The sequence below is a fragment of the Nocardia sp. NPDC059691 genome (assembly GCF_042733915.1).
Lineage (GTDB): Bacteria > Actinomycetota > Actinomycetes > Mycobacteriales > Mycobacteriaceae > Nocardia > Nocardia sichangensis.
In genome coordinates this window covers 57,319-113,349 of record NZ_JBHWFB010000006.1, presented here as the reverse complement: position 1 = coordinate 113,349, position 56,031 = coordinate 57,319, and the positions used below count along the sequence as shown (strand labels likewise).

Here is a 56,031-nt window from a genome sequence, read left to right as displayed (position 1 = left end):
GTTGCCCTGCGCGAGATGGATTCGCATCAGAATCCTGCGGGAGCTTTCCCGGAGCGGCTCTGCCGCCGCCACCGCCGACGCGGCCATCAGGGCGGCGCCGACCTGCCGACGCTCCAGCAAGGCTTCGGCCGCCGCTTCCAGCGCCGCGACCCAGCCCAATCGGTACCGTTCCCGGTCGACGACCACCCACTCCTCGTCCCAGTCCGCCAGCAGCGCTGCGCGATCCAGCAGCAGCGGAACGCGCGCGAGATCCTCCGAGCACGGCTGGTGAACCAGTTTCTGCGCCAATTCGGTCAGATACGCCAGATCGACCACCACGTCCGGATGGAGGCGAAGACGGTCGCCGTTGATCTCCACGACTGCGTCCTGGATACGGCGCAAGCGCCACAGGGCGGTTCGCAGACGCTGCGCCGCGCAGTGATCAGCGCACTCCGGCCACAGCGCGCCGGCGAGGCGGCCCCGCGAGACCGGCCGGTTCAGCAGTGCCAGATAGGTCAGCACCCGCTCCGCCGCGTGCGGAATGGAAAGTCGGCGGTCGCCGCTGTGCAGGGCGAATTCTTCGATCAACGTGAGCTGGAAACACGTCGCATGCGTGGCATTATGGATGAGCACCATTTCACTACTCGATCGCGGCGTCGGTCTTCATTTCGCAGGCGTACGTCGACCGGTCGATCTCGGCTATCGCACACCGGCCATCATGCCCAGGTCACGAACTGTCGGCGCGAGTAGCCGACTACGCGATCGCGAGACAACGCACGTCGACGAATGACTCTCGTCGCCACGCCCAGAACGAACCGCCGCGTAGCGGACTACTCGCATGCGGTATCAACGGAGTGAGACCCACGATCTCGCACTATCGAAGCAAAACTGCTCTACGTAAAGCGGTCCGGAGAATCTTTGTGGACAGCGATGAGTTCTCCGACGGTGCTCCGTCCTATCCGGTGAACGCGCTACCAACGCGGCGCACCGACCAGAAGGACCAGGAATGACCACCGCCGACCCCACCACCAACTTCTCCAGCGACGTCGCCGACCGTCCCGGCAAGGTCCGCAACCGCGTCCTGTGGGCCCTGCAGATCCTGCTCGGCCTGTTCTTCATCATCGCCTCCGGCGGGCCGAAACTCGTTATGCCGAGCGCCTTGACGGACAACGCTCCCGAGAATCTGACCATCCCCCTCGGGTTGCTCGTCTTCATCGGAGTTGCGGAGGTGGCGGGCGGTATCGGCCTGATGGTGCCACGGCTCAGTGCCCTGGCTGCCGCAGGCCTGTCCGTTCTCACCGTGCTCGCCGCAGCGACGCAGGCTTTCATCGCGGACAAGCCCTTGATGGGAATCTTCCCTTTGGTGCTTGCCGCGATCTTCGCCTGGATCGCCTACGAGCGCCGCGCCACCATCACGGAACTGCGCAACTCGCTGTCGCGATGACGAATCCATAAGTGCGACCGGGCGTTGGCGGCAGGCCCAGAGCCTGAAGCCCGCCTCCATCCGATGAGCGCCGATGAGTTTCGAGCGTGTAGGAGGTCTACCCCGTCATGAGGAAACTGATCTACGGGTTCAGCGTGACCTTGGACGGCTACATCAACGACCGCGACGGCAGCATCGACTGGACCAACCCCGACGAGGAGCTACACCAGTTTCACAACGACCGTTACCGCGAGATCGAGGTCTCGCTGCACGGCCGTCGCCTGTACGAGCTGATGGCCGAGTACTGGCCTCATGTGCCCGCGGACGCGCCGCGCATCGAGCGGGAGTTCAGCAGGCTCTGGACGGAGAAGCCGAAGGTCGTCTTTTCCCGGACGCTCACCGAGGTCCACTGGAACAGCACGTTGATCAGCGAGAACGCGGTCGAGGAGGTCCGCAGGCTCAAGGCGGGAGGCGATGGCGTCATGGAGATCGGTGGCGCGAGCCTCGCGGCTTCGCTGATACCACACGGGCTGATCGACGAGTATCAACTGTTCGTCTTGCCCGTGGTGCTCGGCGGCGGCACACCGCTGTTCCCATCGTTGGACAAGCGCATCCAGCTCCGATTGGTCGAGACGAGGCACTTCGACACCGCAGTGATGCTGCGCTATCTCGCCGACTGAGCTCCGTTCGACCGCGGCCCTCGTCACCAGACACGGCCGACACCGTAAGCGAGTGGCTCCGCGGCATCGGCCCCGGAGCCTCCGCAAAACCTGTTGGTCGACCGCGGCGACCACTGCTAGCCTTCCGGAAGCCGTGCCAGTGAACGAGGAGGTGGTACCCGTGAACGCAGTATCTACATGGGTGCTCCCCTCTGGGGTCACGGTCGGGCGATAGATCGTCCGGGAGCGCCGTTCAAGAGCACTCCCGAAAGGCACGATCGTGCAATTCACTTCTGAACAGCGCCTCGACGACGGAATCCTCGAGCGCGAATTCACCCTTGGCGAGATCCCCGGCATCCTGTGGACGCCCGGATCAGCATCCGCGCCGGCGCCGCTGATCCTGATCGGCCACCCAGGCGGACTGGACAAGATGTACCCCCGACTGGTTGCCCGGGCCCGGCACTCCGTGGCGGAGGGCTTCGCCGCCGCCACCATCGAGCTCCCCGGCAGCGGTGACCGGCCCCGTTCGGCTGCCGCCGAGCAGGTCCGCGCCGACCTGCACCAGGTGCTACGGGCTGGCGAGCCGGTCACCGACGACATCGTCGACCGGCTCGTCCTCCCGCTGGTCGACCAGGCGGTCCCAGAATGGCGGGCCGCCCTGGACGCCCTTCTCGCGCTGACCGAGATCGGCGGGCCGGTCGGGTATTCAGGCGGGGTGATATCCATCGGCACCCGGCTGGCGGCGGTCGAGCCGCGCATCGTGGCCGCCGTTCTGTTCGCCGGGAGTTTCGTGCCGCGCGCCATATTCGAGGAGGCCCGACAGGTCACTATTCCACTGCATGTCCTGCTGCAGTGGGACGACGAGAGAAACGACCGGCAGATGGCCCTGGACCTGTTCGACGCCTTCGGCTCCAAGGAGAAGACGCTGCACGCCAATATGGGCGGGCACACCGGCGTCCCGCAGTTCGCGGGAGAGGAGGCAAACCGGTTCTTCGCCCGGCACTTGAAGTGAAGCCGGCCCGACAGGCCGACATGGAGGCGGATAGCGGCCGACTCGTCGAATCCGCGCATTCTCGGGTTAGGGGGGTGACGGCTGCTTCAAACTGAAGTGTTGGGCCCGGCGATGATCAAGCGCATCTCCGGGCCCGACTCAGCTCCCCACTCGCCTCCCGAAACTTCCTCAGCTAGGTGTTCCCGGGGGCGGGGTTGAGTTACTCGCGAACCTGAGCGTTCATCGTGGGATGCGTGTCACCGCTGTCCGCGTCCAGCCCCACGAGCAGACGCAGCCCGTCCTCGGCGGGGCTGCCGGGGAGCGCGGACAGCACCAGCAGCTCCATGCCCGTTTCGTCAGGTAGTGCGAAGTTCTCCTGATGCAGTTCCAGCAATCCGACCAGCGGGTGTCGGTACGCCTTGCGTCCATGCGTGCGGGCGCGCACGTCTGCGCGGGCCCAGAGGCGGCGGAAGCGCTCACTGCCCATCGCCAGCTCACCGATAAGCGAGGCCAGGCGGGGGTCCTCGGGGTATTTGCCTGCGGCCAGGCGCAGGTGCCCGACCACGTCGAGGGTGCAATTCTCCCAGTCGGCGTAGAGGCCGCGCTCGGCCTCCTCGAGGAAGATGTGCCGGGCGGTGTTCAGGCCCGGCATCGGTCGGCCGTAGAGAAGGCCGGCGAGCCGATTTCCGGCGAGCACGTCCATGCGGTGGTCCATGATCAGCGCGGGCGCGTCGGCGACCAGGTCGAGGACGCGTAACAGCTCCGGTCGGACCCGTCCGCTCGGCGCCTTCGCGCGGCGGCGGCGCTGCCGGGCGAGCCGGTAGAGGTGCCCGCGTTCGGTCTCATCGAGGCCCAGGACGCGAGCGAGCGCGTCGAGGACCTGCTCGGAAGGCTGGGTCGCGCGGCCCTGCTCCAGGCGCACGTAATAGTCGACGCTGACCCCGGACAGGTGCGCGACCTCCTCGCGGCGAAGCCCTTCGACCCGGCGGCGCCTGTCGATGGGAATGCCGGCGGTCGCCGGGTCGACCCGGGAACGCCGGGTCCGCAGGTAGCCCGCAAGATCGTCCACGTCCCCAGTATGGCCTCGGTGGTGCTCGTGAAGGTGGTCCTGTCGTTACCAGGAAGTCCCGTCCGACGGAAGCAGCGTCTCTGAACACCGGGCGCAGCGGTGCTCAGGATCGAAGGCACCTGATCCGAAGGAGTTCCCATGAAGGCGCTGATCGTCTACGCCCACCCCGAGCCGAAGTCGCTCAACAGCTCGCTGAAGGACCTCGCTGTGTCCACATTGGAGACAGCCGGGCACGAGGTACGAGTGAGCGATCTGTACGCGATGAACTGGAAGGCGGTCGTGGACGCCGCGGACTACGGGCCCCACGCCTCGAGTCCGCTGAAGGTCGCCCTGGACTCCGGCCGGGCCTTCGACGCCGGGACGCTTACCCCGGACGTCGCGGCCGAGCAGGAGAAACTGCTGTGGGCCGACATGATCATTTTCCAATTCCCGCTGTGGTGGTACACGATGCCCGCGATCCTCAAAGGCTGGGTAGACCGCGTGTTCACCTACCACTTCGCATATGGCGTCGGCGAGCACAACGACACGAAGTACGGTGAGCGCTTCGGCGAAGGCACACTCGCGGGCAGGAAAGCTCTGCTGTCGGTGACCGCCGGCGGCCCGGAGTCGCATTACGCCGCCCGCGGCATCAACGGCCCGATCGAGGATCTACTGTTCCCGATCCACCACGGCATCCTCTACTACCCGGGCATCGAAGTGCTGCCGCCGTTCGTGCTGTACGGGACCGACCGGATGACCGGCGAGGACTACCCGGACGTCGCCAAGGCTTGGCAGCAACGCCTGCTCACCCTGGATTCGACCGAGCCGATCGCGTTCCGGCGGCAAAACTTCGGTGATTATGAGATCCCCTCGCTGCAGCTGAAGGAAGGGCTGGAGCCCTCGGGCCGCACGGGTTTCGGGCTGCACGTGCGCGGCTGACCGAATGGGGCAACCCGCGCCTGCAGCCCTCCTCGCCGGTGCGGCACGAACAAGCTCGGGTGCTACGTCGCCGTTACAGTTCCGGGCGGCCTCGTCGCATTCGTGACCCGAAATCTCCGAGCCCGATAGCACCTCGAGAACCGTGTGTGGCGGCGCGTCGTCTCAGCGAGGCTCTGGTCGGGTACCTGCCCTGAGCGCCCCGGAGGGGGGCGACAGCCGAATTCCGGCTGCGCGGACACCGCACCGATAGGTCCTTGAGCCTGCTGGTCATTCTGGGGTTGGTCATGTCGAGCCGGAAACGACCGCCGTCTCAGTCGTGGGGATAGAGGGTGCGCTCCCAGATGACGGCGACCGTGTCGACGGCCGCGTCCACCGACTCGGGTGCGGCGCCGACGACCTCGTCGAGCAGATAGTGCACGTTCATCGCGACCAGGGCCCGGGCAACCGACACAGCGGGAAGCCGCTCGTCGGCTCGCGTAATCGTCTCGGCCGCAACCTCTTCCAGTGGAGCCAGGAACTCCTGCCACAACTGGGCGGCCTCCGCGTCCCGCTGCGAGGCCACGGCCAGGGTGCGCAACAAGGCGCCGTCGCATTGATACATCCGCGCGGCCGATTCCAGCGCGGCACGCGCGGCCGGGCGGGGATCGGCCGCAGTGCGCCACCGGGCGATGGCGGCATCGGTCTCGGCGCGCAACGGAGCGAGTAGTTCACGCAGCAATGCGACCCGATCCGGGAAGTACACATAGAACGACTTCCGCGACAACGTCGTCCGGGCCATGATCGCGCTCACGGTCACCGCTTCGGATGCCTGCTCACGCAGCAGCGCGCCAGCCGCTCCCAGAATCTCCGCACGAGCCTCCGCCACGGTGCGCCTACGCCGTTTCACCTCCGCTATTGCCACAGTGGCAGTATAAGCAATACAGTTACTGCCGCCCTGGCAATAAGGAGTCGCGTGGTCGCCCATACCTTTCGAAGATCAGCGGAGATGACTGCCACACAGTGGTATTGCTCCGTCGTCGGACTGTTCCTTCTCATCCGGTCGCTCACCACACTGCTCGGCGCTCCGGCATTCTCCCTTCCTGGATCGGAATGGCGCGCGGCCCTGCAAGCGGTAGTCGGCATCACCCTGCTCGCCGGGCTGCGCACCCGGCCCATCCCGGTGGTCACCGGAGTCGGAATCCTCTACGCGATCGAAACCGCCCTGGGCATCGTGGGCGGCGACGCCATTCTCGGCGTCATCCCGGTCGACATGCGCGACCGCATCGTGCATCCAACCCTCGCGATAACCGCCGCCCTCGCGGTCTTCGCGACACTGCGTCGCGCGAAGCGCCGAGGGCCAGTCGATGCCTGACGCTCCTACGGATGACCTCGTGGCCCGAGCCTTCGACGAAGAGTGCACCGCCTGGGCACGGGCCACCGCCACACTGACGGCACACCAGTTCACATTGCCAACCCCATGCCCACCATGGACAGTCGCCGAACTCATCGCGCACGTCACAGCCGCGATCGCTCGCGTCCCCGACGGCTTGGCCGCTCCCCCGCCCGCCCGCGCGAACCTCGATGCCGCCGGCTACTACCACCCGCGCATCTTCGACGCGACCGCCAACGCCGCACGAGTGTCGGCGGCCCAGGACGCCGCAGCGGCACATCCGAATCCAGCGGCGCTCGTCGCCGCCTTCGACCATCAACGCCGCCGCGCTCTGCGCGCCATCGCCGGACAACCGCCCGAGCGGCTCCTCGTCACCCGATGGGGCGACGGCATGACTCTGCGGGAATTCCTGCTCACCCGCGTCGTGGAACTGGCCCTGCACGGCCTCGACCTGGCCAACGCCCTCAGCACCCCCGCTTGGACCACACCCGCGGCCGCAGCCGCCGTCACCGACTTTCTCGGTGTCGGCGCAGCCGCCACGCGCCTTGGCTGGGACCGAACCACCACATTGGCCAAAGCAAGCGGGCGTGCACCACTCACCGCCGACGAACAGTCCGAACTCGCCCGCGCCCGGATACCCTGGCATCAATTCGGGTAGGGACGTCCTCCACCCACTCGTCCACCGATGACTTTCGCGGCACGAATGCCACTCTCCGAGAGGAATTTCGAGGTATTGCTCCAGTCGAGCCGATGAGCTCGGCCGAAAGTTGAATTCGACGTCAGAATTGAATACTGTCGGTGGCCGCCACAGCATCCGAACACGAGGTGGACTCAGGGATGGAAACACGCGATCCGTTGGACCGGTGGCTGCGGCTCGGCAGCCGCCAGGTCGCGACGAACGGGATCGAGTTGCGCGTCGTCGACCACGGCGAAGGCCCTGCGGTGGTCTTCTGCCACGGCTTTCCTGAACTCGGGTTCTCCTGGCGTCATCAAGTCTTCGCGTTCGCCGAGGCGGGATTCCGTACGCTGACCCCGGATATGCGCGGGTATGGTGGCAGCTCCCGCCCGGATCGGATCGAGGACTACGACATCGTCACCCTTTGCGCCGATCTGGTCGGCCTCCTGGACGAGTCGGGCCTCGATGACGCGATCTTCGTCGGCCACGACTGGGGCGCGTCGGTGGTCTGGCAGTTCGCGCTGCACTATCCGAGTCGGGTGCGGGCGGTCGCGGGCCTGAGCGTCCCGGCCACTCCGCGCTCCTCGGCCCCGCCGGTGGCGATCCTGCGGTCTCGGCTGGGCGACGACTTCTACATGTGCTGGTTCCAGGAACCTGGGCCGGCCGACGCGGCACTGGCGTCGGACGTGCGCCGCACCCTGCTGCAGGACGACGTCATCAGCGCTCGCGATCTGCAAGGCGCGAAGCAGGCGGTCCCGGACTGGTCGAGCGAAGCCGAACTGGGCTATTACGTGCAGACTTTTACCGCCACCGGCTTCACCGGCGGTCTCAACTACTACCGCAACCTGGACCGGAACTGGGAACTCACCGCGCACTTGGCCAAAGCGAAGATCGACCAGCCCGCGCTGTTCATCGCGGGGTCGCGGGATCCGGTCATCCGGTTCACCCCGACCGCCAAGATGACCGCCGTGCTGTCGGACCTGCGCGGGTCGATCATGCTGGACGGCGCGGGGCACTGGATTCAACAGGAACGCGCGGCCGAAGTGAACGCCGCCCTGATCGACTTCGCCCGCAGCCTCGACTGAGCCGAAGAAACGGGGCGGCGGCGCCGTGAAGACCTACGCCGCCCGGCCGGAGCTGCTCAGTCCCGCTCGCGGGCCATCGATGGGCGCAATTCGAGCACCCCGTCGTCGGGTCCGAAACCGAGTGATCGAGCGCGCGCGATTGATTCGTCCAAGGCTGCGGCGACCGTGTCGGCGAATTCCGCCGGGCGGCGAGACACCCGATCGACGTTCATGCTCAGGAACTCGAACGAGCTCGCGACCTCGCCGACGGTGCGATTGACCAGATACGAGATACCGCGCGCGACCTTGTCGGTGCGCCCGAGATCGCAGACGTGCACCGAGACCTCATGTCCTACCAGCACTTCCCGGTAGTAGGCGACGTGCTGCTCCATCGCGAACAGACCGAACTCGCCGGACCCGGTGTAGCCGAGCGCACGGTGTTGCTGCCACATCGCCTCGCCGTGCAGCCGAAAGTAGTGCGTCACGTTCATGTGCCGGTTGCCGTCCTCGAACTCCGGCGGAATCTCCCTGGTGAACGCGGCGGGGACCGCGAGTACCCGGGTGATCTCCGGCCGCACCGCGGCCACCTTCACCCGGCTCATCGAGACTCGCCCTGGATCGCCTGCCGGTAGCGCTCCGACAGCACGGACGGAAATCCCAGATCGCCTTCGATGACCCGGACCGCCAACGACGAGGCCAGAGCGCGCAGACGTGCGCACCCGTCCTCGCCGATCGCCTCGTACGGATAGACCGCCAGCTCGTCGGTCCTGTCCTCGATCGCCCCGCGCCGGGCGGCGCCGTGCTCGCTCAGAGCGCCGTTTGCCAACCACCCGCGGGCACGAAGCCGGTCGACGCCGGATGCCCAGTCCTGCTCACTCCAGGATCGGCTGAGGCGCAGTACCTCGGCGGCGACCTCGCCGGTCGCGCTGTGCGTGATCAGTGCTTCGATACCGTCCAGTCCCTCCGTCGCCAGTAGCGCCACATGGCCGGGATCCGTAAGGCCGAGGTCGCGATACGCCTCGGGGCCGTGCGGGGTGAAGTAGATCATGCCGGGGATCGGCTCGAGGGCGCGGAAGGTCAGACGAGCACTCCGCGGGGAGACCGTGGTCAAGAGACTGCTCCGATATCTCGTGGTGCTGAAAACTCGACTTCGATAGTTACCCGAATCCGATGTCAAGTTCAAGATACGGGTAGGCGTAGGGGCCGCTCTTCGTCGGCGCCTCGTGCGGTAAGCCCAGCGTTTCATATTGAACATGAACTCAGATTCAACTACGCTCGGGTTGCGAAAGCATGCCCGGATTGCCGGACAATCGCCAGTGCTCGGCCGCGCCGCCGACAACTGCACGCATTCGACAACGTGACGCCGTCCGGCGGCACGGAGCGGAAAGGAACTCTCATGACCGGTCCCACCTCCGTACCCGCCGAGCACCGGGCGACCGCCGTGCTGTTCGACTTCGGGGGTGTGCTGACGTCCAGCGTCTTCGAGGCGTTCCGAGAGTTCGGCGAGTCGATCGGCTGCGATCCCCGCCTACCGCTGCGCCTGTTCAGCGATGACGTGGAGGCCCGGGCACTGCTGGTCGCCCACGAGGAGGGACGCATGGGCGAGCGAGAGTTCGAACAGGGCTTCGCGGCGCGGCTGCGTGCGCACGGGGTCGAGGTGGACGGAGCCGGGCTCGTTCACCGCATCCAGTCCGGCCTGCGAGCCGACAGCGCCATGATCGAGCTGGTGACCGAAGTCAGGAATGCGGGATTCCGTGTTGGGCTGCTGTCGAACTCACTCGGCGACGACTGCTACGCCGGATTCGACCTCGCTTCGATGTTCGACGCCGTCACCATCTCCGGCGAGATCGGTGTACGCAAGCCATCGCGGCGCGCGTACGACATCGCCTGCGCCCGTTTGAATGTGGAGCCGGGAGCCACCGTAATGGTGGACGACCTGCCACAGAACATCGTCGCGGCCGAACACGCGGGGCTCACCGGCGTCCTGCACCGCGACGCGGCGGACACCATCGAGCGGCTGTGGGCCGCTCTCGGCCCGTCGTGAGTTCGGCTCGCAAGCACCTGTTCAGCGAGAACCACGAAGGGCACCCCGAAGGTGCCCGAGCACCAAGGAATCCACCGACGCCGTGCTGGCCGAGAACGCGAGCCCGGACGCATCCAATTCAGAGCGTCAGCACGAACTTTCCGATATTCGCTCCGGTGAACATCGTGTCGGGCAGTCATTCGTGCGTCAGAGCGCTCCCAGTTCGGAATCGCCCGCGGGCAGCGCGTCGAAGACCAGCACTTCGGCCGGATGACTGAGCGCGTCGCCCAAGGCCTCGTTGACCTCACGCAACACCGCGCTCTGGCCGTGGGCGCGCAACGCTTCTTTCGACGCCCATTTCTCGATCATCACGAATCGACCTGGTTCGCCGATCCGTCGATGCAGTGCGTAGAGCAGACAGCCCGGCTCGGCGTGCACCGCGGGCGCGGCCGTCCGCAACGTCCGCTCCACCAGCTCTTCCTGGCCCGGCTTCGCGATCATGGTCGCCACCACCACACAGGGCTCGGCCATACGTTCCTCCTCTTGAAGTGGGTTGTGCCGCTTCGTCCTGTCCGGCTACGGTCGCTTGCCCCATGAAGGGTCGCGGCGGCGCAACTCCATCTGGGCGATCGTGCGCTTGTGCACCTCGTCCGGCCCGTCCGCCAGGCGCAAAGTGCGCAGATGCGCGTACATGTTCGCCAAAGGGAAGTCGTCGGAGACACCACCACCGCCGTGGACCTGGATGGCCCGGTCGATCACCTTCAACGCGACTTGGGGCGCGGCCACCTTGATCGCGGCGATTTGGACCCGCGCGTTGCGATTTCCGACCGTGTCCATCAGATCGGCGGCCTGGAGTGTCAGCAACCGCGCCATCTCGATCTCGATGCGGGACTCGGCAATCCAATCCTGGATATTGGCGCGGTCGGCCAGCGGCGCGCCGAACGTCGTCCGCGCTTGCGCTCGGTCGATCATCAGGTCCAGCGCCCGTTCGGCCATGCCGATCGCTCGCATGCAGTGGTGGATCCGTCCCGGCCCGAGCCGGGCCTGGCTGATCATGAACCCGTCGCCCTCACCGGCCAGCAGCGCGGTGCGCGGCACTCGGACGTTCTCGAACACCACCTCGGCGTGCCCTTCCCGGTCCTGATACCCGAAGACGGGCAGGTTGCGCAGCACCGTCACGCCGGGGGTGTCGATCGGGACGACCATCATGCTCTGCTGACGGTGCACGGGCGCATCCGGATCCGTCTTGCCCATCACGATGAGAACCTTGCAATTCTTGTGCAAGGCGTTGGAGGTCCACCACTTTCGGCCGTTGAGCACGTACTCGTCGCCGTCGGGCCGCATGCGCAGCTCGATGTTGGTGGCATCGGAGCTGGCGACCGCCGGCTCGGTCATCGCGAAAGCCGAGGCGATCTCGCCGTCCAGCAGCGGACGCAGCCACGTCTGTTTGTGCTCGGGCGTGCCGAACAGCGTCAGCACTTCCATGTTCCCGGTGTCGGGAGCGTTGCAGTTGGTCGCCTCCGGCGCCAGATGCGCGCTTCGTCCCATGATCTCGGCGAGCGGCGCGTACTCCAGATTCGTCAGGCCCGGACCCCACTCCGGATGGGGGTGGAACAGATTCCACAGACCGCGCTTGCGCGCTTCGGTCTTGAGTTCTTCGAGAATCGGCGGGTGGAAGTGCGGATCACCGGACTCCGTCATCTGTGCGTGGTAGACCGCCTCCGCGGGGTAGACGTGCTCGTCCATGAAGGCGAGCAGATCCTCGCGGTATCGGCGAGATCGCTCCGAGAGCTCGAACATGGCGACTCCTCGTGCTGACTGACGGCTGCCTACGCACCGTATTTGAATTCGACTTCAGATTCAACTTCGCTTATTGCCGCGTCCGCCCGCAATGCCGACGACGCGCGCGATCTGCCCAGCTGCCGAGCCGACCGGCGCCCGCCCACGACGGTCTCACCGGGGCGTCGAGAGCTGTGCCGGTCATCGGTTGTTCTACTCGAGTGCTTCGATCCCGATGCGCAACAGCGGTTCGACCCCGGATCCCACGGTCTCGAAGCCGGATCCCACGGTTTGCCCGTGGAGATGGCGGTAGTGGATGCCTTCGAGGATCGCCGCGAGTTTGAAGGCGGCGAGCCCCAGATAGAAACCGAAGTGCGCGAGGTCGCGGCCGCTGTGTTCGGCATAGCGGTCGAGCAGTTCGGCCTCGGTGAGGAACCCGGGCGCGAGCGCCACGTCGCTGACACCGGTGACGCCGATCTCGCCGAGGCGGCGATACAGCAGCAGGAGCGCCACATCGGTGAGCGGATCACCTAAAGTGGCCATCTCCCAATCGATTACGGCGACCACGCGGTCTTCCGAGTCCATCAGGATGTTGTCGAGCCGGTAGTCGCCGTGGACGATTCCATCCGGAGACTGCGGAGGCTGGTGGGCCGCGAGCCTCCCGTACAGCGCGTCCGCACCCGGCAGTTCCCGGGAGTAGGAGGCGTCCAATTGCTTCTTCCAGCGGTGCACCTGCCGCACCAGGAACCCGCTCGGACGTCCGAAATCCGCGAGTCCGGCTGCCGCGGGATCCACGGCGTGCAGAGCGGCCAGAGCGTCGACCATTCCGGTCGAGATGGTTCGCGTCCGGTCGGCGCCGATCGCTGTGAGTTCGGCCGCCGTGCGGTAAGGCGTCCCGATCACCCGCTCCATCAGATAGAAGGGCGCGCCGAGGATATCGGGATCCTCGCAGAGCGTGTAGGTGGCGGGAACGGGTACGCCGGTGCCGGCCAGCGCGGTCATCACCCGGTATTCCCTGGACATGTCGTGTGCGGTTGCCAGCACGTGACCGAGCGGGGGTCGCCGCACGATCCACGCCGACCTGCCGTCGCTGATCTCGTAGGTCAGGTTGGATTTCCCGCCTGCGATCAGGCGGCCGGTGAGCGGCCCGGCGAGCAGATCCGGCTCGGCATCGGCCAGCCATGCCGCCAGGCGATCCAGATCCAAGCCGGGCAGATCCTCGCGGTTACGGTCGCTCATCAAGGCACCAGCACCGCGACCGTCTCGGCGACACACGCGGGCTTGGCGGCGCCGTCGATGTCGACGGTGACGCGGCTGACCGCCTGGAATCCCAGGTTCGCAGGCGCGAGCGAGAGCAACTCGACTCCCGCGCGCAGCCGGGACCCCACGGGAACGGGCGCGGGGAACCGCACCTTGTTGGCGCCGTAGTTGACGCCCATCGACAACCCTTCGACGCGATAGATCTGCCGGGTCAGCATCGGAATGAGAGACAGCGTAAGAAATCCGTGGGCGACGGTCGTGCCGAACGGTCCCGTCGCCGCTTTCACCGGATCCACGTGAATCCACTGGTGATCGCCCGTCGCGTCGGCAAAACGGTCGATCTGCTCCTGGGTCACGGTGTACCAGTCGCTGTATCCGAGGTGAGTTCCGATGGCCTTCTCCAGCTCGGCCAAGCCCTGGAATACCTTCATCGGTCGCTGTCCTTCCGTTCTTGTCCCGAGGTCCGCCGGCCACATAGACGACCTGGCCGGACACGAATCCCGCTCCCTCGCTCACCAGGAACGACACCGTGTGCGCGATGTCCTCGGGCGTCCCCGCGCGAGCGACCGGCTTCTGTGCGATAACCGCCTTCTTCAATTCCTCGAAGGACACACCCATTCGTTCGGCCGTGGCCGCGGTCATGTCCGTCAGGCGTCGTCGAGCGCCTTTGATTGCGTGCGGTGATGACGACCTTTGCGCCCTCGTCGACCAGCCGCTGGGCGATGCCGAGACCGATGCCGCGACTGGCGCCGGTGACGATGGCGGCCTTTCCTTCGAACGATCACTTATCAACGCTGCCCACCTTGCGTGATAGCTCAGTCCGATTCGAGCCGCAGCGCGTTGACCCACAGCTGCGTCAGGGTGGTGACGAGCTTCTCGAACGGGATGCGCTGATTCTGGACGAAGACCAGGTAGGCCATCCGGCTCACCATCACCGACAAGGCGTGCGCGGTGATCATGGGATCGAGGTCCGCGCTGGCCCGGCCGGATTCCTGCAGCGCGCTGATCATCTTCGCGTTGCGCTCCGCGAAAGCCTTGCCTCGTTCCATCCGCAGCCCGCGGAAATCCTCGTTGATCAGGGCGACCTCCTCGAGCACGGCCATCAGGCGCGCGTTGCGCTTGTAGGAGCGAAGGTAGTCCCGATTGGCCGCCTCGATGAGGTCGCGCGGGTCGGTGACGCCCGTGCGCTCGCGAACGTGGGGGTGCAGCATCTCTTCCTGCACCTGTTCCGCCACCGCCGCGAAGATCTCTTCCTTGCCGTCGAAATAGGTGTAGAACGACCCCGACGCCGTCCCGGCCGCCTTGGAGATATCGGAGATCTTGGCATCGAGGTATCCGTCGCGCTCGAATACCTCGCGCGCCGCGGCGATCAGCGCGGCGCGTGTGCGTTCGCCGCGCTTGGTGCGCGGAAGTCCTTTACGAGACTCGGCCTCACTCACAACGGACTCGGACACCAACGCTGGCCACTCACTGTCGGTCGACGGGACGTTTGTCGCGTTCACGGTATCACCGCGAACAGCGCGAACAGGTGGTCGAGGCGGCGCGCACCGCCACCACCGCAGGGCACTTCGTCGCCGAACGGATCCGGTCCTCGAAGCGGCATGGCCACAGCTGGAGTCCGACATCGGAACCGGATCAGCCGAGGGCTCACCGCATTCGGCGCTAACTGATCGGCAGCGCGCTGAAGATCGGGTTGTAGGCCCAGTTCACCATGCGCTCGGCGTCATCCTTCGCGGCAGCGCCGCTGTCGGGTGAGCTGTGCAGGACCACACCGATCAGCGGTATTCCTGCCCTGACCGTCTCGAACAGCAGGCAGGTTCCCGCAGCGTCGGTGAATCCGGTTTTGATGCCAATGGTGCCGGGATAGTCGTGCAGCATCCTGTTCGTGGTCTGCCAGAGGTGAGCGCGGTTGCCCGGGCCGGCGGGCACGTGATAGCTCTGCGAACTGACGATCTCCCGGAACACCGGCAGGCTCATCGCGCGCAGGCCGAGGGCGACCAGGTCCGCCGGTGTGGAGTAGGTGGAGTGGTCGGTGGGGGCAGGCAGCCCGCTGGGGTCGGCGAAATATGTTCCCGCCAGGCCCATCTGACGCGCGGTGTCGTTCATTTTGGCGATGAAACCGTCTTGTCCGGGCCCGTAGGCTTCGGCAAGGGTATAGGCGGCGTCGCAGCCGGACGGCAGCATCATCGCGTACAGGAGCTGTCGCGCGGTGAGCACCTCGCCGGGGACCAGGCCCGCGGTGCTTCCGTCGTATTCGGTGTCGTAGGCGATGATTTCCTGCGGCACGGTGATGGCCCGGTCGAGGTCGCCGGCATTGATCACGACCAGTGCCGTCATCACCTTCGTGATGCTGGCTATCGGGACCGGGGTGTTCGGCTGTCGCGACCACAGCACCGTGCCGGTGATTCCGTCTGCCAGCGCCGCACCCGACGCCTGCACCGCATCCGGCCCAGACGTCAGCCAGGGCAACTGGATATGGGCGTCGCTCGCGGCGGGGGCGGCCGCGACACCCTGACCGGCTACCACAACCAGCGCCCCGGCGACGACAGCGTGCAACAATCGAGCAAATGTCCGCATCGCCACATTCTGCCGTGGCATTTCCCTGATTAACGGCATTTCATCGGTCGAGTTGCCGCGCAACTTCGGTGACAGCATCTAATGAGCTAATCCAGGCGCCTCCGAGCTGGACGCTTCGGTCGACGGCCGAAACAGCTGGTCTCGTCAGTCCGTGGTCACCTTGACGATCGTTCTGCCGCGGGTGCGCCCGTCGGGGCTGAAGGCCGCGGGGGCGTCGGCCAGGGAGCAGACGCCGCTGACGAGCGGGATGAGCCGGCCATGACGGAGGCGGGTGACCAGTTGGGCCAGTTGCTCGCGGTTGGGCTCGACGACGAAGAAGATGGCTCGGCCGTCGTGAGGGTGGATGGCGGGTGGACCGGCGATGGTGACGAGGGTGCCGCCGGAGCGTAGTAGCGCGGTGGAGCGGTCGCGGATGTCGCCGCCGATCACGTCGAGTACCACGTCGACCTCGCCGACGTCCTCCAGGAGCTCTCCGCCCAAGTCGACGAACTCGTGGACGCCGAAATCTCGGGCCGCGTCCCGGTCGGAGGCTCGGCCGGTGCCGATGATGTGAGCTCCCGCCTCCTGGGCGAGTTGTGCGGCGACGGAGCCGACGGCGCCACCGACTCCGTGGATGAGGACGGTTTGGCCGGATTCGAGGTGAGCGTGGTCGAACAGCGCCTGCCAGGCCGTCAGACCGGAGATCGGTAGCGCGGCCGCGGCGACGTGGTCGACGTCAGCGGGGAGCGGGGCCAGGTTGCGGGCTTCCACGGCGGTGTACTCCGCGAGCGAACCGTTGCGCGCCCAGTCGGTCGGTCCGAAGACGCGCTGGCCCACCGTGAGGCCAGTGGTGCCGTAGCCGAGCGCGACGACTACACCTGACAGTTCGTGGCCGGGGACACTCGGGGTGCGGTCGCGACCGGCGCGATCGGTCCACGTCCCTGGCCAGTCGAGCTCGCCGCGGGTGAAGCCGGCGGCGTGGACTTGCACGATGACGTCGTTTTCAGCGGCGTGCGGGTGGGGCAGATCGGTCAGGGTCAATCCACCGATGCCAGCTTCGCGATCCCGGACTGTGATGGCTCGCATGAAGGTCCTTCCGGTCGTCGGAGTACTGGTCGGCTTCGACGTTACGCACTCGAGCTCCGCCATCGGCGGTCCACTTGGAGGTGTAGCGGGGGGCCACCTCCAGGTCGGGCCTAGCGGTCAGAATGGCCGCGAACCCCCTCGACGCCGGTTCCGAGCACACGCCCGATGAGAACTAGTTGTTGCTGGCCAGGAGGTTTTTGACAGTGGCGAAGGGGCAACAGCTCGAGTGACTGAGCTTGGGCCGGCTCGCGCGGTGGCGCTGAGGACCTTTAGGATACGAACCGTGCCGTATTCAAACAGTGGTGTCACAGCGAGAAGTCCTGGCCGACCACGTGACGTCGCCCGAGAGGGCGAGATTCTTCGCATCATCCTCGAAGTTATGAGTGATTCGGGTGTCGATGGTGTCACGTTCGAGGAAGTCGCTCGACGCGCTCAGGCATCGAAAAGGACTCTGTATCGCCGGTGGGCGACAAAGCAGGAGATGATCGTCGCCGCCATCAAGGCAGGCCCCGCCGCGGGCAACAAGCCTGAGCCGATCGATACAGGCTCCCTGCGGGGAGATCTGCTTGCCCTGCTCGAGCGGTTGGAGGCGACGATGAATGCCGGCGAGCCGATCAGCCTGACGATCATGCAGGCGGGACTACGTGACCCCGAACTGTGCGAGCACATCGAGGCCTCAGCCGGCCCCACGGGTGCCCGGTTGACCGATACCGTCCTGCGATCAGCAATAGAGCGCGGTGAATTACCGGCAACAGCGGACCGCTTCGCTTACGAAGAAGTCGCCGCAGCGGCACTCGTCATCCGCAAGCTCAATGGACTGTCAACTGATGCAACCTACCGCGAAGCCTTGGTCGACGCAGTGCTGATCCCCGCGCTCTGCAGCGGCGTGAACGCCGGCCAGCACGGCATCTTCTCCGGCAGACCGACACGGTCAGCCCCCCACCCGCACCGATGAACGAGAGAGACCCCTTGACCGACCTCACGATTCCCGGATTCACCTACGAACGCCTCACCGGCGTGGACGGAGTCGAGCTCAACGTCGCGCATGCGGGGCAAGGCTCGCCCGTGGTTTTCCTGCACGGGTTCCCGCAGACGCATCTGATGTGGAGTGCCGTCGCCAGTGACCTCAGCCGCGACCACTCCGTGCTCGCCATGGATCTGCGCGGCTACGGGGAGAGCGATAAGCCGGACGCCGCCACGCCGGAGACGTATTCGAAGCGCACCATGGCCTCAGATGTCGTCGAGGTTGCCGCGCAGCTGGGCCATGACCGATTCGCCGTCATCGGTCACGATCGTGGCGCGCTCGTCGCCGTTCGCGCGGGCCTCGATCACCCCGGGACGGTCACCCACATCGGGATCTTGGACGTGCTCCCGACGATGGACACGTGGGATGTCCTCCAGGGCGTCGAGGCAAAAGTCGCTTGGCACCTCTACCTCATGGCGCAACCCAAGGGGCTCCCTGAGAAGATGATCGACGCTGTCGCCGAAGAGTTCTTCACCTCGTTCCTCGATTCCTGGGACCCCACCGGCTCCACCTTCTCCCCTGAGCTGCGCCGTCACTACGTGTGCGCATCCATGGCGGCCGTGCCGTCCATCGTTGCCGACTACCGAGCCACGGCGAGCATCGACCTCGACATGGACCGGGCAGACCGCGCCCAGGGGCGGCAACTCACGATGCCTGTGGCCGCGATTTCCCAGGATTGGGGCAGCCGGCTCGGATTCGATCCCATCGAGATTTGGGGCGCATGGGCACCCGACTTCACCTACGAACCGATCAACGCCGGGCATTTCATGGCTGAAGAGAATCCCGCCCGGATCGCTGAGTTCATCCGGCAGCTCTTGACCCGATAGGTCACGACCGGGACCGACGGCACAGTGACCCCGTCTTCGGACAAGCTTTTCCTGCCGAAGCTCGGCTACAGCACCGCTGCCGGGATGACCGAGATCAGTCCGCCGTCGACGAGGATGTCCTGTCCGTTGATGTAGGACGCTTCGTCCGACGCGAGGAAAGCGACCGCCGCCGCGACATCCTCCGGGGTGCCGACCCGGCCGGCGGCAACCGTGGTAGTGATCGTGGACTTGATCTCGGCGGATGCTTCGGCTTGGAAGGCTGGGGTGTCGATGTACCCAGGGCTCACGGAGTTGACGCGGATGCGCCGGGTTGTCAGCTCGGCGGCGAGGGTCCGGGCCAAGCTCTGCACCGCGGCTTTGCTCGCGGTGTAGAGGGCGGCGGCGGGCGCGCCGCGATACGCGGCGAAGGACGCGTTGATAACGATCGCCGCACCGTCCGGCAGGAGGGGCAGCGTCTTCTGGATGGTGAAGAACGCGGCCTTGAGATTGGTGTCGAGGACACGGTAGAACTCGCCTTCGGTGACCTGCTCGATGGTCTGGAACGCGCCGATGCCCGCGTTCGCGAACACCACGTCCAACCGGCCGAACCGGTCGCGGATAGTCGCCACCAAGGTGTCCAGATCGGTGAGGTCGGTTGCGTCACCAGCAATTCCGAGTGCCCGATGCCCGAGTTCCTCGACCGCCGCGTCGAGCCGGGCCTTGTCGCGCCCGGTGACGATCACCCTCGCTCCTTCGGCGATGAGCCGCCGCGCGGTGGCCGCCCCCATGCCGCTGGTGCCGCCGGTGACGAGTGCGATCTTGCCGTTGTATCGGGAACTGTCGTGCGTCATGGCTCCAGCGTGCCGACCCAGCCCCGAAGCAAACAGTGCGCATTTATGGTGGGTGTGGCACCACCACCTTGCGGCCGTCAGGCGGGCGAGGCGACGCGACCGCGGTGTAGCCGTTCCAGGCGCTCACCGGTCGCGGTGCCCGGCCGCGGGTTGTACAGCACGAGTTGCCATTCGGGATGGTCCGCGACCGTCAACGTCGTCGCGTCGAAGAACAATTCACCGAGGTCGGGATGACGCAGCGCGTTCACCGCCTGCTCCGGAACTCCGACTTCCTGCCGCTCCCACAGTTCGGTGAATTCCGGGCTCATCAACCGGAGATTGTCGACCACCCTGCGGAAATCGGTGTCGCCAGGGCAAATGCCCGCGCTTGCGCGATAGGCGGCAACGATGGCGGGTGCGTTCGCCGCCCACAGCTCCTCCATGGCGCGATAGCGAGGATTGGTGAAATACGTGAGGAGGCAATTGTGTTCGCCGTCGCCGTAGCCGAACACCATCCGGGCGGTGTCGTTGAACCTCAGCACGTTCCAGTACCGATCGCGCAGTACCGCAGGCCGCCCGTCCCAAGCATCGATCAACTGCTGCACTTCCGGCGTGACGGCTGTTACGGGCGCGCACTCCAGGGTGGGCGGATTGAGTCCTGCCAGCAGGTACAGATGGATCCGTTCGGGTTCGCTCAGCATCAGGACTCGGGCGATCGCATCGAGCACCTCGTCGGAGACGGTGATGTCGCGTCCCTGCTCCAACCAGGTGTACCAGGACACTCCGACTCCGGCCAGCACGGCGAGCTCCTCTCGCCGCAATCCAGGCGTGCGCCGCCGGCCCGTCGCCGGAATTCCGACATCCTCGGGCCTGACCCGCGCCCGCCTGGCACGCAAAAAGTCACGTAGCAACTCGCGGCGTCGTGGCACGGCTTCGCTCGTCATAAGCCACGGTAACAAGCGCCCCCAGCGTCGCGTCAGACCACCACCGCAGATATTTCGCCGTGGGCTACCAGACCCCGGCCGGATACACCGCCACCTGCAATCACCGATGACCGGCTCAGCAGCGAATATCGGTGCACTCATGCAGCATGTACGGACTCCCACGAATTGGGATTGTTGCCGTTGTCCCCGAACTGCTGCGGGTCGGCTCTATTCGCTGGACCCCAATATCGTGCCTTGGCCTTTCCCTCGATCGGGATACCGAACCTTAGTGTCCGTACTCGGGTGCGGCCTGCAAGTCGGGTGCGGCGGCGGCCAGCAACGCGTCGCGGTCGCGGTTCAGCGGAGGGTAGATACGGCGAGTGTTGATGGCGCGCTTGGTGTCTTTGGCCTCCTCGCCGCATGCGACCACATGGCGGTCCCAGCCCTCGGTATACACCGCTCCTGCCGGTCCCAGATCGAGAACCGTTACATACCAAGGGATCCGCAACGGCTTCATGGGCTTGCCCAGAAGATCGCCGATGACGTTGTATCCCGCCCATCGGCCCATCGGGCGGCTGTGCTGGCAGGACATCACCGACATATGCTCGTCGTCCATTTTCGCGGCAGCGACGTCACCTGCGGCGAATACCCCGGGCACACCGCAGACACGCAGATAATCGTCGACGGGCAGTCGCCCCAGCCGGTCACGGTCGACGCCGAAGTCCGCGGTCAGCAGGCTGGCCCGCATGCCCGCACACCAGACGACAGTGGCGGCGGGCACCATTTCACCCGAGGAAAGCGTCACCCCGCGTTCATCGATGGACACCACCCCGACGCCCAACTTGGTCTCGATACCGCTGGAGGCCAACGCCGCCTCGATGACCGGTCGGGCCGATACACCCATGTCCGAGCCGACGAACGGGTTGCGGTCGACCAGGATGACCCGCGGTGCGACGGCACGCGGGGCAAAGACGTCGGCGAGCATCGCGGGCAGCCCGGTCGCCTCTTCGATCCCCGTCAAACCTGCCCCGACGACGACTACGGTGGCGGCCGCCGGGTCAGCGGGACCCTCGGCGAGCCGGCGCAAGTGAGCCTGCAGTCTCGTCGCTGCGTCGTGGGTATCGATGTCGAACCCGAACTCCCGCAGGCCAGGGATATCGGGCTTGACCACCTGGCTGCCCAACGCGAGCACCAGCCGGTCGTAGCCGTGAGCGCCCGCGGTGGATTCCACGATTCGCGCCACAGCGTCGATCGCCGTCACTTCGCCGATGATGTGCTCGATTCCGACCGGATCGAGAAGAACGCCGAGCGGGATGCGGGATGTGCTCAGATCGGTCTCATAGTCACGCACGCGGATGTCGTGGTACGGCGTGGAACTGATCATCGTGATATCGACGGTCCCGCCCGCCACACCGAGCTCGTCGAGCCGCCGGGCCGCCGCGAGCGCCGCCCACAGACCCGCGAACCCGGACCCGAGGACCACGACACGCGACGGATCGGTCACTGCAGCGCGCTGCACATCGTCATTCTAAACTTCGTGATCGTTGCTGCCGCTGGTCAGGACGCTGGAAGCCCCGAGGTGACGGAGGCGCCCGAGCAGGCGGCGCAACGACTGGTCGGGCCTCTCGCCAGCCGTGTCGAGGATGATGTGGTCCCGATCCCACGGCTGATATTCGCGGTCGAGCACCTGCTGCCATTCCGGCAGCGGCAGGTCAGGGATGTCGACCGATCGCGAAACGACACGGTGCCGATGCTCGGCCGGATCCGAGCAGATCACCTCGATTTCCACCGCGCCGACACCGGCATCTCGGGCAGCGCCCAGCCAGCTGTCGCGAGTGATCGACAGTGGGTTCACGGATTCGGCGATCACGGTCAACCCCTGCCGAAGATGCTCCCCGGCCAGCGCGTACCCCACTACATAACCGGCAGGCCCCACGGGATGCTCGGCCAGACCTGATCGAACGATCGCCTGCTCGATGGTGTCGACCCGCAGATGCACGCCACCGATCCGCGCCGCCAATAAGCGCGCCAACGTGGTCTTACCTGCCCCTGGAAGTCCGCCGATGACGATGAGCATGCGACCCATCCTGCCAGCGGCCCGCAGCCGACCAGAGCTGCCGACAATCGCTGCCGATCCACACTCGGGAGAACCCCGATCAATCGAGGAACGGTATCGGTTGTGCGGCGGATCGGTGGAGATGCTGGTCGTCGGTCTCACGGGCGGCGCGTAGCTGTCGCATGCTGGCGGACAGAGGTCGGCCCCAGCACCCCGGAGAAGGGAGATAGACGGTGGCATTGGGACGTCGTCGGCTGTTGATCGGCTTCGCCGGTGCGGGTGGTCTTGCCTTGGCCGGATGGGGGTGGGCGCGAGAACTCGCGCCGCCACCCATACCTGCCACAATCCGATTCGACCCCACACCCGGCACCCACGATGTCGAACCGCGCAGTCTCGGCACGGTCACCGTCACCGACGGGACGCTGCGATCGGTCGAATGGATCGATGAAACGGGCAGATCGCTGCCGGGCGTATCGGCACCCGATCATCGAACCTGGACCAGTGCCGAACCACTCGGCTACGGACACACCTACACCGCGAAAGCCGTCGCTCAGGGCGAAACCGGCGACGTCGCCGCGACGACAACCTGCACCACCGTGCGACCGCAACAGATCATCGACGTCTCACTACGCTCGTCGAATCTCGTCGAGCTGGCCGAAAACGACACCTACGGAGTAGGTTTCGTGCTCGTCGCCCATTTCGACGAACCCGTGGACCGGACCGCCGCGGAACGCTACCTGAAGGTCACCACCCAGCCCGCCGTCGCCGGCGCCTGGTACTGGCTCGACGATCAGAACGCACACTGGCGGCCGGAGCACTATCACGCACCGGGAACCAGGATCACGATCGCGGCCGAGTTCTTCGGCCGCGCGCTCGGCGACGGCCGTTACGGCTCGCGTGACCAACAAGTTTCAGTGACCATCGGACCTGCGCACGTCGCGGTCGCCGACGACGACACCAAACAGATCGAGGTCTTCGACAACGGAAACCTCGTGCGCACCATGCCCACATCGATGGGCATGGGCGGCACCGCGGTCGTCGGCGGCAGAGTCATGTCGTTCTGGACTCGCCCCGGCATCTACACCGTGCTGGACCGCAACGACCCGGTGATCATGGACTCCGCCACCTATGGCCTGCCCACCAATTCCGCGCTCGGCTACCGCACGAGCATCAACCACGCGGTCCGCATCAGCCACGACGGAATCTTCGTGCACGAATTGGCCGCGAGCATGTGGGCCCAAGGCAACACCAACGTCTCACACGGCTGCCTGAACCTCTCCCCCGCCGACGCCACATGGTTCTACGACTTCGTCATCCCCGGCGACGTGGTCGAGGTCCGCAACACCGGCGGCGAACCCCTCGATATCTGGCACAACGGCGATTGGAGCATCCCGTGGACCGACTGGCTCCGCGGTGGCGGCCACACGTGACCCGAACGAGAAAAGGCGGCCGATCCGGCGCACGACACGCGAGCAGGTGTCCCGGCCGGATCGCCGACGGTGATTCATCCGATGCGGACGACGCTCTTGCCGCGGGTCACTCCGCCGGCCAGGTTCGCGATCGCGGTCTCGACGTCGGCGAGGCCGTATTCGGCGGTGATATCGATGCGCACCGACCCGTCGGCGACCAGCGCCATCGCGCGAGTGGCGCTGTCGGCGAGTCGCTGCGGGTGGGTCTGGCTGCCCAGATTGCTGTTGTAGGTCATCAGCGACTGGCCGTGCATCAGCAGGTCGTTGGCCGAGACGGTGACCGGTTCGAAGGTGCCGATGTTGCCGTAGACCACGATCCGGCCATGGGCAGCCAGCCGGGCCAGGCTCGCGACCCGCGTCGGTCCTCCGATCGGGTCGAGGATCACGTCGAAGGTTTCCGCACCGATGCCATCGGGGAACTGTTCTCGCGTCAGCACCTCGTGGTAACCGAACTGACGCGCGTAATCGACCTGACCGGAGTTGCCGACCACGCCGACTATCCGTTCCGCGCCGGCGGCAGCGGCGAACTGCCCGGCCAGTGATCCGACACCACCGGCTGCGGCGTGGATCAGCACACGGTCCCCGGCCCGGACCCCGCCGACGGAATCGATCAGGTCGTAGGCGGTCGGAGTCACCCATCCGAACCCTGCCGCGGTGGGTGCGTCGACGCGCGAGGCATTGATCGCCAGCACCGAAGGCGCGGTCGCGACCTCGGCGTAACCGCCCCCGCCGACCAGCGCGACGACCTGCTCACCGATCCGGCCTTCGTCCACGCCCTCGCCCACCGCGATGATCTGGCCTGCGGCTTCGAAGCCCGGCACGAACGGGCGCGGCACCGGAAAGTGCCCGCCACGCACCAGCACGTCACCGTACTGCACCCCCGCATAGGCGACGCGGATCGCGACCTCGCCCGGCGCGGCCACGGGCTCGTCGATCTCCGAGATCCGGAAGGTGTCATCGGTGTCCAGCACAACAGCCTTCATCACATACAACTTTCTGTGTTGACTCAGTATCCTGATACTGAGCACTTAAGCAGTATCAGGATACTGAGTCAACTTAGGGAGTTGTGACATGGTCGACGTGCCCGTCGAGGAATACGTGTGCACGCGCATTCGCCGAGCCGAGCAGGCGCTCATGGCCCACCATGAGGCGGTGCTACGCGGTTACGGACTGACCATGACCCAATACACGGTGCTGCTGATCTTGTCCCGCGACGACGCCATGTCCGGCGCCCAACTGGCCCGCGCGTGCGGGGTCACGCAGCAGAGCATGGCGACTGTCTTGACCGGCATGCAGAACAAAGAGCTCATCGACCGGCAACCGTCGCCCGTCCACGCCAAAGTCATGATCGCTACCCTCACCCCGACCGGCCGCGACCTGCTCGACCGCGCCTATCAGGAAGTCATCGTGCTCGAACGCGCCCTCACCGATCGATTCACCCCCGACGAACACAAACAGTTCTGCGAATTCCTCGACCGCGCCACCGCGACCCTCATCGAGCAGACCCACACCACACTTCGCTAGCTGAGCAGGTTCAGTAGCACGTGGGGGTGCTCGGGCGATGCCGGGCATGCGCCGATGACCGGTCCCACAGGTCGCGGATCGTGATCTTGGTGGGGTTGCCGCCGGCCAGACTGTCGGCGGGCACTGTCGTGGCAGGAGGGGCTGGGCGGCACATCACTCACGACGAGCGCCTACGGCAAGTCGAAGACGTCGGCGGGCTGTTCGTTCGAGGGCGCCGGGATATCGACACGGTCCTGGCCATCCCAGTGTGGAGGGACCGCTGCAACGGAAGTAGCGATTACTGCTTGCGCACAACCAATTCCAGCGCGATGTTGTCCGGATCGCGGAATTCCAGAATGTACATGGGGCCCAGGTCTTTCACTCCCGCGTGCGCGATGCCGAGTTCGTCGAGCAAGGCAGCCGCCGAATCGAGATCCGACCGAGTGGCGAGGGCGAAAGCGAGGTGGTCGAGTCCTACTCGATCTTCGTCGAACTCGTCACTGGCGACCGGGCGAAGTCCGAGCAGTGCATCGCCCATCTGGTAGATCACACCGCCGAAGAGGAACCCATATCGTGCACGGGTGGCCTCGTCCGCGTCCGCGGGACACTCCCAAGCGATCGGCCATCCGAAGACAGCGTCATAGAAGGCCCGGGATCTGTCGACGTCGGTCACTGTCAAGCGGACATGGTCGAACGAACTGGTGGAGATCGGCATGATCGAGATCATGTCATGATCACCCGGCTCGGTTCAGGCGACCAGACCGCGTGATCTTGTCACTCCGCCGCCGGCGATCTCGCGCATCCACCGTGACGCCACGAGCGAGGTCCGCAGCCGGCAGGCGAACGGTCTACGGCTGAGGCATCGGAGGCCGGCTCGTGCCCGGCCCGCCGATACCTGTCCCGTCAGGCCGGTGACGTGTCGACCTGGCCGAGATGCCGCGCGAAGAACCGTGCGGCGCTGTCGACCTCGAACCTCGGTACCTCGAAATGCCCGCCCGCGTTGGCGTGCAACGTCTTTTCCTTCGAGGCGAAGGCGTCGAACAACGCGAGACCGGATCGACGGTCGAGCAGCTCATCGTCCCACTGGAGCAGGAACTCGATCGGGACGGTGATCTGTGCCGCCGCCTCGACCAGGGATTCATGCCCCAGGCAGCCGAAGACCGCCGCGGCGATTCTGGGTTCGACGGCCGTCAACGGCACCCCGATCCCGGTACCCTGCATGATGCCCCAGAACCCGACCCGCCCGTCGGCGCCGATCTGCGGCAGTTCCTGCAGGGCGTCCAGCGTCACCTGCCATTCCGGCACGGCGCGCTCGGCCAGGTAGGTGTGCAATTCGACGATGATAGGGCCGATCGGCTCGCCCGCAGCCTGAGCACGCCGGAGGACTGCGATCCGCTGCTCGTCCTCCGTCGTTCGCGGCCGGTCGCCGTGTCCGGGTGCGTCGATGGCGGCGGCGTGGAAACCGTAGCCGGTCACGAAGTGGTGCGCCCGGCCCACGATGCCCGGTGCCCTCTTATGCTGGCCGCCGCTGTGCGCCATGAGCACCAAGGGTGCGGGGCCGGAGCCGGATGCGGGCGAGAAGAGCACGCCGGGTACCTCACCCACAGTGAAGTCGCGTTCGATGACACCGTTCAACGGTGTCTCCGCAGTGAAATTCACAGAACGCATAGGTTATTGCCTTTCGGGATTGCCATGTTCGCGGCGCTCCCGGCGACACCTACGTCAATCGCCCAACCGTGAAGAAGATGTGGAGCACCCACTGGATACAGCGTTGATGGGTCTCACCTCCTGGGGCAGTGTCACGGACTCCCGGACGCTACCAGCCGGGCGGCATGGCGGCCAACCTTTATAGCGCCTGCGGTGGCTTCAACCACTGATGTCGCTCCAGTGCGGCGTCGTTCCAGTAGCGGGCGTGTCAGGTCGCCATTGTGCGCAACAGATCTCCGATCTCGTGGACGGCCGATCGGTGTGTGTGGTGTGCGGAAGATGGTCTTTCGGCCCCACTCGAGGTGACGATCAGCCGCACCGAAGCCCGCCACGCCGGTCATACGCTTCGGGGGTGCCCGCCGGGGCACGCCACGATCAGGGGCAAGGAGAATTCCATGGGCCAGCAGCAATTCGACGATCCGCATCATGTCGCCACCGCCAAGGTTGTCGTCGGCGTGGATGGTTCGGCGGGTTCGTGGACAGCCCTACGGTGGGCAGCGGAATTCGCCGCCGACCGCGGGCGCGAACTCGAGATCGTGCACGGGCTGGACCTGGTCGGTACCAGCTGGATACTCGGCGACTACGAGGTGCTGGTCCCGTCGATTGTCGACGCAGTCCGCGAGCAGGGAAACGAAATGCTCGCCCGCGCAGAGGATGTCGCGCTGTCGCTTGCACCCGGCCTGCGTGTCTCGAGGCGTACGTCCACCGACACCGGCAGGCAACTGCTGATCGACCACAGCGCCGAGGCCTACGCGGTCGTGCTCGGCGCGACCGGCGACACCGGGACATTGACGCACCTGGGCTCCACTTTGCTGGCTGTGACCGCACACGCCGAGGGCACGGTGATCGTCGTGCGCGCAGACTCCGCCACACCGGAAACGGTCCATCGTTCTGGCCCGGTGGTGGTCGGTGTGGACGGCAGCCCGGTCGGGGAATCCGCCATCGCGGCCGCTTTCGCAGAGGCCGCCGCCCGTGATGCGGAGTTGGTCGCCGTGCACGTCTGGAGCGATTGGGATTCCAGCCGGTTCGCCGGCGAGCTCGGCCGACTCGACGCGGTCCGCGAGGACATCGAGCGTGCGATCCTTGCCGAGCGGCTGGCGGGCTGGCAGGAGAAGTTCCCCGGCGTGCGCGTCACCCGCAAGGTGGAGATGGCGGCCCCCGGTCCGCATCTGCTGTCGTGGTCGAAGGATGCGCAGTTGCTCGTCGTGGGCAGCCGCGGACGCGGCGGTTTCGCGGGCATGCTCCTCGGCTCCACTGCCAACAACCTCGTTCAGCATGCCTCCTGCCCCGTCATGGTCGTTCATCCCGCCTCGGCCGACGACTGACGAGAAGCGTTCATCCAGAACCATCGGATCTCACACTCGTCGTTTCGCATGCCGTGCGGGTTCACGGTGAACCCGCTGTCGGCACTGTCCGCCGGAAATCTGTCCAGCGGCGAGCCGCGATATCGTCCGCGGCGGAGCCTCTCGCCTGCGAATGCTGCCCAAGCGCCTCAGCATTCGGGACCGACGCCAGGCAATACGTTCGCGCGAATCCCCAGCGAGCGCATTGCCCGTCATGGTCGCCCACGTGGGCGCGAAGAAGGCGGAATGACATGGGCAGGATCCAGCGCCTTGGTGAACGGCGCTCGGTCGAACGCGGTACCACCGCCTCCGCCCGGACCGCGTCGACGCCGACTTGCGGGGTGAGGTCCTCGGCTGGTGGGAGCGACGCCGAGGCGGGAGAGGAAGCGCCGGTCACAAGCCTCGCGGTTTGTTGTACGCCTGGTGAAGGACAGTCGTCCCCACAACAGTGGTTATGCTGTTTGCTAAACTCTGCAAACAACGTGCGATCGTGGGTGCCGAGATGCCGTCGGTAGGACTGGAAGGATTGGTCGTCGATGCCGGGACTGCAGCGCCCGCTCTATCAGATGAAGGCCGACTTCTTCAAAACACTCGGGCATCCCGTGCGAGTGCGGGTGCTCGAACTGCTCAGCCAGCGTGAGCACGCCGTTTCGGAGATGCTGGCCGAGATCGAGATCGAGGCGGCCAACCTGTCTCAGCAGTTGTCGATCCTGCGACGCGCAGGCCTGGTGACAGCTCGCCGCGAAGGGCTGTCGGTGACCTACGAGTTGACAACCCCCGAGGTTGCCGAGCTACTGGCCGTCGCACGGGCCATACTCACCGGCGTCGTCGCCGGCCAGGTCGAAGCTCTCCAATGACCGCCTGACCGTGGCCATGGGAGGGCGATGCTCGACACTGATTGCATATTTTCTAAACTAGATACCTAGCAGCTTTCGAAGGAGTGATATATCGTGACCCGTCACCTGAACGCGACCGCGCAGGCGCCGACCGACCATGAGGGCATCCTGGCGTGGGTCGCCGAAGTCGCGGAGTTGACCGCACCTGATCACATCGTGTTCTGCGACGGCTCCCGGGCGGAATGGGATCGGCTCACCGGACTGCTGGTGGAAAAGGGCACCTTTGTGCCGCTCGCGGCAAAGCCGAACTCATTCTGGTGCGCGTCGGATCCCGACGATGTGGCGCGAGTGGAGGATCGCACCTTCATCTGCTCGGAACATCGCGAGGACGCCGGCCCGACCAACAACTGGGTCGATCCACTGGACATGCGCACGGTGATGACCGAGCACTATCGCGGGGCCATGGCGGGACGGACGATGTATGTGATCGCGTTCTGCATGGGGCCGTTGGATGCCGAAGACCCGAAATACGGTGTGCAGTTGACCGATTCAGAGTACGTGGCGGTGACGATGCAGATCATGACCCGCTCCGGCGCGCTGGTGTGGGACAAGCTCACCGATGGGACAGGCTTCGTGAAGTGCCTGCACTCGGTCGGCGCGCCACTGCGAGAAGACGAGGCGGACGTGCCGTGGCCATGTGACGCGACCAAGTACATCTCACATTTTCCCGAGCGCCGGGAGATCTGGAGTTACGGCTCTGGGTACGGCGGCAACGCGCTGCTGGGCAAGAAGTGTTTCGCACTGCGCATCGCCTCGGTGCTCGGGCGTGAGGAGGAATGGCTGGCCGAGCACATGCTGATTCTCAAACTCACCTCGCCACAGGGAAAGGTCCACTACATCGCCGCCGCGTTCCCGTCCTCGTGCGGTAAGACCAACCTCGCGATGCTCGAACCCGCCCTCCCGGGCTGGAGAGCGGAGACGATCGGCGACGACATCGCGTGGATGCGGTTCGGAGCTGACGGCCGACTGCACGCGGTGAACCCGGAGGCTGGGTTCTTCGGTGTCGCTCCGGGAACCGGAGCGCAGACCAACCCGAACGCGATCGCCACGATCAATGCCGGAAATTCGATCTTCACCAACACCGCACGCACCGATGATGGTGACGTGTGGTGGGAGGGCTTGACCGACACTCCGCCCGCGCACCTGACCGACTGGCAGGGTCACGACTGGACCCCGGATGCGGAAAGCGCGGCCGCTCATCCTAATTCCCGCTATTGCACTCCGATCCAGCAGTGCCCGTCGGTGGCGACGGAGTGGGACGACCCGGCTGGGGTGCCGATCTCCGCGATCTTCTTCGGCGGCCGGCGCAGCTCGACGGTGCCACTGGTGACCGAGACCTTCGACTGGGCACACGGGGTGTTCACCGCATCGGTGCTGTCGTCGGAGACCACTGCGGCGTCGACGGGAGCGGTGGGTGTGGTGCGTCGGGATCCGATGGCGATGCTGCCGTTCCTCGGCTACCACGTCGGCGATTACTTCGCGCACTGGCTGAGACTCGGCGCCGCCGCCGATCCCGCGATGCTGCCGAAGATCTTCCAGGTCAATTGGTTCCGCCGCAGTGCCGACGGCAGCTTCCTGTGGCCAGGATTCGGCGACAACGTGCGCGTCCTCGCGTGGGCCCTCGATCGCTTGGACGGTGCCGCCGGTGCCGTGGAGACCCCGATCGGGTTTGTCCCAACTGCCGAGGCCCTGGACTTGACCGGCCTCTCGGAGCGAGCCCGGGAACGGGTCACCGCGGCGCTGGCGGTCGAGATCGACGAATGGGTAGCCGAGACCGCATCGATCGACGAGTGGTACGCCACCATCGGCGGCAATCGGCTGCCCGACCAACTGCGTGCACAGCTGGCCGCGCTGAAGTTGCGTCTGGCCAGAGCACTGTGAACGCGCTCGCGCTACTGCCGCGCTGGTCGGACTGGAAACCTGCGCTCCGCTCGCCCGGCACGGACCTGGTGTCGGGTCTGATCGTCGCCTTGGTGGCGCTGCCCCTCGCACTCGGCTTCGGAATCTCCTCCGGGCTGGGCGCGGCCGCTGGACTCTCCACCGCTGTGGTCGCGGGCGCGATCGCGGCGGTGTTCGGCGGATCCCGCTTCCAAGTGTCCGGGCCCACGGGCGCGATGACGGTGGTCCTGGTGCCGATCGTCGGCCGGCACGGCGCGAGCGGGGTGCTGACCGTGGGGCTGCTGGCCGGCCTTGTGCTGGTGGTACTGGCCTTCGCCGGGGTCGGGCGGGCTGTGCGCTACATGCCCGCACCGGTGATCGAAGGCTTCACCGCCGGCATCGCGGTTGTCATCGCGCTGCAACAGGTCCCGTCCGCGCTGCAGGTAGCGCACGCCGAGGGCGAGAAGGTGTGGCAGTCGGCATTCGACGCTGTGGGACAATACATTTCGCACCCGCATCATTTAGCGCCCGCGACCACGCTGACGGTGGCCGCGGTCGTCCTGGCCGGTGGGCGGTATCTGCCGAAACTGCCGTTCTCGTTGATCGCGGTGGCCACCGCAACCCTCGCAGCGCAGGTGCTCGATCTGGACCTGACCCCCATCGGAACCATTCCCTCCGAATTGCCCGCACCCACACTCGGATTCGTACACTTCGATCAGTTGGGGTCGCTGGTCGCGCCGGCACTGGCAGTGGCGGCGCTGGCCGCACTCGAGTCCCTGTTGTCGGCGACCGCCGCCGATGCGATGGCCGTGGGCACCCGCCACAACCCCGACCGCGAACTGCTCGGGCAAGGCGTGGCGAACATCGCAGCTCCCCTGTTCGGCGGGGTGCCTGCCACTGGTGCGATCGCTCGCACCGCGGTCAACGTCCGTTCCGGTGCCCGCACCCGTCTGTCCGCGCTGACCCACGCCGTCGTGCTTGCCGCGATCATCTACCTCGCCGCACCCCTGGTGGCGAAGATCCCACTGGCAGCCTTGGCAGGTGTGCTCTTGGCGACGACCGTAAGGATGGTGGAGACCGCGTCGCTGGTCGCGATCGCCCGCGCCTCACGCGGGGATGCGGTCGTCATGGCGATCACCTTCGGCGTCACCGTCGCCTTGGACCTGGTGACCGCGGTCGCCGTCGGCGTCGGCATCGCCACCGTGCTCGCTCTGCGGTCGGTGGCGAAAGAAGCCCGGCTCCAGCAAGTCCCACTCGAGCACGACGACAGCGGCCACTTGGCCGAGGAAGACGACCTGCGGCACGACCACATAGTCGCCTATCGCATCGATGGCCCCGTGTTCTTCGCCGCCGCCCATCGGTTCCTGCTGGAACTGGCCGACGTTTCAGATGTACGCGTGGTCATCCTGCGCATGTCCGGAATCACCGCCTTGGACACCACCGGCGCACTCGTGCTGAAAGACGCCATCGGCAAACTCGAACAGCGCCACATCACCGTCCTGATGTCCGGTCTACGCCAAGACCATCGAAGCCGCCTGGCCGCGATCGGCGCCCTGCCCGCAGGCGGCGACGCGCACATCTTCGCCCACACACCCGAGGCCATCGCTCACGCCCGCGGATACACACGAAGCCCCGCCGGACAAAACATATGAGCCGGTCTGGCCTACGCCGACACTCGCGCAGCGCATCCCCGACATGCGCGGCGCGAGGCCGTCGGGATCGATGTCGGCGTAGGTGCTCGACGACCTCGGCGCGACGGCATCATCGCGCTGCCATCCGTCGACCCCTTGCGGCCCGGGCGGCTACTTCGCCTGGATCTTTGCGATGCGAACACCGACGACGAGAGCGGTGACCGCCACGACGCCGATCACCGTCGCCAGCCGGTTGACGTCGACAGCAGGCGTCCAGCGCACATGACCGTTCTTGACCACGAAGGCGCCGACCGGTTTGGCCCCCAGACCGAAACCGCCACCCGCCCCTTCCTGCCCCGAGTTGTCGGTGCCTTCACCGGAGCCGCCGCCACCGGAGATCGCGGCGGCCGCGATCACCGTGGTTCCGTCCCGCTCGACCGGCTCCGCATACACCCGCGTGACCGTCAAGGAGTCCTTCGCCGTGGCCAGTACATCCGCGACCTTCATCTGCCTGATCTCCGTCCGTCTTGCTGTCGAAACGCCCGCGCTCGGGCCACTTCAAGCTTCGAGAGAGGCTCAGGCCGGGCAAAGAGTCCTCCGACCCCCTCGCTGGGGCGCAATGGCATTCGTCGGTAGCGCGCTCTCCTCGAAGCGACCGTGGTCGAAAGTCCCTCGGCGCGAGGCGCTTCGGCACTGCTGCCACCGACGTCCTCTCCGTAACGTCGAGGTTCCGCAGGTAGGCCCTTGGAGGATATCGAGATGCTGGCGCGAGTCGTCTATGAATCAATGTTCGGCAACACCGCCGCCATCGCCGGGGCGATCGCCGAGGGTCTGCGCGCATACGCCACAGTCGAGGTCATGGACGTCGCTGCGGCCGCCCAAATGAGCGCGGTACAGGTGGATCTGCTGGTGGTCGGCGCGCCCACGCATGCCTTCGGACTGAGCAGACCACGCACCCGACGCGACGCCGCCGAGCGGACCACAGCAGCAGTAGCCGTCGATATCGGAGTCAGGGAATGGCTCGACGCGGCGTTCACCGTTCCGGCGGGCAGCAGAGCTGCGGCGTTCGGCACCAAAGCCGCCACTCCAGCGTGGCTGCCGGGGTCGGCCGCGCGCGGCGTGGCGAAACGGTTGCGCCGTTCGGGTTACGAACTCGCGGACGATCCGATGGATTTCCTCGTCACCGACATGACCGGGCCACTGGCTGATGGCGAACTCGAGCGGGCACGCGCATGGGCGCAACGGCTGGCGTGCGCCGAACTCGACCGGGTCGCTCACCGCAGCTGATATCCGGGTCCGCCGCTCGACCGGTGCCGCCGGTGTAGGGATCGGAATCCCGTACGCCCGCTGCGGGGTGATGCGGCGGCCGAAGCCGTGGTGACAGAGCCTCGATTCGTACACTTCAGGAGAACAGCATGACCGAGCGACGAAAGGGGCCATCCATGGTCAAGGTCTTTCTGGTCGATGACCATGAGATCGTCCGCCGCGGCGTCGCCGACCTCGTCGACCTCGAGCCGGACCTCGAGGTGATCGGCGAAGCGGGCAGCTACTCGCAAGCGCTGGCCCGGATCCCCGCCCTCCGCCCCGACGTCGCCGTGCTGGACATGCGGCTGCCCGATGGCAACGGCATCGAACTCTGCCGCGAACTGCTCTCGGCCGCCCCCGACCTGCGTTGCCTGATCCTCACCTCCTTCACCGACGAACAGGCCATGCTCAACGCCATCCTCGCCGGAGCCAGCGGATACGTGGTCAAGGACATCAAGGGTCTCGCGCTCATCGATGCCATCCGCGCCGTCGGCGCCGGTAACTCGCTGCTGGACAACCGTGCAGCCGCAGCGCTCATGGCGAAGCTGCGGTCGGAAGCGGAAGCCAAGACCGGACCGCTCGCCGGTCTCACCGACCAGGAGCGCACGTTGCTCGCCCTGCTGGGCGAAGGGCTCACCAATCGGCAGATCGCAAGCCGGATGTTCCTCGCGGAGAAGACTGTCAAGAACTACGTGTCACGACTGCTGGCCAAGCTCGGCGTCGAACGCCGCACCCAAGCCGCAGTGCTGGCCACCAAATTGGAACAGCCGCGACAGCCGTCCTGAATCGGCGGTGCGGTCTCCCCCGATCGGTCCGATGGGCACCGGCACGCCTCCGAGCTGCGTGAACGCGACGAGCGCCCCTACAGACGGGGTCGGTTTCGACAATAGCCCGCAACCCGGAAATGGATAGTCCACCTCTGGATACCGCTACCCAAGGCCATGATGGCAGCCTTCGCCGACCATGCGGCCCTGGCTCTGCAGTTGGCCGACACCCAGCGCCGGATGCGCGAAGCCGTGGTGCGGCACGCGGCCGCGAGCACCGTAGCGGTCGAATTGCAGATCAAGGACGACGTCACGATCGAGGTGACGGACAATGGCTCGGGCGTTCCGGAAGACAACGCACGTCTTAGTGGACTGGCGAAGCTGGCCGCGCGGGCCGAAACCGCCGGTGGCAGCTTCAGTATCGCCAACCCGCCCGATGATCGGAGCTACAACGCCACACCGGACTTCGGTCCTGCGGCCGAGCCACACGTCGACCTTGGTCCGGTCTTACAGGGACCTAGGACTCTGCTTGCCGGTTTGCGGGCAGGGCATGGTGATGACGGGCGCGGCATCCGCCCAGCCGCAGCCCATTTCCACCGAGACGAGGGAATAATCATGAGCGACAACGCATCCGGCCGGCCCTACCACGCCGAGCCGGGAGAAAGCCTCGCCGACCCGTACAACATTCCGGGCATCGTGCTGTTCATCACCGGAGTAGCGATCCTGGCGACCACACTCACCACAGCTGGATCGGGATTCACCGGCTGGGTGACTCTCGGGGCCGCCGCCACCGTGTTGTGCTTCGCCGCCAGCGTCGCGGTGTTCTGGTTCGAGCACGAGCGCCTGCGTCGTCTCGCTCGACACCGCTCCCCGCTTCGGGCCGAGTCGCGGCCGAACCCGCAGGGCCGCACGTAACCGCGGCGCGGTACCGGCTTCACCGCCCACAGGCCATCATGGCGGTCGCCGACTTCCTGACCGGTCAGCCCATCAGGACCGTTCGCGGCGAAATACGGGACCTACGGCCCCTTCGGACACCGGCCCTCGACCCCTACCGTGACAATATGAACGAGCAACCGACTGGAGAAACCATCCAGCGAGCCGTCCTGCTCGCCGGCCGGGCGCCGTCGCTGCACAACAGCCAACCCTGGCATTGGACTTACGACGGTCACACCCTGCGTCTGTTCGCCGTGCCCGGACGCATGCTCCCAGCGACGGACAAATCGGGCAGGCAGCTGCTGATCAGCTGCGGTGTCGCTCTGGACCATCTGCGCGCCGCGATGGCCGCCGCGGGCTGGCGCATCCACCTCGCCCGCTTCCCCGATCCGAACCGCCGGGAACACCTGACCAACATCACGTTCGAACGGGCTCGAATCGTCACCGAAGGCGACCGTGCACGAGCTGACGCCATTCTGCGACGGCACACCGACCGGCTCCCGTTCCAGGCGCCTTCCGGATGGTCCGACTTCGAACAGGTGCTTCGGTCCACCTTCGAACCATCCGCAGTCACACTCGACGTGCTCCGCGACGACAGTCGTCCCGCCCTGGCCTGCGCCTCGGAGATGACCGCCGCCCTGCGCCGCTACGATGCGGGCTATCACGCCGAATTGTCATGGTGGACCGGGCACGTCGTCGCCGAGGCAGGGGTACCGAAAGAGGTCCTGGTCTCGCCGGAGGAGCGGCAGCGAGTCGGTGTGGCCCGCACGTTCCCCGCCGCCCCCACCGGCGACCGGCGCGGCCAGGTCACCGACGACCATTCGGTCATTCTCGTTCTGTCGACCAGCAGTGACACCCCCGACGACATGGTGCGTTGCGGAGAGGTCCTGTCCACTGTGTTGCTGGAGTGCACACTCGCGGGCTATGCCACATGTCCACTGACGCATCTCACCGAAACGCCACAAAGCCGAGCGGTCGTGCGTGAGCTGATCCGCCATCCAGCTTTGCCACAGGCGCTGATCCGGGTCGGCATCGCGCCCGAACCGGAACAGAGCATGCCGGCGACACCGCGTCGGCCGCTTCACGAGATCCTGGATATGCCCGAATCCGTACGCCCGGCTCGGTGACCTCGTAGCCGAGTCGCCGAGCACGTGAACGTTGCCGGGTTCGATTCGTCGACTGCCGCTGTACAACCGGCACCACCCCTCATCCCCGAACGCTCACGTCGACCCAGGAGTCGGAACTCATGAGAACAGTCGCGATTGCCGCAGCCGGCGCATCGGCCCTCGCCGGGCTCGCGATAACCTATCGGGCCTTCTGGCGCACCAGATGCTTGACCTGGGGTGCCGCAGCGGAGGAGATTGCCCGAGTCATGCCCGGCGACGAACTACTGGTCGACACCGACATCGTCACGACGCGGGCGATCACGATCGGCACCGCCGCGGACGCGATCTGGCCGTGGCTGGTTCAGCTGGGACCGGGCCGTGGCGGCGCGTACACCTACGATTGGCTCGAGAACATGCTCGGTCTCGACATGCATAGCGCCGAGCAGATCCTGCCACAGTTCCAAAACCTCGCCATCGGTGATGATCTCACCCTCGGCGAGTCGGGCCCGCGTATGCGAGTCGCGGCTTTGGAACCCGAACACGCATTGGTCTTCGCTTCCGATGACGGCCACTGGGTCTGGGCATTCGGGCTATACCCGATAGATGGAGCCACCCGGCTGGTGAGTCGCAACCGCATCGCGCTCACCGGCTCCTCGAAGCTGACCCGCGGGCTCTACCAACTCGTTATGGAACCGGGGAGTCTGGTAATGGAGCGCAAAATGCTGCTGGGCATCAAACAGCGCGCCGAGCGGCTGGCACCTGGACGCTCACTCGCAGGGAGCAACGGCACTGCTCAGTCTGCTTCCTGCGGCGACGCCGCTCACCGGCGCGGGCTGAGCAAGACCAAAGGGATCTGACGGGTGGTCCGCTTCTGGTAAGTCTGGTACCCCGGGTACGCTGCGACGACCTCTGGCCACCGCCGGTCGCGTTCCTGTGGGGGGAGCACGCGGGCAGTCATCGGTTGCTTCGCGCCGTGCTGGAACGACACCTCGACCGTGGGATCGGCACACAGGTTGTGGAACCAATCCGGGGAGATGTCGTCTCCGCCCCGCGAAGCGACGATCAGATAACTGTCGCCCTCCACGACGGGAACGGTGAGGATCACGATGCGCGGCAACCCTGTTCGCCGTCCGGTCGTGGTGAGAGCCAGGGTGGGCATCTTCTTGAATCGAGTGCCGGCACGGCCGCCGCTGATGTCGAGCAGCTTGCGGTGCGCGGTGGTCACGGTCTTGAGGTACAGATCGGTGGCCGCGCGAAAGCGGCGGGTATTCGACATCGGGTACTCCTCGGTCGGTCCGGATCGTCGGGAACGATGGTCCGGGTCCGACTTGTGAGCGACCAGTGAAGCGTCAGCGCTCGATGCGTTCGGCCGCGGCCGCGATCCAAGTGGGGTTGCCGCAGCGTTGGGCGACGTGGAGCGCGGCCCGGTAGTGCGCGGCGGCGAGTTCGGCGTCGCCGCGCCGGGCCGCCAGGTCACCGAGAACGGTGTCGACCGGACCGACCGCGTAGGAACCGGTGTCGGCGCCACCGAGCCGGTCACGGTAGGGAAGCAGATCGCGGTAGAGCGCGGCGGCCTCGGTGGGCGTGCCCAGTGTCGCGACCGCCATACCGCGCAGTGTGAGGAACAGCGATCGGAACACGTCGTCCCGGATCGGCCGGGCCCGGCGCCGGATCCGCGCCGCTTCCGCTCGATCGCCGGCCGAGAGCAGGGCCAGCACCAGGAAATCCACCATGGCGTCGACGGTCGCGGGGACGGCGCTATCGGCGAATGCGCCGGCCATCTCGGCCAGTTCACCGGCGCGGCCCTGGTGCAGCCGCACCACGAACAGCGCCATGGCCAGGATTCCGCCCGCATTGAAAATGCCCGCGCGGGTCAGCAGTTCGTTGGCACGCAGATAGTGCTGCTCGGCCGTGTCGGGATCACCGGTCATGAGCGCCACCAGCCCGCACGCCATAGCGTTCGCCACCTGCGCCTGCCGCCACTGATAGCGGTCTGCCAGCACGGTGGCCGCCTGGAGATGCTCGCGGACGGCGGCGATGTCAGCCGCGGACGCGGCGGCCTGAACCGCGACCGTGTGGCCGAGGAGCAGGTAATCGCTCCGGTCGGTGCGTCGCCCGACCTCGATCAACTCGGCTCCGAGCGGGCCGCGCTCCGGCGAGTCGTACAGCGAGGCCCGCGCTTGCAGTGCGGGAGCGAGCAGGGCGTCGTCGCCGAGCTCGCGGGCCAGAGTTTCGGCCTCGGCGGCGGCCACCGCCGCGCGTTCGCCGGCCTCGCCGCCGATCTCGTCGACAAGCGTCACCAGCAGTCGGCACCGGTCGGCGGGAGCGAGGCCAGGGGAACGCAGTGCGTCCTCTATCCAACCGACGACCCGGTGCTCGACCACGCCGTACTGTCGATTCATCCACGGGGTGGGTGTGTCCCAAGCGGTGAACGCCCGTACCAGCAGATCGACTCGGCCTGCCTCCTCCGCCAGCGCCGCGGCCCGGTGCCGAGCGGTTCGAGCGGCGAGCCCGGCGCCACCGGCGAGATGACTGCGACCCGCCCGGCACAGCATCGCGACCCGTTCCTCGACGGTGCCAGCGCCGGTGTGACGCTCGAGCGCGGCGGCCGCGCGTTCATACCCGGCCGCGGCGACGTCGTGGGCGTAGCGCCGCTCGGCCCGTTCGGCTGCCGCCACGGCGTAGTCGGCGGCCCGCCGTGCCGTCTCCGGGTTCACCGACTCGCCGTAGTGGTGGGCCAAAGCCGCGAGATCGCCCGGATCGATATCCTCGATCGCGGCGGCGACCCGCCGATGCCATCGGTCACGGCGGATCCGGGAGAGGTCGCCGAGCAGCGTGTCCCGAACCAAAACGTGCGTGAAACGCGCTCGGCCGCTGGCCGGTTCGTCCAGGAGCCCGGAGAGCACCCCCGCTTCCACCGCGTCGAGCACGTCGTCCTCGGGCACCTCGGCCGCGCGCACCAGCACCGCGACATCGAACTCCCGGCCGATCACCGCGGCCAGACGCAGCAGCGCCACCCCGGTCTCGGGAAGCCGGGAAAGCCTGCGGCGCAGTACGTCCCGCACACCCTCCGGAACGTCCGACGCGGCGACCAGCTCGCCCTCGCTCTGCAGCAGACGTGCGACCTCGATGAGATAGAACGGATTCCCGCCGGTGCGCTCGTGCAACGTCCGGACCACAGCGGCCGCCGGTGTGCTGCCGGTCAGGGCGGTGATCAGGCGACCGCTGTCCTCGACGCCGAGGCCGCGCAGGCGAACCCGGGCGCGGACGGTGGTGGCAAGGGCCGCGAGCGCGTCTGCCAACGCAGGCGGCACCTCGTCGGGGCGGTAGCCGATCACGACGAGCCCGGGTACCTGCGTCGCCACCGCGGTGAGCAGCGCCGCTGTCTCGCTGTCGCCCCGATGTACGTCATCGAGCAGGATGGCCAACGGGGCTACGGCGGCGACGGCGCTCAGGTAGCCGCACACCGCCCGATGTAGCAGGAAACGGCCATGGTCACGGTCGGCGTCCTGTGCACCGGCGCCGTCGGTGAGCAGCGGCGCCAGGGCGGGCGCGAAGCCGCCGGGATCGTGCTCGCGGGCCAGGGCGCGCAGGATCTCGACCCATGGCCAAGCCGACGGAGCGGCGTCGTCCTCCGGGCAGCGTCCGATCACCACCCGGTGCCCGTTCGCGCGTAAGGCCGCGCCGAAGTGCTGCAGCAGAGTGGATTTCCCACTGCCGGCTTCACCCGCCACAGTCGCCGACCGAGGGCCGGCACCGGCGGCCGCGTCGCGTAGCGCGGCGAGTTCTCCGGTTCGGCCGAACAGTCCCGGATTCGGCTCGGCCTGCGGGGCGCTCGCGGCCGCTGCTGACGTGGACGGTGTCTGCGGGAGTGGAATCGCCCGCTCGCGCAGCGGGATTCGTTGCGCGAGGATGTCCGCCTCCAGCCGGGTCAAAGCCGGACCCGGATCTATGCCGAGTTCGTCCGCGAGAACGTTGCGGGCCTGGCGCAGGGCGCTCAGCGCGTCGGCTTGGCGGCCCGCCCGATATCGAGCCAGCGCTGTCAGCCGCCACGCCTCCTCCCGCAGCGGGTGCTCCTTGCTCAAGACCTCGGCCTCGGCAGCGGCGAGCGCCGGCTCGTCGAGCTCGAGCAGGGCTGCCGCGAGTTGCTCGCGTGCGCGCAGCCGTAATTCCTCCAGCCGCGCCGCTTCCGCGGTCGCCCACGGCTCCGCCGCGTAGGCGGCGTAGGCGGGGCCCTGCCAGCGGGCGAGCGCGCGGTCCAGCGTGCGCCGTCGCTCGCGCGGATCGCCCTGCTGCCCAGCGGCGTCTAGTTCCGCGCCGAAGAGCCATGCGTCCACGTCCTCGGTGGCGAGACGGACCGCGTAGCCGGGGGTCCGGCTGATCAGAACGGTGGCGGGTGTGCGCGGCGCCCGCTGCGGCTCCAGCAACCGCCGCAGGTTGGAGACGTAGGCCTGCAGTGCGCCGAGTGCCCGCGGCGGCGGTTCACCCCGCCACAGGTCATCGATGAGGCGATCGACCGGCACGACCTCGCCCCGTGCGACCAGCAGCCGCGCCAGCACGCCACGTTGCCGCGGACCGCCGAGATCGAGTTCGCCCCGCTCGTCCGCCGCGGTCAGCGCGCCGAGCACCCGGATCCGAACCATGACGCGCCAAGTCTAAGACCGACCCCCATGCAGTGCCTTACAAGTGGGCTGCAAGCGGCGGGCCGCACAGTCGTCGCAGTTCACCACCGCGACAGGAGCACCGCATGAACACCACCCGCACCGCGCCCAGCCGCCCCGACACCTACGACATGGTCGTCCTGCACAACGCCTTCCGCAGACACTTCAGCGCTCTCCCCGGCCTCGTCGCGGCGGTGGCGCCCGGAGACGTCGAGCGCGCCCGGCGCCTGATCACCTTCCTCGGCGAACTCGGCGACGGCCTGCACCACCATCACACCGGCGAGGACGAGCTCATGTGGCCGATCCTGCTCGAGCGCGCCTCCGCGGACGCCGCTCTGGTGCTGCGCATGGAGGAACAACACGAGCGGATCGCCGAACTCACCGAGCGCGCCCACCGCGACGGGTCCGAGTTCGCCACCGCCGCCGACCCGTCGGTTCGGGACCGGCTCGCGGCCACGCTGCGGGCGCTGTCCGATACCCTCGACGAGCACATGGCCGAGGAGGAGCGGCACATCCTGCCCGTGGTCGAGAACGTCATGACCGCGCTCGAATGGCAGGCTCTCGGCGAACGCGGCCGCGAGCACATGCCCAAGGACCGCCAGCTGGTCTTCCTCGGCTTCATTCTGCAGGGCGTCTCCGACGACGACCGCCGGAAAATCCTCGCCGAGATGCCACTTTCCGCCCGGCTCGCGTGGCGTCTGCTCGGCCGCCGCGTCTTCGCCAAGGAATACCGCGAGATCTACCACGCTGATCCGGAGTGGTGACCGCGAAACGACAATCGAAGTCGCTGCACCTGTTCCAAGAAATGCCCAGCCGCCGAGATTCGGCGCATTCGCATGCCGCACACACAGGGTCATGAGTGACAGAAATGGTGCTTCGTCACCTGGGCAGTGTAGGGAAATCCACTCTGCCGTCCGATCTTTTGAGAGATGATCAGTGGTGCGGCACGGTCGGTCACCTGCGCGTTGACTGAGCACCGACGTAATCGTGTTCCGGAATGCGGGGAGGGAAAGAATGTTGGCTCGGCGAATGATGGTCGTGGGTGCGGCGGCGGTCGCGTTATCGGCATGCGCCACGTCGATACCCGACCCGCAAGCGGGCACTGCGACGACGACCCAACTGTTGTCCGGAACCGATGCCCCGCCGGGCGATGAAGCGCCGGGGCGACCAGGCAAAACCGATGCCGGTAAGGCCGCCGGTGCGCCCTTCCGGATTCCGGCGTTCACCGAACTCCAGGGCGCACCAATCGTCGCGGTCAAAGAGCTGGCAGTGCAGCGCATAGCCGCGGCGTGCGGCGGCTGCGCGAGCGTTGCCGTTGCACAGGACAAGGCCGACACCTACCGCAGCATTTGCCAGTACTCCGGATTCTCCGGCGCGAAGCAGGATTCGACCCCGAGCGGAGAGTCGGTGAACGGGTCGTTGATTCTGATGTCCGGCTCGACACTGACGCTGCTCACCGGAACACTGTCCCCGCAGATACTTCCCTGCGGCACAGAAGGCTTCGAACCGAAGACATCCGACACCACCTCCCCCACGAGGACCGTCTCCCCTACCGGAACCGACTCGACCACCCGAACCCAAACGCCCACCGAGACGGCGACGAGCAAGCCACGTGTCACCACCACCAGATGAGCAGGCGTCGACACCCGCAACGGGTTCGGCGTTCGACGGGTTCGGTCACGTCGCACGATCCATCGGGCAACTGGTCGCACCGACTACGTTGCTCACCGCCGTTCTGTTCTATTTCGGATGGGCGCATGTCTACTGGTACTTCAACTACTTCGGTGTCGACTCGACGACGCTGAATCCGAGCATCCGTGAGTACCTCATGCGCACCGTCGACGCACTGTTCGTGCCGCTGACACTCGTCGGTCTCATCGGTATGGCGGTGCTGTGGGGATACGTCGCGCTTCCGGATTCGATCCGCACCCGTCGACCGGGGCGGTGGGCCACCGCCGCGATCGTGCTGGTCGCCGGGGCGGTCCTCGTCAACGGGCTGTCCCGGATATACGTAGTGACCCCGATCAACAAGGGTTTGTGCGTGGCACCGGTGTCGATCATCGCTGGGGTGCTGGTGTTCTGGCTGCTGGTCGTGCTGCGTCGTAAACGTCTGCGTGAAAGCCTGCCTGCGACAGCGCCGCCACCGTCACAGGCGGCAGCGGTCGCGGAGTGGGTGATCCTGTTTCTCATGGTCGGCATCAATTTGTTCTGGATCGCCACCGATTACTCGGTCGCGGTCGGTCAGACCCGAGCTCGGGAGTGGGCCGCGCAACTGCCCACCAGTTCCCAAGTCATCATCTACAGCGAAAAGGAACTGCACCTTTCCGGGCCGGATGTCCGAACGACGCCCTGCGACCCCGACCCCGGCACCGGATCCGCCTACCGGTTCCGCTACGACGGGCTGGCGCCACTGAGCCGCATCGGTGACCACTACGTCCTGGTCCCCCGGACCTGGAGGCCCGGGCACGGCGCGGCCATCGTCCTGCCCGCGCAGAGCCCGGGCGCGATCCGGTTCGAGTTCCGCCTCGCAGGCGACACGGTACCGGCCAAATGCTGAATATGAGGCTGCGTTCGGGGGGAGGGTGGATCGCGGCGGGGGTTGTCGTGGTGGTGGCGGTGGGTGTGGCGGTTTGGGTGTGGTGGCCGGATCAACGTTCGAACCGGGACATGTGGGGCTGGGCGGCGCAAACCGAGTTGCCGATGCCGGTTTCGGGGCCGAGTGGTATCGCGATCTCCGCGAGCGGAGACGTCTACGTGTCCGAGAACGAGGGCATCCAGCGGCTGCCCGCCGGGCGATACACTCCGGAGCGCATCGGTCTGCCGGATCTGCACTGGCCCTCGGGTTTCGCCATCGGACAGGACGCTCAGCTCTATGTCTGCGACTATCAGCACGGTCAGGTGCTGAAGGTGGCGGCCGACACGGAAAATGTCGCGCCGTTGCCGCTAGTGGGGTTCGGCGCGGCCGACCTGAATAGTTCCGAACGTGCGAACGGGGCCGGCGTCGCGGTCGACCGTACGGGGAATGTGTACATCACCGACCCGGACAACGCCCGAATCCTGAAGTTCCCGGCAGGCTCCAGTACGCAGGTTGTGCTGTTGACGGTCGATCACCTCGGTGCGCCGATCACGGTTTCCGACGCCGGCGAGTTGGTGGTGACGAGCACCGCCCCGGTCAATCGACTGCTGCGTATCCCGCCGGGTTCGGTGACGCCCACCGAAACTCCGCTGCCTGCCGGCGAAGCGGTCGCCGCGCTCGCCTTCGATCACGACGGAGCGCTGCTGCTGGCCGACAACGCTTGGATTCCGGACACGGCCAGTACGGTCGGCGCGTCCACACAGGACGGGAGATTGTGGCGGATTCCGGCCGGATCGACGACGCCGATTAGGTTGCCATACGCCGAACTCGGCGCGATCAGCGGAATCGCCGTCGAACCGCACGGCGAGATCCTCATCACTGACAGAAATGGTGGCCGAGCGGTGCGGCTGATGCGCAAGCCGTAAACGTCACGGGCAAGTCCGGCGGTATTCGATCGTCGGGACATATTGCTGCCAGCCAGCGGGATCGAGCCCCGTGCCCACAGTCGCGCAGGCGATTTCGACCGTTCGTCGACGCAATTCGTTCAGCGCGCTCAAGTCCCAGATGACCGCTGGGCCGTCGCTGTACACCGCGACCAGTGTGTCACCGTCCGTGCTCAATTGAGCACCGGCCACCGCATCGGCCCTGGCGTCGATCGGGTCGCCGACTTGTACTGGACGTGCTGGATCAGTGATATCCCACAGAAGGATCCTTCCATCCAACCCAAGTTCCGCGAGCAGGCGGCCGGTCTGATCGAAGATCACGTCTACATCGCCGCCCATGGTGTCCCGCAGCGGGTCGCCGAGCCGACGCGGATGTGCGAGATCTTTCATGTCCCAGAGCTGTATGGTCTTGTCCGTGCTGCTCGTGACCAGGACTCGCGCGGCGGGCGAGTATGCGAGCCTACCGACCATCACTCTGGTGGGTGCCGTGCCGGCCAACGACGGTTCGTCGGGATTCGTGAGGTCCCATAAGGCGGCATCCCCGCCGTTCCAGCCGAGGGCGAGTAGGCGGCCATCGGTGAATGTCAGTCCTGTTATCTGACGGTCGCGCAAGCCGCGTCCGATCCGGCGCGGCGTTTCCCGCTTGCTGATGTCCCACACCAGCGAGTTCTTGTCGGAGCCCGCGGCGAGGCGATTACCGTCCGCGGTGAACAGGATCGCCCGCACGATTCCGCCGAGCCCGGTCAGAGGTGGTCCGAGACGGCGAGGATGGGCGCGATCGCTGATGTCCCACAGCGATACGGTCCGGTCCGGTCCGCCTGTGGCCGCCGTCTTGCCGTCAGCGGAGAGGGCGACCGCCGACAGTCGGCGATCGTTCCTCGAGAAATCCACGTGCTCGGCATTCCAGGTGGCGAGTCGGAGCGGGACTCGCGGGTTCGAGATATCCCAGAGGTCGACGTTGCCGTTGGCGCCGCCGACCGCCATCAGGTCACCGACCGTGGTGACACAACAGGGTGGCCTCTTCCTATCGAAACTTCCGTACAACGACGGTCCGGCAGGCTTGGGCTGAACGCGAAATTCGCTGTCCCACAGCGTGACGCGACCATCCCGAGCACCGGTGGCGACTCGGCCGGTGCTGGCGACCCCTACGGCGCTGACATCGCTCGGCTGGCCGACCCACGCCCCGCGCCACTGTCGCGGGTTTGCTGGATCGTCGAGATCGTAAAGGTATGCCGCGTTGCCATACGCTACGGCGAGTCGACCCGCCGGCGCGAATGCGAAATGGCGGGTCGCTCGCATAGCCGCACCCAGCTGTTGCGGGTGGGTGGGATCGCCCACGTCCCAGCGGGTGAGCCCGGCGAAGTCCAGATAGACCGCCAAGATTCCCCCGCCTGGTGAGAAGGCAAGTCCGTCGGGGCCGAGTGGCGATCGTCCGGGCAGTTGGACTTCGATTCTCCCGATCTGGTGTGGTGTGCCGAGATCGGAAGCGTCCCACAGCAATACACCTCCGGGAACACCGGTGGCGATCGTCCGCCGATCGGGCGAAATCGCGACCGCATCGGCGTGTTGTTCCGGGGGTGCCAGCGTCACCGCTCGCGGCGGACCAGTGAAGTCCCACAGCCGCGTCGGCTGGGTCCAGCCGAAAGTGACTGCGAAGGCCCCACCGGAGTCCAGCACCATTCGTGTCTTCTCATCGATGTCCGGCAGCAGGCGTTTGCCGACCAGCCGGTGGCTCGGATCGCTGACATCCCACTCCAGGACGCCTTCCAGGCCGTTTCCGTCGAAGGTGTGATCGTGCGAGACCATGCCGAGTCTGGCGTTCCTGGCGTCGATATCGATCCCCGCGCCGGTCAGTAGTCGGCGTCCGTCCGGTGAAAACACAGGCTCCGCGGAGGTACTCGGGCCGGTCAGCGGGTCGCCGGACCGGCGCGGTCCGCGCGGATCTGTGAGATCCCACAGTGCGATGACGCCGTCATAGGTCTGTACCGCGAGCATGTGACCGTCCGGGGAGAACACGGTATGGCTCACGTCTCGTCCGTTGCCTTCGAGCGTTCCGCCGTAGTAGGTGGTGGCGAGCCAGTCCACAAGCCAGTTGCGGGTTTCGACACTTGGGTGAATAGTGTCGGCCGCCAGCGCGAGACGGATCGAAGTGCGCGGTTCGGCTTGAAACAGGCCTTGCGCATCCGTGAGCAGCGCTCGTGCGACAGTTGTGCGTTGCTCGTCGACAGCCTTGCGCTGCTGGATCACCGCGATTGTCGCGGCGACCAGCGCCGCGACGAGCAGAGTGGACAGCACGACCGTCGCGCGCCCACGCCGGAAGCGATCTCTGCGATAGCTGCGCTCGAGAAATTCCTTCGCACTGGAGCTGAGGTCGACACGGTTGGTCGCCAGTCGACGTAGGCGCGGTGGCCACGTGCGCAGATTCGGCCTCCGTTGGACGCGCATGCGTGCGCCGGTGTCGTCCATCGCCGACTCCAGTCGTCCACGCTCCCAGAGCCTGGTCGCCGCGCGGTCCTGCTTCCAGTCAGCGGCGGCTTCCTCGATCGCGCGGCGGGCGCGCAGCGCCTTGCCCTCCTTCTCGATCGCGTCTCGCAGTAGCGGCCAGTGTTGCAGAAACGCTTCGTGCGCCGCCGAGACGACGATTCGTCTGTCTTCTTCATCGATGGTGAGCAGTCGTTGCGTGACGAACGCGTCGACGACCGTGGCGTCGGTTTCGGTCAGCTCGTCGCGCGGTATCCGGGCGCGGGTGGGCACGCCCCGTTCGTCCACGGTGACCAGGCGCAGCATCACATCGATGATCTGACTGTCGGTGAGGGTGGTAGCCGCGCGGGCTTCCGCCAGCGCCACTTCGGCCTGACGTACCAGCGCGCCTCGTACACCGCCGGTTTCGTCGTAGCGTTGTAATGAGAGCGTCCCACCGCGGTGCACACCGTCGGCCAGTCGCTCCAGTGCGAATGCCAGCAAGGGCAGCGCCTCACCGCTGTCGGTGTCGGCGAGCAGCTCGGTGACGAGGCCGTCGTCGATGCGGAAACCGGCCACCCGCGCCGGTCGTTCGATGACCTCGCGGAGTCCGCCTTTCCGCAGTGGGCGCAAAGGATACGTTTCGGTCGACAATGAGCTCATCGCAGGATCGACGATCATTTGGTCGAGGAATTCCGTCCGCAAGGTGGCCAGCACTTGCACGGGCCCGCCGATCGCCGGGGCGAGCAGTTCGGTGAACTCCGCGCGCTGCGCGGGCTCGGCGCGTCGGAACAATTCCTCGAATTGGTCGACCACCAACAGCAGTTTGCGCCGGCGGCTCGACTCGTCCGCGATCAATATCTCATCCGAGACTTCTCGCAAGCCGTCTTTCGCCAGGCGGTCGCGCACCGATGACAGCTGCCAGTCGAGTCCGGTCCGTCGTCTGGCGATCGCCAACGTCCGGGCAAGCGCACCCACCGGGTCCGCGCCGGGCGTCATCGGTTCCAGCGGCAGCCAATAGTTTTCATCCGCGATCAACGGAATGACACCGGCGCGCACCAGGGAGGACTTGCCGCACCCTGACGGTCCGATGACCAGCAAGACCGAGGGGGTAGATCGGAGGGCGGGGGCGCGCAATCGCTCAGCGATCGCGGTCGCCTCCCGTGCCCGCCCGAAGAAGACCCGGTGCTGGGCGGTCTCGAACGACGCCAAGCCCGGGTAAGGCGACTGGTCGTCCGGCCACCCCGATCCCCCGCCCTCGTCCAGTGTTCGCAACGATCGCGCCAGTCCAGCCCGCGCCGCCTCGGCATCGGCCACGGCGTCGGGCTGCTGGATCGATTTCAGCAGCGGATGTGTCGCGCCCGCCGCCGCACGCACTGGCAGCAATCTGCTGCCGAGGGTTTTCGCGATGCCGATTTCGATTGCGCACCAGATGGATCGAAGGTAGGTCGGAGTGATGACGCAGACCACAGCGTCGGCCCATCGCAAACGCTCGTAGAGCCGCTGCTCCCATTCCTCCCCTGCGGCCAGGCCGTCGACCGGATGCTGGTCCAGGAACACCTCGTGCCGCTCCGCGACCAGCCAACCGTGGATCTCGTCGGCCCACGCCCGGTCTGCGCCGGCGTGACTGATGAATACCCGGGCCACCACTCCTCCAGCGATCGCCATCCCGTCGTCCCGGCGAAAGCCGGCGCAGGCACAAAGCCGAGTGCCGGAACAACGCTACCGCTCCAGCTGAGCCGCACAGCGGTTTTACCGGTTCGTCACCGGACCCGATACAGCTCCGCCATCGAGCATCCGGACCTCAACCACCACGATCCGTGACGGGGTGGTTTGTCCGAATCCCGGACAGCTGTTCATAAATCCTGACCTGACTCAGCATGTTGGGAAAGATGATGTTCGCGAATTTGATGCCACCTGGCGGATGGTTGTACGAGCGGATAGCTCGACTGGACCAGGTTGGGGGAGAATATTCCGTCGCTGGGAGCCCGCGAACGCGGATATGGTCGCCGGGTGCCCGATGCGATCTTTGCCCACCACCGCCTCGCATCCATCTACGACGCCTTCGGCGGCGACCGCTACGACCTGACGGCGTACCTCGACATCGCAGACGAGTTGAGCGCCGACCGCGTACTCGACATCGGTTGCGGGACAGGCTGCCTGGCGATCCTGCTCGCTGAAAGCGGCCGCACCGTAGTGGGTGTCGACCCAGCAGAGGCATCCCTCGAAGTTGCCAAGTCGAAGAACGGAGCCGCACGAATCACTTGGCTCCACGGCGATGCAACCGCGATGCCGCCCATCGACGCCGACCTTGCGGTGATGACCGGGAACGTGGCGCAGGTCTTCCTGACCGATGCGGATTGGATACAAACGCTGCAAGGCATCCGCTCCGCTCTCCGCCCAGGTGGTCACCTCGTGTTCGAGACCAGACGTCCCGAACGCAGGGCCTGGGAAGAATGGGCTGATGAGCCTCCGACTACCGTCGATGTTCCCGGGGCCGGCCTGGTGGAACAGCAACTTCACGTCACCGCGATACGGCTTCCGTTCGTCTCCTTCCGCCACACCTACACGTTCCTGACCGACGGCATGGTCATCACCTCACACTCGACACTCCGGTTCCGCAGCCGCGACGAGGTGGAATCGAACCTGACCGCCCACGGCTACCTCGTGCAGGATGTGAGAGAAGCCCCGGACCGCCCAGGTCGCGAATTCGTGTTCATCGCAATGCGCGCTGCCTGACCCGACAGGACCGCTCGGATGCACCCCCAGCATTCGACGCGCCCATGGAGTGTCGACGGGTCTGCGACCAAACGCTGCCGCAGACCACGGATCCCCTCCACATCGATTGCGGGAACCGAAGCATCAGAACGGAAAGCGTATCCTCCCCTGAACTGCTGTCCTCTGCGAGCGGCCACGAGTCCTGCTCCGAAAGACGTGGGGTTTCCTGAACACGCCGGAGACTCATACGAAACCGGGCGGCGGGCTGAATCCGCCGAACTCCTGCTCGATCAACTCTGCGAACCGCAACGTGGTGTGGTCTTCGAGATACGGGCCGATGATCTGCATGCCGTAGGGCAGCCCCTCGGGCGAGCGCCCGATCGGCGTTGCGGTCGACGGTAGCCCGAGCAATGTCGCGATACTCGCCCACACCAGGTGGTAGTTATACGGGTGTGTAGTGCCGTCGATATCGATAGTGCGAGTGTCCATGTCCGAATGGTCATGCGGGAAGGCCGGCGTCGGCGTGATCGGGCACAGCACCACGTCGAATTCGTCGAACAGGCGTCGCCACTTGTCGGCCAAGACCATACGGACACGGTCCGCCCTGATCCAGTCGCCGTGGCCGGCCACGAACGCTCGGCGGATGACATCCTCCGGGCGGTCGGAGTTCGGCGGAATATCGGCGACGGCGGCTTGGAGCGCTCGGTAGGTATCGACCGGCGCATCCGCGCCGAACTGCGACATCAGCAGTGTCAGGTAGGTGTTCGCCGTCAAGGTGAGGTCGGGCAGCAGCGCGCTGTGCCGGGCGACCGCGGCACCAGCCTTTTCGAGCCCTCGAGCGATCCGGTCGAACCCGTCGCGGATGACGGTCGACGTCGGCAACAACGGATGAGTGTCGATGACCAGCACCCGGAAGTCGTCGAACTCGGCGCTGCGCGGCGGTGGCAGCACGAGCTTGTATGCGACCGCCTCCACCTCGTCGGGGCCGGCGAGCAACAGGGTCGCCAACGTCAGGTCGGCGGCACTGCGTGTCATGGGCCCGACCACGGCGAGGTCTTGCGGGGCCGGCAGCGCAGGCGTCCGAGGCGGCGTATTTCCCCGACCCGGCAGCAGCGTCCGTGACGGCTTGTGGGCGTATATGCCGCAGAAATGCGCTGGTACCCGCAGCGAGCCGCCGATGTCGGAGCCGAGTGCCAGCGAGACATACCCTGCCGCGAGTGCGGCGGACGAGCCGCCGGAGGAGCCGCCGGGCGAGCGTGTCAGGTCCCACGGGTTGTTGGTTGTGCCGTAGATGTCGTTGTAGGACTGCCAGTCGTGCAGGGCGCGCGGCACATTGGTCTTGCCGATAACGACCCCGCCCGCGGCCTTGACTCGTGTCACCAGTGCTGCGTCTTCGGCGGGCTGCCAACCCTCGGCATCTGGAAATCCCCACGTCGTCGGCAGACCGGCGACATTGAAGGATTCCTTCACCGCCACCGGCACGCCGAGTAACGGTGCGTACTCACCGCGCGCCAGCGCCGCGTCCGCCTGCTTCGCGGCGGCGCGGGCGCGGTCGAAATCCCGCACCACAACGGCGTTGACCTTGTCGTCGAACTTTTCGATCCGCGCGATGGTCAGCTCGAGCAGTTCGGTGGCCGAGATGGTTTTCGTCCGCAGCGCGGCCACCTGATCACGTAGAGTCGCGAACTCCAGTCCGGACATGATGTCTCCTCACCCCAGGGTTCGCGCTCGGTGGCTCCTCGCCGAAGTTCAGCCGGGACTCGCTGTACCGGATCGGATTCTATACATGCTTCGGCGAGGTTCGAAAACCGTTACGACGGAGGGTGATTCATGCACGAGGCAGGACACATCGGGCGACTTTGCCAACAGGACGCAATATCGAAACACCATGAATCAAGATGGCAATGGATGGTCCACACGGCGGGTGAGCCACGCATCCAGTGACCAGCGGCCGGGCCCGGCCCAGATCAGGAAGATCAACCCGAGCAACATCGCGACATCGGTGCGCGCGTCGTGGACCATTCCCCAGAAGCCTTCCACTCCTTGGAACCCGCCCGGGCGCAGCTCACGCAACTTGGTCAAGACGATCGCCAAGCTGATATCGACCAGCAACGGCAGCGCGGCGAAGCGGGTCAGCAGTCCGATGACGATCAAGACGCCGCAGACGATTTCGATGACACCGTCGAAGTTCGCGAAGAACGTCGGTGCGGGGATGCCGATCTTGTCGAACCGGCCCGGCCCCAGTTTGTCCGGGTACAGGTACTTCTGAATCCCCTCACTGAGGAACACCAGCCCCACCGCCAACCGGATACAGATCGCTGCCGCCGGGCCGTCCGCGCCGAGGATGCGCGGCCACGACCACCGATCCGTCGCCGCCATCGGCACTCGCCTCCCGGTATCACATGGTCCGCCGACGAGCAGCACCGTGGCGGCTACCGCCGTGTACGTCGAACGTACACCGCCCTCTGCCCGATCTCGGTCATCGCGGGTGGACGACCATGACCGGGCACGAGGCATGCTGTACCAGAGTGTTCGCGGTGGAACCGAGCAACATGCCCGCGAAACCGCCCCGTCCGCGACTGCCAACGACCAGCAACTGCGCCACGTTCGACCAGGACAGCAGGTGCGACGCCGGCGCGGAAACCTCGACTTTCCGTGCGACGCGAACCTCGGGGAACTTCTCCTGCCACCCCGCGACACGCTCGGCGAGAACCGCCCGCTCGATGTTGTCGAGTTCGGCCTCGGCCCGGTGGGCGTGACCGGCGAAGCGCCCGGAGTCCCAGTCGCTCCACACATGGACAGCGACGAGTTCGACATCGCGTTCGGCCGCTTCGGTGAAGGCTGCCTCGATAGCCGCGTCGCCGACGGGGCTACCGTCCACGCCGACCACCACCGGGCCGGATGTGTGTACCGCGCCGTCGGCGTCAGGGTCGGGGCGCACGACGACCACGGCGCCGCGCGCGTGGGCGGTCACGGCCAGCAGCGTGGAGCCGAGATGGGTGAACGTCCCCGCGTTTCCGGTCGCACCGAGCACGACCGCGTACGCCTCCGCGCTGTGCTCGATCAGCAGTTGCTTCCCGGTATCGGTGGTCGCGCGAGACGAGATACGCAACTCGGGTGCGACCGATCGGGCCACGCGTTCGGCCCGGGCGACCACATCCTGTCCCTGTTGCCGGATGACGTCGAGGACCGAGGGAATGACGACCTCGTAGTCGCCGAGTACCCAGTCGTTGCCCACCGCGTCCATGCCGTGGAGGATCTCGAGTTCGCGTCCGCGATCGGCCGCGAACCGCGCCGCCCACCGGAGGGCGGTCCACGACCCGTCCGAACCATCCACGCCGACAACGACTTTCGCCGTGGCGAGGTGATGCGGGTCGTCGAATCGCTGCTCTGTCATGAGGACCTCCCGAGCCTCTGGTCGCGTAGCACCCAGCCGGGCGCCGACCTCAACGGTATGAGCCGCGGCACAGGCTCGAATGCGGCTGATCGTCCTCGGGAGAAGGGACCAAAGACCACTCGAGCGAGGTAGGCCGGTCCTCTGGACCGTCGCCGCTTGGCCCGATGCCGTCGGCAATCGCGATTCGGGACCTTGGTCCCTCGCGGTGCATCTCCCGGTTGACAAGACTCGAAAACGGACGGCTATATCCGAACCTGACAGGGGTCTCGACCATGCCTGACGACACCATGGTGATCGATCGTGCCGGTCTGGATCGTCTGGTGGACGTGCTGCACGACCGGGGATACCGCGTCATCGGTCCGCAGGTGCGCGATGGCGCGATCGTCCTGGACGAACTGGACTCCGGCAGGCGACTGCCCGCCGGATGGGGTGTGGAGACCGCGCCCGGGCGGTACCGGCTGCGCCGCCGAAACGACGAGGCGGTCTTCGCCCATTCGGCCGGGCCGGGCTCCTGGAAGCAGTTCCTACATCCCCCGCGTCGCAAGATAGCCCAGGTCGGGCCGGACCTCGAGATGGAACCCGTGACGGACCCGCCGGTCCGATCCGCCTTTCTCGGCGTCCGCGGGTGCGACCTCACCTCGATCGCGATTCTCGGACGCGTGCTCGGCGATGGGGCACATCCTGATGCTTCGTTCGCCGCACGCCGGAAAGACCTTTTCGTCGTCGCCGTGAACTGCACAGAGCCCGGCGGGGTGTGTTTCTGCGCTTCGATGGGCACCGGCCCGGGGGTCTCGTCCGGATACGATCTGGCCCTCACAGAGCGGATCGATGCCGAGGGCCACCGATTCCTCGTCGACGTGGGTAGTGCGGACGGCGCCGAAATTCTCGGCGAGATCACCACACGTCCGGCCGACACGACGGAGGTCACGAACGCCCGTGCTGAGGTGTCCGCCGCGGCCGACCGGATGGGCCGCGCGATGCCCGAGGTCGACATTCGCGCTCTGCTTCGCGACTCTCGGGAGTCTCCGCACTGGCAGGATGTCGCCGCCCGCTGCTTCACGTGCGGGAATTGCACGATGGTGTGTCCCACCTGCTTCTGCACCACTACCGAAGACGTCACCGACCTCACCGGCGACCATGCCGAGCGCTGGGAGCACTGGTCGTCGTGCTTCGAACCGGACTTCTCCTACCTGCACGGCGGCAGCGTGCGGCAATCCGGCGAAAGCCGCTACCGGCAGTGGATCAGCCACAAACTCAGCACCTGGTACGACCAGTTCGGCAGCTCGGGGTGCGTCGGCTGCGGACGGTGCATCGCCTGGTGCCCCGCCGAGATCGACCTGACCGCGGAGGTGGCCCGGCTGGCCGAACTGGCCGAGGAATCGCACCATGCCCACCGCTGAGGAACTGTCCGCGTTCGGGCAGCTGGCGGTGCTGAGCGAGGAAGAGCTGCGCACGCTGGCCGCCGCCGGACGCGATGTGGCCTTCCCCGCAGGGCACCGGGTGATCACCGAGGCCCGACCGGCCGACCGATGCTGGCTGATCCGCCACGGCCGGATACTGCTGGACGCGCAGGTGCCGGGGCGCGGCGCCGTGGTCCTCCAGACCCTCGGCGGCGGAGACCTGCTCGGCTGGTCCTGGCTCGTACCGCCCTACCGGTGGCATTTCGGCGCGGTGACCGCCGAACCGGTCGAGGCCGTCGAGTTCGACGCGGGGATCTTGGCCGAACTCTCCGACCGGGATCCACGATTCGGCCGCGCGCTGGCCATGATGCTGTTCGAGGCGCTGCTGGAACGACTACAGGCAACCCGGGCCCGGCTGCTCGACCTCTACCGGAACCCCACCATGACCTGCACGGCCGGTCCACACCGCATCGCCGTCGACCGAGGCGATCGATGAGCGTGGACACGCGAACCCGGACGGTGGCGCACGGTGACACGATGCTGCCCTACCGCGTAATCGGTCGCATCGCGCAGAACCAGGACACCGTGACGCTGCGCCTGGAACCGGTACGCGATGCGGCGCAACCTTTCCGGCCTGGACAGTTCATGATGCTCTACAGCTTCGGCGTGGGCGAGATCGCGATCTCGATCAGTGGAGATCCCACGGCCGTCGGCGACAACCTCGAACACACTATCCGGGCGGTAGGCGCGGTGAGCGCGGCGCTGCACGACACAGGTGTCGGCGGCCTGATCGGTGTCCGCGGACCATTCGGCACAGGATGGGACCTGGCGTCGGCGGCCGGAGGGGATC

Annotated in this window: 55 protein-coding genes and 2 pseudogenes (2 of these 57 cut by a window edge); 29 read left to right on the top strand and 28 right to left on the bottom strand. The window is 66.6% G+C overall.

Translation table 11 applies throughout. From position 1 onward, the window contains the following. On the bottom strand, positions 1–615 hold the 5' portion of the coding sequence (locus ACFV2O_RS15305; protein ID WP_379252282.1) for a BTAD domain-containing putative transcriptional regulator. Its footprint begins 132 nt before the window's first position; the window shows 615 of its 747 coding nt (coding positions 1–615); the start codon lies at positions 613–615; its stop codon lies off the left edge, out of view. 370 nt (positions 616–985) lie between these two features. Between ACFV2O_RS15305 and ACFV2O_RS15300 the strand changes: the two genes are divergently transcribed. The 3 genes from ACFV2O_RS15300 to ACFV2O_RS15290 all read left to right on the top strand — a co-directional run bounded on the left by ACFV2O_RS15300 (position 986) and on the right by ACFV2O_RS15290 (position 3,073). Next, complete coding sequence (locus tag ACFV2O_RS15300; protein ID WP_379252281.1) at positions 986–1,423, top strand: DoxX family protein; 438 nt, start codon at positions 986–988, stop codon at positions 1,421–1,423. 107 nt (positions 1,424–1,530) lie between these two features. Next, positions 1,531–2,082 (top strand): dihydrofolate reductase family protein, encoded by a 552-nt coding sequence (locus ACFV2O_RS15295; RefSeq protein WP_379252280.1) that lies wholly within the window; start codon positions 1,531–1,533, stop codon positions 2,080–2,082. 259 nt (positions 2,083–2,341) lie between these two features. Continuing rightward, positions 2,342–3,073 (top strand): alpha/beta hydrolase, encoded by a 732-nt coding sequence (locus ACFV2O_RS15290; RefSeq protein ID WP_379252279.1) that lies wholly within the window; start codon positions 2,342–2,344, stop codon positions 3,071–3,073. Positions 3,074–3,272: 199 nt separating this feature from the next. Here ACFV2O_RS15290 and ACFV2O_RS15285 read toward each other — a convergent pair whose 3' ends face one another. Next, positions 3,273–4,121, bottom strand: a complete 849-nt coding sequence (locus ACFV2O_RS15285; RefSeq protein WP_379252278.1) for a helix-turn-helix transcriptional regulator — start codon at positions 4,119–4,121, stop codon at positions 3,273–3,275. Positions 4,122–4,259: 138 nt separating this feature from the next. Here ACFV2O_RS15285 and ACFV2O_RS15280 point away from each other — a divergent pair, with 138 nt between their 5' ends. Then, positions 4,260–5,039 (top strand): NAD(P)H-dependent oxidoreductase, encoded by a 780-nt coding sequence (locus ACFV2O_RS15280; protein ID WP_355078140.1) that lies wholly within the window; start codon positions 4,260–4,262, stop codon positions 5,037–5,039. A 310-nt stretch (positions 5,040–5,349) separates the two neighbouring features. On the opposite strand, the gene ACFV2O_RS15275 is transcribed toward ACFV2O_RS15280, so the two are convergent. Further along, positions 5,350–5,940 (bottom strand): TetR family transcriptional regulator, encoded by a 591-nt coding sequence (locus tag ACFV2O_RS15275; RefSeq protein WP_355078141.1) that lies wholly within the window; start codon positions 5,938–5,940, stop codon positions 5,350–5,352. 84 nt (positions 5,941–6,024) lie between these two features. On the opposite strand from ACFV2O_RS15275, the gene ACFV2O_RS15270 reads away from it, so the two are divergent. The 3 genes from ACFV2O_RS15270 (at position 6,025) to ACFV2O_RS15260 (ending at position 8,169) form a co-directional block, all read left to right on the top strand. After that, positions 6,025–6,390: a hypothetical protein gene (locus ACFV2O_RS15270; protein ID WP_379252277.1), complete on the top strand. Its 366-nt coding sequence runs from the start codon at positions 6,025–6,027 to the stop codon at positions 6,388–6,390. A gap of 19 nt (positions 6,391–6,409) precedes the next feature. Continuing rightward, the gene (locus tag ACFV2O_RS15265; protein WP_379252276.1) at positions 6,410–7,066 is read left to right on the top strand and encodes a maleylpyruvate isomerase N-terminal domain-containing protein; all 657 of its coding nucleotides are present in this window, start codon (positions 6,410–6,412) and stop codon (positions 7,064–7,066) included. A 179-nt stretch (positions 7,067–7,245) separates the two neighbouring features. After that, entirely contained in the window at positions 7,246–8,169 is a 924-nt protein-coding gene (locus ACFV2O_RS15260; protein ID WP_379252275.1) for an alpha/beta fold hydrolase, read from the top strand. 56 nt (positions 8,170–8,225) lie between these two features. Here the strand turns inward: ACFV2O_RS15260 and ACFV2O_RS15255 are convergent, their stop codons facing one another. Next, positions 8,226–8,750, bottom strand: a complete 525-nt coding sequence (locus ACFV2O_RS15255) for a thioesterase family protein (protein WP_379252274.1) — start codon at positions 8,748–8,750, stop codon at positions 8,226–8,228. Then, positions 8,747–9,259: a hypothetical protein gene (locus ACFV2O_RS15250; protein WP_379252273.1), complete on the bottom strand. Its 513-nt coding sequence runs from the start codon at positions 9,257–9,259 to the stop codon at positions 8,747–8,749. The genes ACFV2O_RS15255 and ACFV2O_RS15250 overlap by 4 nt, the downstream gene beginning before the upstream one ends. Before the next feature lie 285 nt (positions 9,260–9,544). Here ACFV2O_RS15250 and ACFV2O_RS15245 point away from each other — a divergent pair, with 285 nt between their 5' ends. Beyond that, positions 9,545–10,192 (top strand): HAD family phosphatase, encoded by a 648-nt coding sequence (locus tag ACFV2O_RS15245; protein ID WP_355078146.1) that lies wholly within the window; start codon positions 9,545–9,547, stop codon positions 10,190–10,192. Between the two features lie 186 nt (positions 10,193–10,378). Here the strand turns inward: ACFV2O_RS15245 and ACFV2O_RS15240 are convergent, their stop codons facing one another. The 9 genes and pseudogenes from ACFV2O_RS15240 to ACFV2O_RS15200 all read right to left on the bottom strand — a co-directional run bounded on the left by ACFV2O_RS15240 (position 10,379) and on the right by ACFV2O_RS15200 (position 16,852). Further along, entirely contained in the window at positions 10,379–10,702 is a 324-nt protein-coding gene (locus ACFV2O_RS15240; RefSeq protein WP_379252272.1) for a putative quinol monooxygenase, read from the bottom strand. 45 nt (positions 10,703–10,747) lie between these two features. Continuing rightward, positions 10,748–11,971 carry an acyl-CoA dehydrogenase family protein gene (locus ACFV2O_RS15235; protein ID WP_379252271.1) on the bottom strand — a complete coding sequence of 408 codons (1,224 nt, stop codon included), beginning with the start codon at positions 11,969–11,971 and terminating at the stop codon, positions 10,748–10,750. Between the two features lie 192 nt (positions 11,972–12,163). Next, a complete protein-coding gene (locus tag ACFV2O_RS15230) occupies positions 12,164–13,189 on the bottom strand; it encodes a phosphotransferase family protein (RefSeq protein WP_379252531.1) in 1,026 nt (341 codons plus the stop codon). Next, positions 13,189–13,641: a MaoC family dehydratase gene (locus ACFV2O_RS15225; protein WP_356964160.1), complete on the bottom strand. Its 453-nt coding sequence runs from the start codon at positions 13,639–13,641 to the stop codon at positions 13,189–13,191. Before ACFV2O_RS15225 ends, ACFV2O_RS15230 begins: the two co-directional genes overlap by 1 nt. Positions 13,642–13,732: 91 nt before the next feature. Continuing rightward, positions 13,733–13,828 (bottom strand): annotated as a pseudogene (locus ACFV2O_RS15220) (beta-ketoacyl-ACP reductase); the annotation flags it as partial. Between the two features lie 49 nt (positions 13,829–13,877). Beyond that, positions 13,878–13,970 (bottom strand): annotated as a pseudogene (locus ACFV2O_RS15215) (SDR family NAD(P)-dependent oxidoreductase); the annotation flags it as partial. A gap of 55 nt (positions 13,971–14,025) precedes the next feature. Further along, on the bottom strand, positions 14,026–14,649 hold the full coding sequence (locus tag ACFV2O_RS15210) for a TetR/AcrR family transcriptional regulator (protein ID WP_379252270.1): 624 nt from the start codon (positions 14,647–14,649) through the stop codon (positions 14,026–14,028). Between the two features lie 223 nt (positions 14,650–14,872). Then, entirely contained in the window at positions 14,873–15,787 is a 915-nt protein-coding gene (locus ACFV2O_RS15205) for a D-alanyl-D-alanine carboxypeptidase family protein (RefSeq protein WP_379252269.1), read from the bottom strand. Between the two features lie 144 nt (positions 15,788–15,931). After that, on the bottom strand, positions 15,932–16,852 hold the full coding sequence (locus tag ACFV2O_RS15200) for an NADP-dependent oxidoreductase (protein WP_379252268.1): 921 nt from the start codon (positions 16,850–16,852) through the stop codon (positions 15,932–15,934). 226 nt (positions 16,853–17,078) lie between these two features. On the opposite strand from ACFV2O_RS15200, the gene ACFV2O_RS15195 reads away from it, so the two are divergent. Both ACFV2O_RS15195 and ACFV2O_RS15190 read left to right on the top strand, forming a co-directional pair. Beyond that, entirely contained in the window at positions 17,079–17,807 is a 729-nt protein-coding gene (locus tag ACFV2O_RS15195; protein ID WP_379252267.1) for a TetR/AcrR family transcriptional regulator, read from the top strand. A gap of 14 nt (positions 17,808–17,821) precedes the next feature. Further along, the gene (locus tag ACFV2O_RS15190) at positions 17,822–18,703 is read left to right on the top strand and encodes an alpha/beta fold hydrolase (RefSeq protein ID WP_379252266.1); all 882 of its coding nucleotides are present in this window, start codon (positions 17,822–17,824) and stop codon (positions 18,701–18,703) included. Positions 18,704–18,768: 65 nt separating this feature from the next. Here the strand turns inward: ACFV2O_RS15190 and ACFV2O_RS15185 are convergent, their stop codons facing one another. The 4 genes from ACFV2O_RS15185 to ACFV2O_RS15170 all read right to left on the bottom strand — a co-directional run bounded on the left by ACFV2O_RS15185 (position 18,769) and on the right by ACFV2O_RS15170 (position 22,512). Further along, positions 18,769–19,533 (bottom strand): glucose 1-dehydrogenase, encoded by a 765-nt coding sequence (locus ACFV2O_RS15185; RefSeq protein ID WP_379252265.1) that lies wholly within the window; start codon positions 19,531–19,533, stop codon positions 18,769–18,771. A 77-nt stretch (positions 19,534–19,610) separates the two neighbouring features. Further along, entirely contained in the window at positions 19,611–20,456 is an 846-nt protein-coding gene (locus ACFV2O_RS15180) for a helix-turn-helix transcriptional regulator (protein ID WP_379252264.1), read from the bottom strand. 265 nt (positions 20,457–20,721) lie between these two features. After that, positions 20,722–21,939 carry an NAD(P)/FAD-dependent oxidoreductase gene (locus ACFV2O_RS15175; RefSeq protein ID WP_379252530.1) on the bottom strand — a complete coding sequence of 406 codons (1,218 nt, stop codon included), beginning with the start codon at positions 21,937–21,939 and terminating at the stop codon, positions 20,722–20,724. Between the two features lie 24 nt (positions 21,940–21,963). Beyond that, on the bottom strand, positions 21,964–22,512 hold the full coding sequence (locus ACFV2O_RS15170; RefSeq protein WP_379252263.1) for an AAA family ATPase: 549 nt from the start codon (positions 22,510–22,512) through the stop codon (positions 21,964–21,966). Positions 22,513–22,724: 212 nt separating this feature from the next. Between ACFV2O_RS15170 and ACFV2O_RS15165 the strand changes: the two genes are divergently transcribed. Beyond that, positions 22,725–23,921, top strand: coding sequence for an Ig-like domain-containing protein (locus ACFV2O_RS15165; protein ID WP_379252262.1), 1,197 nt, complete (start codon positions 22,725–22,727; stop codon positions 23,919–23,921). 74 nt (positions 23,922–23,995) lie between these two features. Here ACFV2O_RS15165 and ACFV2O_RS15160 read toward each other — a convergent pair whose 3' ends face one another. Next, entirely contained in the window at positions 23,996–24,943 is a 948-nt protein-coding gene (locus ACFV2O_RS15160) for a zinc-binding alcohol dehydrogenase family protein (protein ID WP_379252261.1), read from the bottom strand. A gap of 88 nt (positions 24,944–25,031) precedes the next feature. On the opposite strand from ACFV2O_RS15160, the gene ACFV2O_RS15155 reads away from it, so the two are divergent. Then, positions 25,032–25,484, top strand: coding sequence for a MarR family winged helix-turn-helix transcriptional regulator (locus ACFV2O_RS15155; RefSeq protein WP_379252260.1), 453 nt, complete (start codon positions 25,032–25,034; stop codon positions 25,482–25,484). A 277-nt stretch (positions 25,485–25,761) separates the two neighbouring features. Here ACFV2O_RS15155 and ACFV2O_RS15150 read toward each other — a convergent pair whose 3' ends face one another. Both ACFV2O_RS15150 and ACFV2O_RS15145 read right to left on the bottom strand, forming a co-directional pair. Next, complete coding sequence (locus tag ACFV2O_RS15150) at positions 25,762–26,178, bottom strand: VOC family protein (protein WP_379252259.1); 417 nt, start codon at positions 26,176–26,178, stop codon at positions 25,762–25,764. Positions 26,179–26,366: 188 nt separating this feature from the next. After that, on the bottom strand, positions 26,367–27,122 hold the full coding sequence (locus tag ACFV2O_RS15145) for an alpha/beta hydrolase (protein WP_379252529.1): 756 nt from the start codon (positions 27,120–27,122) through the stop codon (positions 26,367–26,369). A 443-nt stretch (positions 27,123–27,565) separates the two neighbouring features. On the opposite strand from ACFV2O_RS15145, the gene ACFV2O_RS15140 reads away from it, so the two are divergent. The 4 genes from ACFV2O_RS15140 to ACFV2O_RS15125 all read left to right on the top strand — a co-directional run bounded on the left by ACFV2O_RS15140 (position 27,566) and on the right by ACFV2O_RS15125 (position 32,939). Then, the gene (locus ACFV2O_RS15140; protein ID WP_379252258.1) at positions 27,566–28,495 is read left to right on the top strand and encodes a universal stress protein; all 930 of its coding nucleotides are present in this window, start codon (positions 27,566–27,568) and stop codon (positions 28,493–28,495) included. A gap of 554 nt (positions 28,496–29,049) precedes the next feature. Next, a complete protein-coding gene (locus tag ACFV2O_RS15135; RefSeq protein WP_379252256.1) occupies positions 29,050–29,370 on the top strand; it encodes an ArsR/SmtB family transcription factor in 321 nt (106 codons plus the stop codon). 93 nt (positions 29,371–29,463) lie between these two features. Beyond that, positions 29,464–31,290: a phosphoenolpyruvate carboxykinase (GTP) gene (locus tag ACFV2O_RS15130; RefSeq protein WP_379252255.1), complete on the top strand. Its 1,827-nt coding sequence runs from the start codon at positions 29,464–29,466 to the stop codon at positions 31,288–31,290. Next, positions 31,287–32,939, top strand: a complete 1,653-nt coding sequence (locus tag ACFV2O_RS15125; RefSeq protein ID WP_379252254.1) for a SulP family inorganic anion transporter — start codon at positions 31,287–31,289, stop codon at positions 32,937–32,939. The genes ACFV2O_RS15130 and ACFV2O_RS15125 overlap by 4 nt, the downstream gene beginning before the upstream one ends. A gap of 150 nt (positions 32,940–33,089) precedes the next feature. On the opposite strand, the gene ACFV2O_RS15120 is transcribed toward ACFV2O_RS15125, so the two are convergent. Next, on the bottom strand, positions 33,090–33,425 hold the full coding sequence (locus tag ACFV2O_RS15120; protein ID WP_379252253.1) for a spore germination protein GerW family protein: 336 nt from the start codon (positions 33,423–33,425) through the stop codon (positions 33,090–33,092). 252 nt (positions 33,426–33,677) lie between these two features. On the opposite strand from ACFV2O_RS15120, the gene ACFV2O_RS15115 reads away from it, so the two are divergent. The 5 genes from ACFV2O_RS15115 (at position 33,678) to ACFV2O_RS15095 (ending at position 37,883) form a co-directional block, all read left to right on the top strand. Next, the gene (locus ACFV2O_RS15115; protein ID WP_379252252.1) at positions 33,678–34,205 is read left to right on the top strand and encodes a flavodoxin family protein; all 528 of its coding nucleotides are present in this window, start codon (positions 33,678–33,680) and stop codon (positions 34,203–34,205) included. A gap of 155 nt (positions 34,206–34,360) precedes the next feature. After that, on the top strand, positions 34,361–35,008 hold the full coding sequence (locus ACFV2O_RS15110; protein WP_364425703.1) for a response regulator transcription factor: 648 nt from the start codon (positions 34,361–34,363) through the stop codon (positions 35,006–35,008). 159 nt (positions 35,009–35,167) lie between these two features. Beyond that, a complete protein-coding gene (locus ACFV2O_RS15105; RefSeq protein WP_379252250.1) occupies positions 35,168–35,902 on the top strand; it encodes a hypothetical protein in 735 nt (244 codons plus the stop codon). Between the two features lie 146 nt (positions 35,903–36,048). Further along, on the top strand, positions 36,049–37,047 hold the full coding sequence (locus tag ACFV2O_RS15100; RefSeq protein ID WP_379252249.1) for an Acg family FMN-binding oxidoreductase: 999 nt from the start codon (positions 36,049–36,051) through the stop codon (positions 37,045–37,047). Positions 37,048–37,166: 119 nt separating this feature from the next. Continuing rightward, complete coding sequence (locus tag ACFV2O_RS15095) at positions 37,167–37,883, top strand: SRPBCC family protein (protein WP_379252247.1); 717 nt, start codon at positions 37,167–37,169, stop codon at positions 37,881–37,883. Here ACFV2O_RS15095 and ACFV2O_RS15090 read toward each other — a convergent pair. Further along, on the bottom strand, positions 37,847–38,302 hold the full coding sequence (locus ACFV2O_RS15090; RefSeq protein WP_379252246.1) for a nitroreductase family deazaflavin-dependent oxidoreductase: 456 nt from the start codon (positions 38,300–38,302) through the stop codon (positions 37,847–37,849). The two genes, ACFV2O_RS15095 and ACFV2O_RS15090, sit on opposite strands and share 37 nt — an antisense overlap. A gap of 73 nt (positions 38,303–38,375) precedes the next feature. Then, entirely contained in the window at positions 38,376–41,669 is a 3,294-nt protein-coding gene (locus ACFV2O_RS15085) for a BTAD domain-containing putative transcriptional regulator (protein WP_379252244.1), read from the bottom strand. Between the two features lie 104 nt (positions 41,670–41,773). Here ACFV2O_RS15085 and ACFV2O_RS15080 point away from each other — a divergent pair, with 104 nt between their 5' ends. The 4 genes from ACFV2O_RS15080 (at position 41,774) to ACFV2O_RS15065 (ending at position 45,188) form a co-directional block, all read left to right on the top strand. Then, positions 41,774–42,451, top strand: a complete 678-nt coding sequence (locus tag ACFV2O_RS15080) for a hemerythrin domain-containing protein (protein WP_379252243.1) — start codon at positions 41,774–41,776, stop codon at positions 42,449–42,451. 265 nt (positions 42,452–42,716) lie between these two features. Next, complete coding sequence (locus ACFV2O_RS15075) at positions 42,717–43,319, top strand: hypothetical protein (RefSeq protein ID WP_379252242.1); 603 nt, start codon at positions 42,717–42,719, stop codon at positions 43,317–43,319. After that, entirely contained in the window at positions 43,300–44,244 is a 945-nt protein-coding gene (locus tag ACFV2O_RS15070) for a hypothetical protein (RefSeq protein ID WP_379252241.1), read from the top strand. The genes ACFV2O_RS15075 and ACFV2O_RS15070 overlap by 20 nt, the downstream gene beginning before the upstream one ends. Further along, positions 44,238–45,188 (top strand): hypothetical protein, encoded by a 951-nt coding sequence (locus tag ACFV2O_RS15065; protein ID WP_379252240.1) that lies wholly within the window; start codon positions 44,238–44,240, stop codon positions 45,186–45,188. Before ACFV2O_RS15070 ends, ACFV2O_RS15065 begins: the two co-directional genes overlap by 7 nt. A gap of 3 nt (positions 45,189–45,191) precedes the next feature. Here the strand turns inward: ACFV2O_RS15065 and ACFV2O_RS15060 are convergent, their stop codons facing one another. Beyond that, on the bottom strand, positions 45,192–49,334 hold the full coding sequence (locus ACFV2O_RS15060; RefSeq protein WP_379252239.1) for a TIR domain-containing protein: 4,143 nt from the start codon (positions 49,332–49,334) through the stop codon (positions 45,192–45,194). A 345-nt stretch (positions 49,335–49,679) separates the two neighbouring features. On the opposite strand from ACFV2O_RS15060, the gene ACFV2O_RS15055 reads away from it, so the two are divergent. Beyond that, positions 49,680–50,405: a class I SAM-dependent methyltransferase gene (locus tag ACFV2O_RS15055; protein ID WP_379252238.1), complete on the top strand. Its 726-nt coding sequence runs from the start codon at positions 49,680–49,682 to the stop codon at positions 50,403–50,405. A 222-nt stretch (positions 50,406–50,627) separates the two neighbouring features. Here the strand turns inward: ACFV2O_RS15055 and ACFV2O_RS15050 are convergent, their stop codons facing one another. From ACFV2O_RS15050 to ACFV2O_RS15040, 3 genes are all read right to left on the bottom strand, one after another. Further along, on the bottom strand, positions 50,628–52,085 hold the full coding sequence (locus ACFV2O_RS15050) for an amidase (protein ID WP_379252237.1): 1,458 nt from the start codon (positions 52,083–52,085) through the stop codon (positions 50,628–50,630). Positions 52,086–52,277: 192 nt separating this feature from the next. After that, entirely contained in the window at positions 52,278–52,763 is a 486-nt protein-coding gene (locus tag ACFV2O_RS15045; RefSeq protein ID WP_379252236.1) for a DoxX family protein, read from the bottom strand. Between the two features lie 100 nt (positions 52,764–52,863). Further along, complete coding sequence (locus ACFV2O_RS15040; protein WP_379252235.1) at positions 52,864–53,781, bottom strand: universal stress protein; 918 nt, start codon at positions 53,779–53,781, stop codon at positions 52,864–52,866. A 272-nt stretch (positions 53,782–54,053) separates the two neighbouring features. Between ACFV2O_RS15040 and ACFV2O_RS15035 the strand changes: the two genes are divergently transcribed. The 3 genes in view from ACFV2O_RS15035 to ACFV2O_RS15025 are tightly spaced (each overlapping or abutting the next) and all read left to right on the top strand, a layout consistent with a single transcriptional unit that may run on beyond the window. Further along, the gene (locus tag ACFV2O_RS15035) at positions 54,054–55,181 is read left to right on the top strand and encodes a 4Fe-4S dicluster domain-containing protein (protein WP_379252234.1); all 1,128 of its coding nucleotides are present in this window, start codon (positions 54,054–54,056) and stop codon (positions 55,179–55,181) included. Beyond that, positions 55,168–55,677 carry a Crp/Fnr family transcriptional regulator gene (locus ACFV2O_RS15030; protein ID WP_379252233.1) on the top strand — a complete coding sequence of 170 codons (510 nt, stop codon included), beginning with the start codon at positions 55,168–55,170 and terminating at the stop codon, positions 55,675–55,677. The genes ACFV2O_RS15035 and ACFV2O_RS15030 overlap by 14 nt, the downstream gene beginning before the upstream one ends. Beyond that, positions 55,674–56,031: the 5' end (the start) of an FAD/NAD(P)-binding protein gene (locus ACFV2O_RS15025; RefSeq protein WP_379252232.1), read on the top strand. Its footprint extends 497 nt past the window's final position; 358 of the gene's 855 nt are visible here — the first part of the coding sequence; its start codon is at positions 55,674–55,676; its stop codon lies off the right edge, out of view. The genes ACFV2O_RS15030 and ACFV2O_RS15025 overlap by 4 nt, the downstream gene beginning before the upstream one ends.

What these genes read in the sequence shown, in the direction of transcription:
- ACFV2O_RS15080 (WP_379252243.1), top strand. Translation starts at nt 41,774, where the DNA reads ATGAACACCACCCGCACCGCGCCCAGCCGCCCCGACACCTACGACATG.
- ACFV2O_RS15090 (WP_379252246.1), bottom strand. Translation starts at nt 38,302, where the DNA reads ATGTCGAATACCCGCCGCTTTCGCGCGGCCACCGATCTGTACCTCAAG.
- ACFV2O_RS15060 (WP_379252239.1), bottom strand. Translation starts at nt 49,334, where the DNA reads ATGGCGATCGCTGGAGGAGTGGTGGCCCGGGTATTCATCAGTCACGCC.
- ACFV2O_RS15160 (WP_379252261.1), bottom strand. Translation starts at nt 24,943, where the DNA reads ATGAAGGCTGTTGTGCTGGACACCGATGACACCTTCCGGATCTCGGAG.
- ACFV2O_RS15270 (WP_379252277.1), top strand. Translation starts at nt 6,025, where the DNA reads ATGACTGCCACACAGTGGTATTGCTCCGTCGTCGGACTGTTCCTTCTC.
- ACFV2O_RS15240 (WP_379252272.1), bottom strand. Translation starts at nt 10,702, where the DNA reads ATGGCCGAGCCCTGTGTGGTGGTGGCGACCATGATCGCGAAGCCGGGC.
- ACFV2O_RS15100 (WP_379252249.1), top strand. Translation starts at nt 36,049, where the DNA reads ATGAACGAGCAACCGACTGGAGAAACCATCCAGCGAGCCGTCCTGCTC.
- ACFV2O_RS15185 (WP_379252265.1), bottom strand. Translation starts at nt 19,533, where the DNA reads ATGACGCACGACAGTTCCCGATACAACGGCAAGATCGCACTCGTCACC.
- ACFV2O_RS15235 (WP_379252271.1), bottom strand. Translation starts at nt 11,971, where the DNA reads ATGTTCGAGCTCTCGGAGCGATCTCGCCGATACCGCGAGGATCTGCTC.
- ACFV2O_RS15135 (WP_379252256.1), top strand. Translation starts at nt 29,050, where the DNA reads ATGCCGGGACTGCAGCGCCCGCTCTATCAGATGAAGGCCGACTTCTTC.
- ACFV2O_RS15085 (WP_379252244.1), bottom strand. Translation starts at nt 41,669, where the DNA reads ATGGTTCGGATCCGGGTGCTCGGCGCGCTGACCGCGGCGGACGAGCGG.
- ACFV2O_RS15170 (WP_379252263.1), bottom strand. Translation starts at nt 22,512, where the DNA reads ATGCTCATCGTCATCGGCGGACTTCCAGGGGCAGGTAAGACCACGTTG.
- ACFV2O_RS15095 (WP_379252247.1), top strand. Translation starts at nt 37,167, where the DNA reads ATGAGAACAGTCGCGATTGCCGCAGCCGGCGCATCGGCCCTCGCCGGG.
- ACFV2O_RS15115 (WP_379252252.1), top strand. Translation starts at nt 33,678, where the DNA reads ATGCTGGCGCGAGTCGTCTATGAATCAATGTTCGGCAACACCGCCGCC.
- ACFV2O_RS15255 (WP_379252274.1), bottom strand. Translation starts at nt 8,750, where the DNA reads ATGAGCCGGGTGAAGGTGGCCGCGGTGCGGCCGGAGATCACCCGGGTA.
- ACFV2O_RS15075 (WP_379252242.1), top strand. Translation starts at nt 42,717, where the DNA reads ATGATGGTCGTGGGTGCGGCGGCGGTCGCGTTATCGGCATGCGCCACG.
- ACFV2O_RS15225 (WP_356964160.1), bottom strand. Translation starts at nt 13,641, where the DNA reads ATGAAGGTATTCCAGGGCTTGGCCGAGCTGGAGAAGGCCATCGGAACT.
- ACFV2O_RS15260 (WP_379252275.1), top strand. Translation starts at nt 7,246, where the DNA reads ATGGAAACACGCGATCCGTTGGACCGGTGGCTGCGGCTCGGCAGCCGC.
- ACFV2O_RS15110 (WP_364425703.1), top strand. Translation starts at nt 34,361, where the DNA reads ATGGTCAAGGTCTTTCTGGTCGATGACCATGAGATCGTCCGCCGCGGC.
- ACFV2O_RS15245 (WP_355078146.1), top strand. Translation starts at nt 9,545, where the DNA reads ATGACCGGTCCCACCTCCGTACCCGCCGAGCACCGGGCGACCGCCGTG.
- ACFV2O_RS15230 (WP_379252531.1), bottom strand. Translation starts at nt 13,189, where the DNA reads ATGAGCGACCGTAACCGCGAGGATCTGCCCGGCTTGGATCTGGATCGC.
- ACFV2O_RS15300 (WP_379252281.1), top strand. Translation starts at nt 986, where the DNA reads ATGACCACCGCCGACCCCACCACCAACTTCTCCAGCGACGTCGCCGAC.
- ACFV2O_RS15120 (WP_379252253.1), bottom strand. Translation starts at nt 33,425, where the DNA reads ATGAAGGTCGCGGATGTACTGGCCACGGCGAAGGACTCCTTGACGGTC.
- ACFV2O_RS15045 (WP_379252236.1), bottom strand. Translation starts at nt 52,763, where the DNA reads ATGGCGGCGACGGATCGGTGGTCGTGGCCGCGCATCCTCGGCGCGGAC.
- ACFV2O_RS15140 (WP_379252258.1), top strand. Translation starts at nt 27,566, where the DNA reads ATGGGCCAGCAGCAATTCGACGATCCGCATCATGTCGCCACCGCCAAG.
- ACFV2O_RS15040 (WP_379252235.1), bottom strand. Translation starts at nt 53,781, where the DNA reads ATGACAGAGCAGCGATTCGACGACCCGCATCACCTCGCCACGGCGAAA.
- ACFV2O_RS15030 (WP_379252233.1), top strand. Translation starts at nt 55,168, where the DNA reads ATGCCCACCGCTGAGGAACTGTCCGCGTTCGGGCAGCTGGCGGTGCTG.
- ACFV2O_RS15280 (WP_355078140.1), top strand. Translation starts at nt 4,260, where the DNA reads ATGAAGGCGCTGATCGTCTACGCCCACCCCGAGCCGAAGTCGCTCAAC.
- ACFV2O_RS15050 (WP_379252237.1), bottom strand. Translation starts at nt 52,085, where the DNA reads ATGTCCGGACTGGAGTTCGCGACTCTACGTGATCAGGTGGCCGCGCTG.
- ACFV2O_RS15035 (WP_379252234.1), top strand. Translation starts at nt 54,054, where the DNA reads ATGCCTGACGACACCATGGTGATCGATCGTGCCGGTCTGGATCGTCTG.
- ACFV2O_RS15200 (WP_379252268.1), bottom strand. Translation starts at nt 16,852, where the DNA reads ATGCGAGCCATCACAGTCCGGGATCGCGAAGCTGGCATCGGTGGATTG.
- ACFV2O_RS15295 (WP_379252280.1), top strand. Translation starts at nt 1,531, where the DNA reads ATGAGGAAACTGATCTACGGGTTCAGCGTGACCTTGGACGGCTACATC.
- ACFV2O_RS15205 (WP_379252269.1), bottom strand. Translation starts at nt 15,787, where the DNA reads ATGCGGACATTTGCTCGATTGTTGCACGCTGTCGTCGCCGGGGCGCTG.
- ACFV2O_RS15180 (WP_379252264.1), bottom strand. Translation starts at nt 20,456, where the DNA reads ATGACGAGCGAAGCCGTGCCACGACGCCGCGAGTTGCTACGTGACTTT.
- ACFV2O_RS15065 (WP_379252240.1), top strand. Translation starts at nt 44,238, where the DNA reads ATGCTGAATATGAGGCTGCGTTCGGGGGGAGGGTGGATCGCGGCGGGG.
- ACFV2O_RS15105 (WP_379252250.1), top strand. Translation starts at nt 35,168, where the DNA reads ATGGCAGCCTTCGCCGACCATGCGGCCCTGGCTCTGCAGTTGGCCGAC.
- ACFV2O_RS15155 (WP_379252260.1), top strand. Translation starts at nt 25,032, where the DNA reads ATGGTCGACGTGCCCGTCGAGGAATACGTGTGCACGCGCATTCGCCGA.
- ACFV2O_RS15150 (WP_379252259.1), bottom strand. Translation starts at nt 26,178, where the DNA reads ATGCCGATCTCCACCAGTTCGTTCGACCATGTCCGCTTGACAGTGACC.